This is a genomic window from Streptomyces scopuliridis (assembly GCF_042790125.1).
GTDB classification, from domain to species: domain Bacteria; phylum Actinomycetota; class Actinomycetes; order Streptomycetales; family Streptomycetaceae; genus Streptomyces; species Streptomyces scopuliridis_A.
On sequence record NZ_JBHTZS010000043.1, the window covers coordinates 1 to 55,389 of the forward strand.

Below are 55,389 nucleotides of genomic sequence, written 5' to 3' on the forward strand. Positions count from 1 at the left end.
TCGTCCTCGACCACGGCACGATCGTCGAATCCGGGACCCATCACGACCTGCTGTCACGCGCCGGCACCTACGCCCACCTGCACGACGCGCAGAACAGGCCAACCGCGCACCAGGCATGAGCATTCTGAGAAAGCCGTGTTCAGCGGCGGTGGTGGTCAGGAGGCGTTGTATGTGGTGGGCATAAAGAATATTGCTTAAATCCGTGAAACGGCCTTTGCGCTCAGATGGTGCAATGCACTCTGCCCCCGGTGGCGGCCCCCGGCTGTCGACCGGCTTCGAACGGGGGAGATCAGAGAGGAAAGGCATATGCGCGTACTCGTCGTCGAGGATGAGCCGCTGATGGGGCGGGCTCTGGTGGCGGGGCTGCGCCGCGAGGCGATGGCGGTGGATCTGGCGGCCGACGGCGAGCAGGCCCTGGAGAATCTGGCCTGCCATGACTACGACGTGCTGGTGCTGGACCGGGATCTGCCCGGGGTGGGCGGTGACGAGGTGTGCCGCCGGGTGGTGGCCGAGCACCGGTCGGTGCGTGTGCTGATGCTGACGGCGGCCTCGTCGCTGGACGACCGGGTGGGCGGGCTGCGGCTGGGCGCGGACGACTATCTGCCCAAACCGTTCGACTTCCCGGAGCTGGTGGCCCGGCTGCGGGCGCTTCAGCGCCGGGCGGGCACTCCGCCGCCGCCGGTCCTGGAGTACGCCGGTCTGCGGCTGGACCCCTTCCGCCGCGAGGCCTACCGGGACGGCCGGTATCTGCGCCTGACCCGCAAGGAGTTCGCCGTGCTCTATCTCCTGACGGCGGCCGAAGGCGGGGTCATCAGCGCGGAGACACTGCTGGAGAAGGCATGGGACGAACACGCGGACCCGTTCACCAACTCCGTACGCGTCACCGTCTCCACACTGCGCCGCAAGCTCGGTGAACCGGCCCTGCTGCACACCATGACCGGAGTCGGCTATCACCTGATACCAGCTCCGTGAGCACCGTCCGGGGCCGGCTCACCATCCGCGCCCGGCTGACCCTCACCTACGCGGGGCTGTTCGCGGTGGCCGGTGCGGCCCTGATCGGCCTGCTGTATCTGTTCATGAACTACGGGCCGACCTATGCCCCGGACCTTGTGAGGGTCCCCTTTCCGCCCAGTGCGAGTGCTGCTGAAGATACGAGTGCTGCTGAAGAGGCGGGCGCCGCACCCAGTGTTCCTACGGGTGCCAGTGACGAGGCGGGTGCTGTACCCAGTGCTCCTACGGGTGCCGGTCATGAGGCGGGCGTCGCGCCCAGCGAGGAGTCCAGGGGCGCGAGCACGCATGAGGGTGCTGAACCCGGTCAGGCTCCGCGTAACGGCACAGACGACGGCGCCGCACCCGACACGGGTTCGTCAGCCGCACCCGACACAGGTGCCTCAGAGGCCAGGCCGACCACGGGCGTGATCTCGTTCGAGGTCGCGTCCAAGGCGGACTTCCTCTACGCGCTGCTGATCTTCAGTGCGGTGGCGCTTCTGGTGTTGCTGGTGATCGCGGTGTTCGTGGGCTGGTTCGTGGCGGGCCGGATGCTGGCACCGCTCCAGCGGATCACCACGACCGCGCGGAGCATCGCCGGGTCCACTTTGCACGAACGCATCGCGCTGACCGGGCCCAAGGACGAGATCAGGGAGTTGGCCGACACCTTCGACGCGATGCTCCAGCGCCTGGACAAGGTGTTCCAGGCGCAGAGCCGGTTCGCGGCGAACGCGTCGCACGAGCTGCGGACCCCACTGGCCGGGATGCGGACCATCCTCCAGGTCGCGCTCGCCGCGCCCGAGGAGTACCGGCTGGAGGATCTGGGCCCCGACCTGCTCACCCTCAACCGGCGCTCCACCGAGATTACGGAAGCACTGCTGGTCCTGGCCCGCGCGGACCACGGTGCCATCGCGGAGGAAGTCGTCGAACTGGGCGCCCTGGCACGGGAGGTGTGTATCCAGGCCGCGCCGACGGCCGAAGCGGGGGTGGCGCTGACCGCATCGGTGGGCCGGGGCCGGGTCCTCGGCGACCGGGTGCTGCTGAGGCAACTGGTCACCAACCTCGTGGACAACGCGGTCCGCCACAACCACCCGGGCGGAACGGTGACGGTAGCGGTGGACGAGCGGCCCGGCGACGAGGTCCGGCTCGTGGTCCGTAACACCGGACGGAAGATGAACCGGACCGAGGCGGACCGCATCCTGGAACCGTTCCACCGCCTCGACACCCGCCAGACAAACCGTTCGGGACAGCCGACAGGGCACGGCCTCGGCCTCGCCATCGTGGAATCCATCGTCCGCGCCCACAACGGAACCCTCCACGCGGAACCACTTCAGGCCGGCGGTCTCGACATCACCGTCACCCTGCCCACCGCGACCTTTTGAAACCGCCGCGCGCATACGGCATGTGGAAAGCATAAAGAAATCAGCAGACAGTCGCTAAATGCCCTTCGTGGTGTGCTGGGCCCCGGTTCGCCGACCCGGCTTTCTTTCTCTTCCTGGGATGGCGGCTTCGTATCTGTTCTCCGTGCGCCTTTTCCGAGCCGCACCGTTTTCCGGAGGTTCTTTTATGCGTCCGTCCGTCCGTACTACCCGCCGTCGTCTGGCCACGAGCGCGATGGTGGTGCTTTTGGCCGTCGGGGCAGCGGCCTGTGGGGGGAATTCGGAGAAGCCGCCCGCCGCTTCGTCGCAAGGAGCCGATGAGACGGGCGGCGCCTCGACCGGCGGCGCTTCGGGAGGCGGCACGGGCGACGGCGGTGAGTCCGGTACGGGTACGGATTCCGGCGTCGAGTACGCGTCGTGCATGCGGGACAACGGTGTCCAGGTGAAGGACCCGAAGCCGGGTGAGCCGCCGCAGATTCCCGACGGTACCTCGAAGAGCGTCCTCGACAAGCTGGAGAAGGTATGCGGCAAGGCCCCCGGCGGTGGGACGGCGGGCGGCGACCCGCGGACGCAGGCCCTCCTCGACGACCCCGACTTCCAGGCGCTCCGTCTGAAGTACCTGTCGTGTATGCGTAAGAACGGTTACGTGCCACCCAAGCCGAACGCGGACGGCAGCGTGCGGCTCATGGAGAGCCCTGAGTACACGGCGGCGCAGAAGGCGTGTAAGCGCGAGCAGGATGCCCTCGACAAGATGGAAAAGGGCTTCATGTCGCAGGGCGGTGAGCGGTGAGGGAGGTTGCTGAGCCCGTAGGGCCCGGAGCCGAGCCCTACGAGGAGGCTGCCGGGTCCCACGGGGCGGAGGGACAGCCCTATGGGGAGGAGGCCGAGTCTGTCGGGGCCGGGGAGGGAAGGCGTCGGCGCGGGCGACGGCGCGGGCAGCGCTGGCTGTTCGTCGGCGCCGCCGTGGCGCTCGTGGGCGTGGCGGTCGGCGCGGGTCTGCTCTACACGCGGGCGAACACGCCGGAACCGTCGACCATGAGTGAGCCGTTGCCGCCCGCCACGGAGAAGGTCGTGCGAGGTGATCTGGCCTCGGAGGTGCGGTCCTTCGGCGTCCTGCAGTTCTCCGGCGACCGCCGGGTCAAGAATCAGATGCGGGGGATCTTCACCTGGCTGCCGTCGGCGAGCAGCATCGTCGAGCGTGGGGAGCGCCTGTACGCGGTCGATGACATGCCGGTGTTCCTGATGCGGGGTGAACTTCCCGCCTGGCGTGAGTTCAAGGCCGGTATGAAGGACGGCAGGGATGTGCGCATGCTGGAGGAGAATCTGGCGGAACTTGGTTATGTCGACTTCACCGTCGACGAGGAGTTCACGGAGAAGACCGAGGCCGCGGTGAAGCGCTGGCAGAAGAACAACGGCCTGCCGCAGAGCGGAAAGATCGAACTGGGCCGGGTGGTGTTCGCCCCCGACATCCTGCGGATCAAGAAGGCGTCGGTGCGCCCGGGTGACCCCGCGGAGGCCGGCGCCGAGGTACTCCAGGCCGGCGGTTCCCAGCAGCGGGTCACCACCGAGGTGCCGGAAGAGGCACAGGAACTCGTGGTCAAGGGCGCCAAGGTGGAGATCGAGTTGCCGGACGGCAAGCGGATACCCGGGACGGTCTCCTCCGTCGGGGCGCAGAAGCTGAACAAGGACAACAAGAAAGTCGTTCCCGTCAGCGTGAAGCTCAGCTCTCCCGGGGGAGTCAAGAACGTCCAGAGCGCGGACGTCATCGTGGTGCTGAGCCGGGTGGAGGCCGAGAACGTGTACTCGGTGCCGGTCACGGCACTCCTGCCGCTGGAGGGCGGCGGGTTCGGGGTGCAGATCGTGGAGGGCGGGAAAGTCCGCCGGGTGGAGGTGAAGACGGGTGCGTTCACCAATGGCCGTGTGGAGGTGAGCGGCCCGGGGATCTCCGAGGGCGCCCGGGTGGGGGTGCCGAAGCTGTGACCGTCGTCCTGCACGACACCGCTGTCCTGCCCGCCGTTTCCTCCGAGCCCGTGGTGCGGCTGACCGAGGTGGGCCGCTCGTACGGGAGCGACGAGCACCGGGTCCACGCCCTGCGCGAGGTCACGGCCTCGATCGATCCGGGGGAACTCGTCGCCGTCGTCGGGCCCTCCGGATCGGGCAAGTCGACCCTGCTCAATCTCGTCGGCACTCTGGACCGGCCCACCTCGGGGCAGGTCGTCATCGACGGGCACGATGTGGCCCGGCTCGACGACCGGGGCCTGTCGTCGCTGCGTGCCCATCGGATTGGTTTCGTCTTCCAGCACTTCCACCTCGCCGAGGGCACCCGCGCCGTCGACAATGTCGCCGACGGACTGCTGTACACGGGAATGCCCCGGCGTCGGCGCCGGGCACGCGCCGAGGCGGCGCTGCACCGGGTCGGGCTGGGCCACCGCCTGGACCACCGGCCGCACCAGCTGTCGGGCGGTGAGCGGCAGCGGGTCGCCATCGCCCGCGCGGTCGTGGGTGACCCGCCACTGCTGCTGGCCGACGAACCGACCGGCGCGCTGGACACCCGCTCCGGCGCCCTGGTGGTCGAGCTGCTGCGCGAGCTCCACACCTCGGGCACCACCGTCGTGATCATCACCCACGACACCGGGCTGGCCGAGAGCCTGCCGCGCCGGCTCCTCATGCGGGACGGACAACTCGTCGACGACATCCGCGAGACGCCGCCCGGCCCGCACCAGGACGGGGTGACGACATGAGCGGCCGTACGAACCTGGCGCCCTCACGCCTGCGCGGCGGCGATCTCTTCCGGCTCGGTGCCAACGGGCTCCGGACGCGTCCGCTGCGCGCGGTGCTCTCCGCCGCCGGCATCGCCATCGGGATCGCCGCGATGATCGCCGTCCTCGGGATCTCCACCTCCAGCCAGGCACACCTCGACGCCGAACTGGACAAGCTCGGCACCAACCTGCTGACCGTCGCCCCGGGCCAGGACCCCCTGACCGGCGAGCCCGTACCCCTTCCCGAGACCGCCGTGGACACGGTCGCCCGCGCCGACGGCGTCGACTCCGTCAGCTCGACCGGCGAGGTCAAGGACATCGGCGCCTACCGCAACGCGCGGGTGGATCCCGCCGAGACGAACGGGCTGACCGTCCTCGCCGCCGACGGGAACCTGGTGAAGACCCTGCGCGGCACCCTGGCCCGGGGCGGCTGGCTGGACCGGGCGCCCGACCGCTACCCCACGACCGTGCTCGGCCACCGGGCCGCCTACCGGCTCGGCGTGACCCACGCGGGCGAACAAGTGTGGATCGGTGACCGCTACTTCACCGTCCTCGGCGTCCTCGACCCGGTACCGCTCGCACCGGATCTGGACGCCGCCGTCCTGGTCAACAGTGCCGCGGCCGAGCGGTATCTCGGCTTCGACGGCCGCCCCACCATGGTGTACGAACGCTCTCCCGACCCCCTCGTCGAGAGCGTCCGCGGGCTGCTTCCCCGTGCCGTCAACCCCGAGAACCCCGAGAATGTCGCCGTCAGCCGTCCCTCGGACGCGCTGAAGGCGCGGCAGGCGGCCGAGGCGTCGTTCACCGGCCTGCTCGTCGGACTCGGCGGGGTGGCCCTGCTCGTCGGCGGCATCGGAGTGGCCAACACCATGGTCATCACCGTCATCGAACGACGCAGGGAGATCGGCCTCCGACGCGCCCTCGGCGCGGCCCGCCGGCACATCACCCGTCAGTTCCTGGTCGAGGCCCTGCTGCTGTCCACCCTGGGCGGCCTGGGCGGAGCGGCGCTCGGCGCGGCCGTCACCGCCGGATACGCGTTCAGCCAGGACTGGCCCACCGCGATCCCCCTCGTGGCACCCGTGGGCGGGGTCGCCTCCACGATGGTGATCGGCGCGATCGCCGGCCTCTACCCGGCGCTACGTGCCGCACGCACACCCCCGACCGTGGCACTGGCCGCGGCGTGACCTGCCGATCCGGCGCACCGGGATGCCGGCGGCTCATCAGGACCGAGGAGATAACAATGTGGTAACGCACAGGGTGTGGGTCCGCTAGGGTTCGTTGCGGGAAACGCCGTCCGTCGCCCTGCCTTCCGTCGCGCGCTCCATGACCTGACTCGCCCCAGCGTCAGCTCATGCGCCGGCCCAATCGGTGACATGGGTGTCGCTCTGTCTCCTGTGAAAGCGGGAAACCATGGTGAACAATCCCCCCACTCCCGAGTACGAGAGCTCCCTCGTGAGCACCACGCGCGGGGAGAACCGACCCCGGGCGGCGGACGCGGAGAAGGGCTGGTACGTCGACGACCGCTGTCTGAACTGCAACATCGCCCGTCAACTCGCCCCCGGCATGATCGGCTACAAGGAGGGCGGCGAGTACGGCGGTCTGTCGACCGTCATCCGCCAGCCGGAGACCGAGGCCGACGTCGAGAAGCTCTACCTGGCCGCGCACGCCTGCCCCACCCGGTCCGTGCACCCGCCGGCCGACGACCTCGGCGCGGACTCGGACCCGTACCCGAAGGCGCTGGACGAGGACGGGACCGTCCTCCTGTGCGGGCATGCCTCGGCGCGGACCTATGGCGCCACCTCGTACCTTCTGCGCCGCCCCGACGGCACCGCGATGATGATCGACACCCCCCGCTGGGGGCCCGCGCTCGCCCGCCGTTACGAGGGGCGGGCCGGGAAGATCACCGACGTACTGATCACCCACCTCGACCACGTCGCGCACGCCCGCACATACGCCGACGCCTTCAAGGCCCGGCTGTGGATCCACGAGGGGGACCTGCACTCCCTCCCCGACGCCGACCACGTCATCCGCGGCACGAACCCGGTGGAGATCGGACCGGGCGTCATCGCCCACCCCTTCCCCGGGCATACCAAGGGCACCACACTGTTCATCGCGGACGAGAAGTTCTGCTTCTCCGGCGACGCGTTCTTCTGGTCGAACTCCCAGCAGACCCTGGAAGTCGCCCACAGCGTCGTCTACGACTCGATCAGGACGCTCGCGGAGTCGGTGGCCCGCGGGGCCGAGGAACTGACCTTCGAGTGGGTGCTGCCGGGCCACGGCGATCTGCGTCACCTCCCCGCCGATGAGATGAGACAGCGGATGCGGGGGCTCGCGCGCCGGAGCGCGACGTATCCCGCGGAGGAGATCGACTACGGCGCGGTCCGCTACTGACGGACCGTACGGACCGAACGGACCGGCCGGGCCCTGGTCCGACCGCACCCACCGGCGGCCGGACCGGGCGCGGGGCCGATCGGTCAGCGGCCGCGTGCCTGGTGTCTGCGTACGGCCACGATCAGGCCCACGCCCGCGACGATCGCGACGACGCCGATCAGACCGGTGGCCGAGGCGTTGCTTCCCGTTGTGGCCAGGGACGGCGTGCCGGAGGCCTCGCTGCGGACGGCGTCGAGGATGAGGCTGGTGACGGTCCCGGGGTGGGAGATCATCGCGACGTGCGAGGAGTTCACCTCGATGGTGTGGGAGCCCGACCGCTTGGCCTCGAAGCGCTCCAGATCCGGGGCTATCGCCCGGTCCTTGGTGGCCACCAGGAACCAGGACGGGATGCTCTTCCAGGCGGCGGCGCGGGCCTTCTCGGTGAAGGCCGAGGCGCTGATCGGGCGCTGGGTGGCGGACATCTGGGCGGCGGTGGAGGCCGCGAGGTCCGCCGCGAAGACCTGGTGGAACTTGTCGGGCTTGATGTACAGATCGGTGCCCGTGGTGCCGTCGCCGTTCTGGAACGGCACCTGTCTGAGCGCCGGACTGAGCCGGCTGCCGGGGAACTTCGTGCTCAGCGCCCCGAGCGTCTCCCCCTTGTCGGGCATGAACGCCGAGATGTAAACGAGCGCCTTGACGTTGCGGTTGCCCGCCGCGGCCTCGCTGATCACCGCGCCGCCGTAGGAGTGCCCGGCCAGGACGATCGGCCCCTTGACGCTCTTGAGGACGCTGGCGATGTAGGCGGAGTCACTGGCCAGCCCGCGCAGCGGGTTCGCCGGGGCTATGACGGGATAGCCGTCGCGCTGAAGCCGTTCCACCACGCCGTCCCACCCGGAGGCGTCGGCGAACGCGCCGTGCACCAGGACCACGGTCGGCTTGGCTGTGCCGCCGCCCGCTCGGGAGGAAGCGCCCTCGGCTATGGCGGGGGCGGGCGCTGCGAGCGCCGCCACTGAGCACACGGAGGCGAGGGCGACGACGGGCCGCGAGCGTATGAGCTCCCGGGGCGGACGCAGCGTCATGGCGTTCTCTCTTTCTCTTCTGCCGAGCGGTGGTTCGGGAATCAGCCTTTCCGGTTTGCGCCGATACGGCGCGCCCTGAGCGGCAGGCGGGTGACGCCGCGAGGCCGAGCGGCCGGTGAGCCGAGCCCGGCGGCGATCTCTCCGAGTGGCGGTCCGGCGGAAGTCGTGCCTCGGTCGGCGAAGAGAGGCGGGCGGGGGCGCCGGAGAGGCGCTGGAGGGGCGCTGACGTGCGCTCGTACGCGCCGGGAGGCGACGGGGAAGCGCTGCTTCAGGTACGGCTTCTGGCGCGCTGAGGCCGCGAATTCGCGGGGCCGGTTGGACCGTACGAGTGGTGTTCATCCGAAGAACTGCCGGACGGCGGCGTAGCTCCGTGGATTCTCAAGATGCGTCCACATCATGAGGAAGGTATGTAAACCGCTCAACCCGAAAGCGAGGGGTCATGGCCGCCTTCAAGGTCAAGAAACTGTGGACTGTCTTCATCACCGCGTTCTTCGCGGTGCTCGCCTCCCTGGGGCTGACCGCCCCGGCCGCCGCCGCCGGCAACGCCGTGCAGCAGCCGGCCGAGCAGCCCGCGCCGGCACCCGCCGCCGCGCACCACGACACCGAGGCCACTCCGGCCAGAGCGGCCGTACCCAGGTCGCTGCCACGCGGCAGGTCGCTGCCGCCCACGATCAAGCAGCGTATCCACGCCGAGGCGCACGGCTCGTCACCGTCGGTCCGTCATCTGCCGGCGGACGTCCCGAGCGAGACCGATCCCCGCGCGGCGCGGGTGAGCGCGTACGCCGCCGACGCGGCGCTCGTCGCGGCATGAGGCGCCGGGAACCCCGCGGTCTCCCGGCGCCCCTCACCTCCGGTGCGCCCGTCGCCGAACCCGGTACGCCGGTGGCGCGACGAGGACGACGTGGCCAGCAACTACGTGGCCAGCAACTACGTGGCCAGCAAGTACGCGGACAGCAAGAACGCGAACAGCAGAAGCGCAGACGCCACGTGTGCAGCCGGCGAGCGCGCAGGCACGTCGGACACCACGGACCGCATGGACCACAGGCGCGGCGAGTGCCACGCCCGGTCTGTGATCCCCGTGGTCTGTGTGATCAGGGACGGTCGTCCCGGTCGTTCTCCGACGCGTCCGCCTGCTTCGCCTGGACCTCCGGATCCAGTGGATCGACCACATGGCTGCCGTCCACGGACGTCAGCGGACCACGCTCCGAGACCTCGGTAGCGGCCGGCGGCTCCACGAGCCAGTCCGGGTTCGCCTGCTTGTCCCACCACTTCCAGGCGGCGAAAACCCCGCCGGCCAGCACGCCGAGGACCGCCAGGCCCTTGGCCACCCGGCCGGCCCTGGCCCGCCGCTCATGCTTTCTCACCAGCTTCTGGATCTCCTTCGCCGTGACCTGTCCGCGCAGAGCGGCCAGGGCCGCCGCGGAACGTGCCGCGGCCTGTTCGACCACCGGCTGTGCGGTGGCCACCGCCTGATTCACTCGCGGCACCGTGTAATCCGCCGTCTGACGGGCGGCCTGACGAGTACGCACCACGGCGCGGTGCGCGGCTTCATCGACCTTTGGGGGTACCCGGGGCGCCACATGGGCGCCGTACTGAACACGAGCCTGCTGAGCGGCCTTCGATACTGTCGGGGCGAGCCGTACACGCGCCTCGCGGGCGTAGAGCGCGGCCTGTGCCTTGGCCAGAGCGGCCTGTTCCTTGGCCGTACCGGCGTAAGGGGCCACCACTACCGCGGCGTGCTGCACGCTCTCCTTCGCCGAACCGGTAGCGGCGCGCACGCTGTCCATGCGGGTCACAGGATCATCCTCCTCGGTGGCGTTCCGTATTTCGCCTATCCACCCTTTTCGAGATCATGCCTGTCGGGCTCGGTCTCGGCATGTGTTGCGGGCATCCGGGTCATGAAAGGCGACGTGGGTGATGCCCGGACATCGCGGTCCTCCGCGAACGTTCCGTACGTACCCGTGTCCGTACGTACCCATGGGCGACGATGCCGCCCCTCTCTCCAGCATGCGCGGGTTCCGGCGTGACCACACCGCCGCCCGCGCCTTCCGCTGCCCCCCGGCATGTCTCCTTGCGTCCCCCTGCCGTCTTCCGCCGCCTTCCGTGCGAGGATCGTGAGAGTCAGAGAAGACTTACGGAAGGCAGATCGTGGCCGAGCAGCTTTACGCCACCCTGAAGACCAACCACGGCGACATCGAGGTCCGGCTCCTGCCGAACCACGCGCCGAAGACGGTCAAGAACTTTGTCGAGCTCGCGCAGGGCGAGCGGGAGTGGGTCCACCCGGAGACCGGCCAGAAGACCACGGACAAGCTGTACGACGGCACCGTCTTCCACCGTGTGATCAGCGGCTTCATGATCCAGGGCGGGGACCCGCTGGGCAACGGCACCGGTGGCCCCGGCTACAAGTTCGAGGACGAGTTCCACCCGGACCTCGGCTTCGACAGGCCGTACCTGCTGGCGATGGCGAACGCGGGCCCGGGGACCAACGGCTCGCAGTTCTTCATCACCCTGGCGCCCACCACCTGGCTGAACCGGAAGCACACCATCTTCGGCGAGGTCACCAACGAGGCCGGCAAGAAGGTCGTGGACGCCATCGGCGGCACCCAGACCAACCCGCGCACCGACCGCCCGCTGAAGGAGGTCGTGATCGAGTCGGTCGTCATCGAGACGCGCTGACCGCTCACGACCGTACGGTTCCCCGGTTCGGGGAACCATCCCGCCCTGCCCGTCCGTAGTGGTTACATACCGGACGGGCGGGGCGGTGCGCTGTGCCGTGCCGGGCACCGTCCGCCGTCACGAGGACCGAGGGGACCGATGGACCACCCGCCAGGCGGCCACGGAGGCCAGGACCAGCCTGCCGTCACCGAAGGCCTGCCCAGCTGTTACCGGCATCCGGGCCGGGAGACGGGCATACGCTGCACGCGCTGCGAGCGCCCCATCTGCCCCGAGTGCATGATCAGTGCCTCCGTCGGCTTCCAGTGCCCGGAATGCGTCCGGCAGGGCTCGGGTACGGGGCACGGAGCGTCCGCCAACCGACCGCGCACCCTCGCGGGCGGCACGGTCGCGGCCGATCCCCGGCTGCTCACCAAGATCCTGCTGGGCATCAATGTCGCGGTGTTCGTCGCCGTCCTGGCGGTGGACGACCGGTATCGCCTCGTCCAGGACCTCGACCTGATCGGCTACGCCTACAGCCCCGGGTTCGGCCATATCGTCGGCGTCGCGGACGGCGAGTGGTACCGGCTGATCACCGCCACGTTCCTGCACCAGGAGATCTGGCACATCGCCTTCAACATGCTCGGGCTGTGGTGGCTCGGCGGGCCGCTGGAGGCGGCGCTCGGCCGCGTCCGCTTTCTCGCGCTCTATCTGCTCTCCGGGCTGGCCGGCAGCGCGCTCACGTATCTCCTGGCCGCGCCGAACCAGCCCTCGCTGGGCGCTTCCGGTGCGATCTTCGGGCTCCTCGGCGCGACCGTCGTCCTGATGCGGCGGCTCAACTACGACATGCGGCCGGTCCTCGTCCTGCTGGCGCTGAATCTGCTCTTCACCTTCACCTGGTCCAACATCGCCTGGCAGGCACATGTCGGCGGGCTGGTGGCGGGCGTGGTGATCGCCATAGGGATGGTGCACGCGCCGCGCGAGCGGCGGGCTCTCGTGCAGTACGGAACGTGCGCGCTGGTGCTGGCGGCGACGATCGTGATCGTCGTGGCCAGAACGGCTTCACTCACCTGAGCGTGACCCCGTGAGGACGGCCCGTACTCCACAGTTGTCCACAGTGTGTGGCGGATCTTGTGCATCCTGTGGGGAACGTGCGTGCCCCTTGTCGCCGATGTGGGTTTGACCAGCGGCGACAAGGGGCGAGCGCGTCATCAGAATGGCGGACGCAGTCACACCGGCGTCAACGTCCCGTGGAGTTATCCACAGATCGTCTGACCTTTTCCCCTGCTGTGGACAACGCTGTGGATAAGTCGGGGCAGAGCTTGACGGCGGAGCGGTGGACCCGCTACTTCCACTGAGTCGAGACACCGAAGCCGGCGGCGATGAAGCCGAACCCGACCACGATGTTCCAGTTCCCGAAGCTCTGCAGCGGAAGATCGCCCTCGGTCACATAGAACACGACGATCCAGGCCAGCCCGATCAGGAACAGGGCAAGCATGACCGGGGCCACCCAGCTCCGGTTGGTCAGCTTGAGGTTGACCGTCTGCTTCGCGGCCGGAGGCGGCGTGAACTCGGCCTTCTTGCGGATACGTGACTTCGGCACGAGGGACTCTCCTGTCGATGCGCTGCGTGACCGCGCAGGGGGACTGAAACGGTGTGCCGGGGCGGGGAGCAGGGGGAACACCGCCGCCCCCGGGCGTCCGTTAGCGTAGTGCTTCCGCGGCGCCTAAGGAGATAAGGGTACGTTGAGCAATTCCGCCGACTCTCCCCCAGGGCCGGTCCGCCGACCGAACAGGCGGCCCGTCCGGCTGCTCACGGCTGCCGTCTTCGCCCTCGCCGGGCTGATCTTCGTGACCAGCTTCAACACGGCCAAGGGCACCAACATCCGCACCGACACCTCGCTGCTCAAGCTCTCCGATCTGATCCACGAGCGCGACCGCAAGAACGCCGAACTGGGCGATGCCAACGCGGCGGTACGGCACGACATCGACACCCTGGTCAGCCGCGACCACGGCACCACCGACGCCGAGGACGCCAGGCTGGACGCCCTGGAGAAGGGCGCGGGCACCAAGAAGGTCACCGGCCAGGCGCTCACCGTCACGCTCGACGACGCCCCGCCGGACGCCACGGCCAACCCCGGCTATCCCGAGCCCCAGCCCAATGACCTCGTCATCCACCAGCAGGATCTCCAGGCCGTCGTCAACGCCCTGTGGAAGGGCGGCGCGGAGGGCATCCGCGTCATGGACCAGCGGCTGATCTCCACCAGCGCCGTGCGGTGCGTGGGGAACACGCTGATCCTCCAGGGCCGCGTCTACTCGCCGCCCTACAAGATCACCGCTGTTGGTGACCAGGGAAAGCTCCGCAAGGCGCTCGCCGACTCCCCGGCGGTCCAGAACTACCAGCTCTACGTCAAGGCGTACGGCCTCGGCTGGAAGGTCGACGAGCACGGCAAGGAGACGCTGCCGGGCTACACGGGCACGGTGGATCTCCACTACGCGAAGCCGGTCGGCTGACGCCGGAATCGCTGACCGTGGGGCCCTGTGACGAAGAGCAACCCCCGAACCTCTGTGCAGCTGACCGATGAACCGCCCATGTGTCGGTGGAGCCCTTTAGTCTGGTGCCGTACCGCCTGGCGCGGTACCGGACGGAAGGGACAGCATGTACGGCTGGATCTGGCGGCATCTGCCGGGCAACGTGTGGCTGCGGGCGGCGATCTCGCTCCTGTTGGCGCTCGCTGTCGTCTATGTGCTGTTCCAGTACGTCTTCCCGTGGGCGGAGCCGCTGCTGCCGTTCAACGATGTGACCGTCGACGGAGCGGGGGCGGCCGGATGAGCGCGCGCGTTCTCGTCGTCGACAACTACGACAGCTTCGTCTTCAACCTCGTCCAGTACCTCTACCAGCTCGGCGCCGAGTGCGAGGTGCTGCGCAACGACGAGGTGACGACCGCTCACGCCCAGGACGGCTTCGACGGCGTGCTGCTCTCTCCCGGGCCCGGTACGCCCGAACAGGCCGGTGTCTGCGTCGAGATGGTGCGTCACTGCGCCGGGACCGGCGTGCCCGTCTTCGGGGTCTGCCTCGGGATGCAGTCGATGGCGGTGGCGTACGGCGGTGTCGTCGGGCGCGCCCCCGAGCTGCTGCACGGCAAGACGTCGCTCGTCACGCACGAGGGCAAGGGCGTCTTCGCGGGGCTGCCTTCGCCGTTCACCGCGACCCGGTACCACTCGCTGGCGGCGGAGCCCGCCACGCTGCCGGCCGAGCTGGAGGTCACGGCGCGTACCGCGGACGGCATCATCATGGGCGTACGCCACCGTGAACTGGCCGTCGAGGGCGTGCAGTTCCACCCGGAGTCGGTCCTCACCGAGCACGGGCATCTGATGCTGGCCAACTGGCTGGCGCAGTGCGGCGATCCGGGTGCCGTGGGCCGGTCGACGGGGCTGGCGCCGGTGGTGGGCAAGGCACTCGCGTGACGGCACTCCGCCCCGAACACGACGCGGGTTACGGAGCCTCGTACGAGCAGGGAGCGTACGAGGACTCCGGAGCGTTCGAGGCGGCGGTGGACGGGCTGGCGGACCCGCTGAACGATCCGCTCCCGGGACAACAGGCGCACGGGCAGGGCCAGGAGCGGGGACCGCGGCCGGCCCGGAAGCAGGGGCGCCACCGCGGCCCCTGGCAGCCGGAGCCCGTACCGGAAGCCACGGCCCCGGGTCCGGAGTGGTCCGGCGACTACTACCGCCAGTACGCGGCGGAAGCCCCCCGGGGGCCGGAGTCCGGCACGCCCTCGTACTACGCGGACGGTACGACGCCGGCGGCCGACCCGGCCCTGATACCCGCACCCGGGCCGGATCCCGCGCCCTCCCCTCAACACGCGCCCTCCCCTCAACAACACGCGCCCTCCGCTCAACACGCCCCCGGGCCCGCACAGGTACCCGCGCCCGCGCCTCCTGCTCCCGAGCCCCGGCTGGATGACCGGACGGTGGGACTCCGGACCGCGGACACGCGCCGGGCGGCCGAGCCGGAGCCCGTGACCGGGGGCCGGGCCGAGCGGCGCAGGGCCGCCAAGGGCGGTGGCCGGGGCCGTAGACGGGCCGAGCCCGCCGGGGCCGACGCCGGGCACGGCTCCGAGGAACAGGCGCCCGCCAGGCCGCTCTCCCGGGTCGAGGCGCGGCGCGCGGCGCGGGCCAGCAAGGAGAGCCCCGCCGTCATCGCCAGCCGGGTGGTCGGCGAGCTGTTCATCACCTTCGGCGTGCTGATGCTGCTGTTCGTCACGTACCAGCTCTGGTGGACGAACATCCGCGCCGACCAGTACGCCGGCAACGAGACGGACAAGATCCAGGACAGCTGGACCAAGGACCGTCAGCCGGGCGTCTTCGAGCCGGGGCAGGGCTTCGCCATCATGCACATCCCGAAGCTGGATGTCGTCGTGCCGATCGCCGAGGGGATCAGCAAGTCGAAGGTCCTCGACCACGGCATGGTCGGCCATTACGCGGAGGGCCGTCTCAAGACGGCGATGCCCGCCGACAAGCAGGGCAACTTCGCGGTCGCCGGCCACCGCAACACCCATGGCGAACCCTTCCGCTACATCAACCAGTTGAAGCCAGACGACGAGATCATCGTCGAGACGAGGGACGCGTACTACACGTACGACATGACCCGGCTGCTCCCGCAGACGTCGCCGTCGAACGTGAGCGTGATCAGTCCGGTACCGCCGGGTTCGGGGTTCACGAAGCCAGGTCGCTACATCACGCTGACGACGTGTACCCCGGAGTTCACCAGTACCTATCGGATGATCGTGTGGGGCAAGATGGTGGACGAACGGCCGCGCAGCAAGGGCAAGCCCGACGCTCTCGTCGGCTGACGCCGCTCGGAGCGCGGACACACTTCGGGACTTTGGGGACGGGTGCGGTGGCAGCGAGTACCGAGCACGACGAACAGGCCGACGCACCGCCGCCGTCGGCCGCGGCCGACGACCCGGCTCCCGTACGGGCCCGCCGCCCGAGGGGCCCGCTCGCGGCGGCCGTCAGCGTCTTCGGCGAACTGCTCATCACCGCGGGCGTGGTGCTCGGTCTCTTCGTCGTCTACTCGCTGTGGTGGACGAACGTGCTGGCCGACCGCGAGGCCGCGAAGCAGGGCGACGACGTACGCCACGGCTGGGCGCAGGAGAAGAAGCCGGGCGCCGCTCCCCGGACCTACGACTCCGAGGACGGCATCGGCTTCCTGCACGTCCCCGCGATGGACACGGGCGAGGTGCTGGTCAAGAAGGGCACCTCGACCTCGTCGCTGAACGACGGGGTCGCCGGCTACTACACCGAGCCCGTCAAGTCGGCCCTTCCCTGGGACGAGAAGGGCAACTTCACGCTGGCCGCGCACCGGGACGGCCACGGGGCGAGGTTCCACAACATCCACAAGCTCAAGACCGGCGATCCCGTCGTCTTCGAGACCCGCGACACCTGGTACATCTACAAGGTCTTCAAGGAGCTTCCGAAGACCTCGAAGTACAACGTGGACGTACTCCAGCCGGTCCCCAAGGAGTCGGGGAAGAAGAAGGCCGGCCGCTATCTCACGCTGACGACCTGCACGCCGATCTACACCTCGGACTACCGCTACATCGTCTGGGCCGAGCTGGAGCGTACGGAAAAGGTCGACAAGAACCGCACGCCCCCGCCCGAGCTGCGCTAGGGCCTAGTCGCCTGAGCCCTACCCGGCGACGGCACGGAACAGCCCCGGCACCCTTTCGCGAGGGTGCCGGGGCTGTTCGCGTACCGCCTGTCCTGCTTGTCAGTCCTTGTTACGGGCGTTGACGCCGGAGGGGCCGCCGAAGAAGCCGCCTCCGTTGTTGTTATTGCCCCCGCCGCCATCAGCCGTGGTGACGTTGATGACCGTGTTCGCGGGTACCTGCTGTCCCGCCGGCTGCTCCTGGTTGATGATCCGGGCCTTGTTGTCGTTCGGCCCCTGGACGTTGCCGAGCTGCAGACCGGACTGCTGAAGCATCTGCCTGGCCTCGTCCAGCGTCTTGAACCGCAGATCCGGTACCTGTGTCATCTGCTGCTGCGGGCCCTTGGAGACGTCCAGAGTGACCTGGGTGCCCTTGGCGGCCTTCGCGTTGGCGTCCGGGTTCTGCTTGGTGACGACGCCTGCGGGCTGTTCCGAGTCAACCGGGTTGCGTACGACCTGGAAGCCGAGGATCTTGAGCTGGGCTTCCGCATCGTCGGCCGTGCTGCCGACCAGCGGAGGAACGGTGATCTGGCTCTGAGTGGCGATCGTCAGCGTGATCTTGGACGCCTTCTCGACCATGGAGCCGCCCTCCGGGTCCTGTGCGAGCACTGTCCCGGGGTCCTCCTCCGACTCCTCCGTCTTGTAGTCGACCTGGAAGTTCTCGTCCTCCAGTATTCCGGTCGCCTTGTCCTTCTGCTTGTCCGTGACGTCCGGGACCTTGACCTGCGGAGCGCCCTCCGAGACGACGACCTGGATGGTCTCGCCCTGGCTCATCTTGCCGCTGGCCGGGACCTGGCTGCAGATGGAGCCCTTGGGCACGTCGCAGCGTTCCGAGCCGGACTCCGCGACCTTCACGCTCGCGTTCTCGGCGAGCCCCTGGGCCTCGGCGAGCGTCTTGCCGACGAGCTGGGGGACATCCAGCCGGCTGGCGCCGCCGCCGTTGTCGCCGAAGACCGACTTGCCGATCAGGATGGCGCCTACGAGCACCAGGACGCCCGCGACCGCCAGCAGGATCGTCGAGGTGTTGGACTTCTTCTGCCGGCGCCGGGCCGGGCGGTCGTCGTAGCCGCCGTAGCCGTCGTCCGGCCCGACGGGCGGGAGCATGGAGGTCTGGCCGCCCGGGTCGCCCTGGCGCATCGCCGTCGTCGGCTGGTCCGGGGGACCGCCGTATCCGCCGGCGCCGTATCCGACCGCGCCCATGGCCGCCGTGGCGGCGACGGGCTGGCCGTCGAGGCACGCCTCGATGTCGGCGCGCATCTCGTCGGCCGACTGGTAGCGGTAGTCGGGGTCCTTGACGAGGGCCTTCAGCACGATCGCGTCCATCTCGGGCGTGATCTCCGGGTCGAAGACGCTGGGCGTCTGCGGCTCTTCCCGTACGTGCTGATAGGCGACGGCCACCGGGGAGTCCCCGATGAACGGGGGCCGGACCGTCAGCAGTTCGTAGAGCAGACAGCCGGTGGAGTAGAGGTCCGAGCGCGCGTCGACCTGCTCGCCCTTGGCCTGCTCGGGGGAGAGGTACTGCGCGGTGCCGATGACGGCGGAGGTCTGCGTCATCGTCATCCCGGAGTCGCCCATGGCGCGGGCGATGCCGAAGTCCATGACCTTGACCTGGCCGGTGCGCGTCAGCATGACGTTGGCCGGTTTGATGTCCCGGTGGACGATGCCGTTGCGGTGGGAGTACTCCAGCGCCTGGAGGATCCCGACCGTCATCTCCAGCGTGCGCTCGGGCAGCAGTCTGCGCCCGGAGTGCAGCAGCTCTCTCAGGGTCGATCCGTCGACGTGCTCCATCACGATGTACGGGAGGGACACCCCGTCGACGTAGTCCTCGCCGGTGTCGTAGACCGCGACGATCGCCGGGTGGTTGAGCGAGGCGGCCGACTGGGCCTCTCGGCGGAACCGGGCCTGGAAGGACGGATCGCGGGCGAGGTCCGCCCGGAGCGTCTTCACGGCGACGGTGCGGCCGAGCCGGGTGTCATGCGCGAGGTAGACCTCCGCCATGCCACCACGGCCGAGCACCGAGCCCAGCTCGTACCGGCCGCCGAGGCGACGCGGCTCTTCCATAACGTTCCAGCCCTCTCCGTCAGTCCCGACCGCACCGGTGTGTGGTCCGGCGGTGTGCTGTTCGCGCCTACGCTACCGGGCACGCCGCATGCGGTTGGCCCGTAACGGTCACCTGATATACGACCGGTATCGCAATGTGCAGGAATGGACGTGAGCCGTGACCGGCGTCACTTCTTGCTGTCGAGAACCGCCTTCATCACGCTCTTCGCGATCGGGGCCGCGAGGCCGCCGCCGGAGATGTCGTCACGGCTGGCGTTGCTGTCCTCGACGACGACCGCGACGGCGACCGGGGAGCCGTTGTCCGCCTTGGCGTACGAGATGAACCAGGCGTACGGGTTCTTGCTGTTGTTCTCGCCGTGCTGGGCGGTACCGGTCTTGCCGCCGACGGTCACGCCCGGAATGCGCGCGTTGTGGCCGGTGCCCTCGTTGACGACCGTCTCCATCATGCTCTGGAGCTTCTGCGCGTTCTCCTGGCTGAGGGGGCGGCTCAGCTCCTCGGGCTCGTTCTTGTCGAGCACGTCCAGGTTCGGCGCCTCAAGCCGGTCGATCATGTAGGGCTTCATCAGCTTGCCGTCGTTGGCGATCGCGGCGGTGACCATGGCCATCTGGAGCGGGGTGGTACGGGTGTCGAACTGGCCGATCGAGGAGAGCGCGGTCTGCGAGGCGTTCAGCTCCTCGGGGAAGACCGACGCGTCGGCGCGGACCGGGATGAACTGCTCCTGGTTGAAGCCGAACTTCTTCGCGGTCTCCAGCATCTTGTCCTTGCCGAGGTCCGCGCCGAGCTTGCCGAAGACGGTGTTGCAGGAGACGCGCAGCGCGGTGCGGAGCGTGGCGTTCTTGCAGGGGATGTTGCCCTCGTTCTTCAACGGGGTGGTGGTCCCGGGCATGATCCACGGCAGCGGGGTGTCGGTGGCCGCGTCGGTGTCGGTGACCTGGCCGTGCTCCAGGGCGGCGGCCGCGGTGACCACCTTGAAGGTGGAGCCGGGCGGGTAGGTCTGGCGCAGCGCCCGGTTGAGCATCGGGTCGTCGGGGTTGTTCTTCTTGTCCAGGCCGACCCAGGCCTTGGTGTCCTTGCTGCTGTTGCCGGCGAACGTGGCGGGGTCGTAGCTGGGGGTGGAGGCCAGCGCGAGGATCTTGCCCGTCTGCGGGTCGATCGCGGCGACGGCGCCCTTCTTGTCGCCCAGCCCCTCGAAGGCGGCCTTCTGGGCGGCGCCGCTGAGGGTGGTGACGACGTTGCCGCCCTTCTTCTCCTTGCCGGTGAACATGCCCATGGTGCGGTCGAAGAAGAGCCGGTCGTCGTTGCCGGTGAGGATGCCGTCTTCCAGCTTCTCGATCTGGTTGGCGTCGAACGCCTGCGAGGCGTAGCCGGTGACGGGCGCCCACATGGGCCCGTTGGTGTACGTGCGCTTGTAGACGAAGTCGGTGTCGTCCGTCTTGACGGAGCCGGTGATGGGCTTGCCGTCCACGATGATGTTGCCGCGCTCGGCGCTGTACCGCTCGATCAGGACGCGGCGGTTGTTCTTGTGCGTGTTCAGCTCGTCGGCGCGGACGTACTGGAGCCAGTTGTCCCGGATCAGCAGCGCGAGGACGAGCAGCCCGCAGAAGATCGCGATGCGGCGCAGGGGCTTGTTCACGGTCGGACCACCTGGGTCATCTCGGCGTCGGGTGAGGGAGCCGGGGCCGGTGCGGGCCGGCGCGCGGTGTCGCTGATGCGGATCAGGATGCCGATCAGGGCCCAGTTGGCGAGTACGGAGGAGCCGCCGGCCGCGACGAACGGCATGGTCATACCGGTCAGCGGGATGAGCCCCATGACGCCGCCCGCGACCACGAAGACCTGGATGGCGAAGGCGCTGGAGAGGCCGATGGCGAGGAGCTTGCCGAAGGGGTCGCGGGCGGCGAGGGCGGTACGTACGCCGCGCTCCACGATCAGCCCGTACAACAGCAGGAACGCCATCGTGCCGGCGAGGCCGAGCTCCTCGCCGACGGTGGTGAGGATGAAGTCGGCGTTGGCGGCGAAGCCGATGAGGTCGGAGTTGCCCTGGCCGAGCCCCGTGCCGAGCGTGCCGCCGGAGCCGAAGGACAGCAGGGCGTCGCCGATCTGCTGGCAGGCGCCGTCGGTCGCGTAACAGGAGAACGGGTCCTGCCAGGCGTTGACGCGGGCCTGGACGTGCGGTTCGAAGGTGGCGACGCCGACGGCTCCGCCGACCGACATCAGCAGGCCGAAGACGATCCAGCTGGTCCGCTCGGTGGCGACGTAGAGCATGACCACGAAGAGGCCGAAGAAGAGCAGGGAGGTACCGAGGTCGGTCTCGAACACCAGGATGAGGATCGAGAGGGCCCAGATGCCGAGGATCGGTCCGAGGTCGCGTCCGCGGGGCAGGTAGAGCCCCATGAAGCGGCGGCTGGCGAGGGCCAGGGCGTCGCGCTTGACCATCAGGTAGCCGGAGAAGAAGACCGCGATGATGATCTTCGCGAACTCACCGGGCTGGACATTGAAGCCGGCGATGCTGACCCAGATCTTCGCGCCGTTCCTGGCGGGGAAGAACATGGGCAGGATCAGCAGGAACAGCGCGACGGCCATCGAGATGTACGTGTAGCGCTGGAGGATGCGGTGGTCCTTGAGCAGCATCAGGACGGCCGCGAAGAGCGCGATGCCCAGCGCCGAGTACATCAGCTGCTTCGTCGCGGACGGGCTGAAGACGCCGAAGCTGAGCTCGGCGAGCCGGATGAGCCGGGGTGACTGGTCCAGACGCCAGATCAGCACCAGCCCGAGGCCGTTGAGCAGCGTCGCCAGCGGCAGCAGCAGCGGGTCGGCGTAGCGGGCGAATTTGCGCACCACGAGATGGGCGACGCCGGCGAGCAGGCCGAGGCCGAGGCCGTAACCGAGCATGCCCGTGGGCACCTTGCCGTCGAGCGCGAGCCCGACGTTCAGGTACGCGAACACCGGGATGGCGACGGCGAAGGCGAGCAGGGCAAGCTCGGTGTTGCGACGGCTCGGTGCTTCGATGGCGCCGATGGTGGTCGTGTTGGTGACTACGCTCATGGTGGTGAAGGGCCCCCTACGGCCGGCTCCTACTGCTTACCGCAGTTGGAGGCCACTTTCTGCTCCTCTTCCGAGAGGCTGGGGCCCGGACTCGGAGCTGCTTTCGGCTTGGTGTCGGTGCTCACATTGGCCTCGCGGTCGGCCTGGCGGCGCTGTTCGTCCTTCTTGCAGGCGGATGCCTGGACGGCGAGCTCGTCGATCTTGTCGCGTCCCCCGGCGAGGCTGCCCTCGGCGATGGTGGCCTCGACCTGCTTGCGCTGGTAGTCCGGAAGGTACTTGAGTTCGATGTCGGTTTCCTTCTCGATCTTCGAGAGGGAGACCCAGCCGAGATCCTGGCTGATACCCCGGTAGAGCGCGACGTTCTCCTTGTTGGCGCCGACGTAGTACTGCGTCTGCGTCCAGTAGTAGCCGCCGTACAGGCCCCCGCCGACGACGGCGAGCGCGAGGACGGTGTAGAAGGACGTCTTGAGCCATCGGCGGCGCGGGCGGGGCTTGACGAACTCCTCGTCGTCGTAGGCCCCGAAGCTTCCTCCGGGCGGCATTCCGTCGTAGCCGGCGCTGTCGCCGCTGCCGGGCGGGCCGAAGCCGCCTCCGCCGGGCTGCGGCGGTACGCCGCGGCCGAGGCCGGCGGCGCGGCCCGCGGGGGTCTGCATCGCGGCGGCGTTCTCGGCGGAGCTGAGCGGGAGCTGGTTCTCGGCGACCGCCCCGACCACGACCGGGGTGTCGCTGAGCTGCCCGGCCAGGGTGTCGTTGGACTCGACGTCCAGGACGTCGGCCACGATGCAGGTGATGTTGTCGGGGCCGCCGCCGCGCAGCGCGAGCTGGATGAGCGCCTGGATGGTCTCCTGCGGGCCCTGGTAGCTGGCGAGCGTCTCCTCCATCGTCTGGTGGGAGACGACGCCGGAGAGGCCGTCGGAGCAGATCAGATAGCGGTCGCCGGCCCGGACCTCACGGATGGAGAGATCGGGCTCGACATGGTCGCCGCTGCCCAGCGCGCGCATCAGCAGGGAGCGCTGCGGGTGGGTGGTGGCCTCTTCCTCGGTGATCCGGCCCTCGTCGACCAGCCGCTGCACCCAGGTGTGGTCCTGGGTGATCTGGGTCAGTACGCCGTCGCGCAGGAGATAGGCGCGGGAGTCGCCGACATGGACGAGGCCGAGGCGCTGGCCGGTCCAGAGCAGGGCGGTGAGCGTGGTGCCCATGCCCTCCAGCTGGGGGTCCTCCTCGACCATCACGCGCAGCTGGTCGTTGGCTCGCTGCACCGCCGTACCGAGCGAGGTGAGGATGTCCGAGCCCGGCACATCGTCGTCGAGCTGTACGAGGGTGGAGATCACCTCGGAGGAGGCGACCTCGCCCGCCGCCTGGCCGCCCATGCCGTCGGCGATGGCCAGCAGCCGGGGACCGGCGTAGCCGGAGTCCTCGTTTCCCTCCCGGATCATGCCTTTGTGCGATCCGGCGGCGAAGCGCAGAGACAGACTCATGCGCACCTCGCCCGTCGGCTCGCCAGTCGACTGTCGCGCCAGCCGGTCTCGAGCCACACTGCCCACCCTCCGGTCGGGAGCCGGCCGCGGTCCGCCGTGGGTACCGCCGCGGCTCGCTCGCTCCGCTCGCTCATTGTCGTACTACTTCCGCAGCTCGATGACGGTCTTGCCGATGCGGATCGGAGCGCCAAGCGCGATCGGTGTCGGGGTCGTGAGCCGGGTCCGGTCGAGATACGTGCCATTGGTGGAGCCGAGGTCCTCGACGATCCACTGGCCGTCACGGTCCGGGTAGATCCTGGCATGCCTGCTGGACGCGTAGTCGTCGTCCAGCACGATCGTCGAGTCGTGCGCGCGGCCCAGCGTGATGGTCTGCCCCTGGAGCGCCACCGTGGTGCCGGTGAGGCTGCCCTCGGACACGACGAGCTTGGTGGGGGCTCCTCGGCGCTGCCGGCCCCCCTGCTGCTGCTGGCGCTGCTGGGGCGGCGCCGGTGTCTGGCGTGCCTGCTGCGGTCGGGCGTCGGCGTTGCGGCGTGAGCCGCGCTGCGTGACGCGTGTTCCGAACAGGTCGCTGCGGATGACCTGTACGGCCACGATCACGAACAGCCACAGAACGGCCAGAAAACCTAGCCGCATGACCGTCAGGGTCAGCTCTGACATTGCCCCCGCTTCACCCTTCGGCTTGCCTGTAAACGATGGTGGTGTTGCCCACGACGATCCGCGAGCCGTCGCGGAGCGTAGCGCGGGTGGTGTGCTGTCCGTCTACCACGATGCCGTTGGTCGACCCGAGATCCTGGATGGTCGAGGGTGTTCCTGTCCGGATCTCGCAGTGCCTGCGCGATACACCGGGGTCGTCGATCCGTACGTCCGCGTCGGTGCTGCGGCCCAGGACGAGCGTCGCACGGGAGATCTGGTGGCGGGTGCCGTTGATCTCGATCCAGCGGCGCGCCTGGCCGTGCGGCGGCGCGCCGGGGCCAGGGGCCGGGGGGCGGTTCGCCGCGGGCGCGTGGCCGCCGCCGGGAGGCGGGGCGGCCGGCATGGGAGGAACCGCGGCGGGCGGGTACCCGTAACCGCCGGGTGCACCGCCCCGCGGGGATACGGGCGCCGGAGGGCCCGCGGGAGCGCGCTCGGGCGCCTGGGAAGTGCTCGACGCCAGTGTGCGGCTGCGGACGCGGTACAGGCCGGTGTCGAGATCCTCGGCCTTCTCCAGATGGACCTTGATCGGGCCCATGAAGGTGTAGCGCTGCTGCTTCGCGTAATCGCGGACGAGTCCGGACAGTTCGTCGCCGAGCTGGCCGGAGTACGGGCTGAGACGCTCGTAGTCGGGCGTGCTCAGCTCCACGATGAAGTCGTTGGGTACGACGGTCCGCTCGCGGTTCCAGATCGTTGCGTTGTTGTCGCATTCGCGCTGGAGGGCACCCGCGATCTCGACGGGCTGGACCTCGGACTTGAACACCTTCGCGAAGGTGCCATTGACCAAACCTTCGAGACGCTGTTCGAAACGCTTCATGACTCCCATGGGGCACCTCCTCCGTAGTGGCCGTCCTGGTACTGCTTACTGATCGTATCCACGCGTCGGGAAATCGGCTGGTTCCCCTTGTCTGCCCCGTCGATGAGTGTCACCTCTCACACGGATCGTAGAGGCGGCCTGACGCCAGTGTCCCGCACCCGGGGTGCACTCAGGAGGAGTGGGGGGCGGCCGCTGTCCGTTCCCTGTTCCGCGGCCGGGTCCCCGAAACAAACGGATGTGAACCCACCCTCCGCACCGTGCTAATCTTCTCGATGTCGCCAGGAGCACACACCAGCAGGTGAGGCACCGAACGACACACCCAATGCGCGGGTGGCGGAATAGGCAGACGCGCTGGATTCAGGTTCCAGTGCCCGAAAGGGCGTGGGGGTTCAACTCCCCCCTCGCGCACAGATGGAAGCCCCGTAGGTCATCGACCTACGGGGCTTCTTCGTCGTGTCTGTCGTCGTGTCCGGGTGTGAGACATGCCTCCCCGCGGGCGGGGTGCCGGGGGAGGCATGGCTGTGTGAACGCTGTGCGCGTGGGCGCGTCGCGCGCTCTGGGGCCGTGAGCCGGAGAGCTGGGTGCCGGAGGGCCGCGTCCCGGAGGGCTGCGTGCCGGAGCGCTGGGTGCCGGAGGGCCGTGCGCCGGAGGGCTCTGTGCTCAGGCGGCGAGGCGGGTGGCGAGGGCCTTGGCCTTCTGGGTGGCCTCTTCTTCCGCCTTGGCGCGGGACGCCTCGGCGAGCGGGATCAGATCGGCCATGCCCGGGTTCGTGTGGGCCAGGGTGAGCTCGGGGACGATGAAGTCGATCTGGGTGGTGCCGAACATGTTGGACAGCACCTTCTCCAGATAGTTCTGGACGAACTCGCAGTCCTCGCGCGGGGTGCCGGCGGCGTACGAACCGCCGCGGCTGGCGACGATCGTGAACGGGGTGGCGGCCAGCGGGGCGTCGGGGATGCCCGCGTTGTGGCCGACGATGATCACCTGGTCGAGCCATGCCTTCAGGGTGGACGGGATCGTGAAGTTGTACATCGGCGCGCCGATCAGCACGGCGTCCGCCTCGGCCAGTTCGGCGGCCAGTTCCGCGCGCAGCGCGTCGTCCGCGCCCGCTGCGGCGGCCGCGACGTTCAGGTGGGGCAGCGGGGTGGCGGCGAGGTCGCGGTAGACGACCTTGCCCTCGGGGTGCTGCTCCCGCCAGGACTGGACGAAGGAGGCGGTGATGTCGCGCGAGGCGGAGCCTTCGGGGAAGACGGCGGAGTCGAGGTGCAGAAGCGTGGCCATTGGGGGTCTCCATGAGGGGTGGCGTATGACGGCGAACGGACAGAACTTCCGTTCGCTCCTATGAATAACATAGTCGCTTACTTTTTTTCACCTCACCTCGGGAAACCAGTACTCTATGCGTATGGCGGACCACACTGAGGACGCGTGCAAGAAGGTCGACGTGGGCATCACGCGCGTCTTCGAGCTGCTCGGCAAGCGGTGGACCGGGCTGATCATCTCCGTACTGATGGAACGGGCGGTCTACTTCGCGGAGCTGCGCCGTGCGATCCCGGGCATCAGCGAGCGCATGCTCTCGGACAGGCTCACGGAGCTGGGGGCGGCGGGGCTGGTGGTGCGTGAGGTCGATGAGGGGCCGCCGCTGCGGGTCTCGTACCGGCTGACAAAGGCGGGCGCCGCGATGGAACCCGCGCTGAAGGAGCTGTCGCTGTGGGCCGAATCCCATCTGGGAGGGGTCTCGGAGGGCGGCTGTTAGGCCCCCTGTCCACAGGGCCGGCGGGTGAGCGGTCCGGCGTTATCCACAGGGGGAGACGGCGGTTGGGCCCGGCGGTAACGTCGTGTGCGGTTGATCTCGCACGAGTACGGGGGAGGCGGCACGCCATGGGCGATGTCGGGTCGGCGGAGGGCAAGCCGCGCACGGTTCCGGGGGGCTCTGGGGTTTCTGGGTTCTCTGAGGATTCGGGGAGCGAGCGCATTCCGGTGGTGCCGGGTTTCGCGCCGCGTACGGCCGTGGGCGGGGCGGAGACGCCCAAGGGCCGGGGGAAGGCGCTGCGGCGACGGGTGCCGAGGTCCGCGCACGACTCGGTGGTGTTCACGGCGGGGCGGCCCGACGCGGTGCGTACCGTCGAGGAGTCGAGCCGGGGCAGGGTGCCCGAGCTGGCGCCACTGCGGGTGGGGCGGATGGCCGCGACGCCGTTCGCCTTTCTGCGGGGCTCCGCAGGGCTGATGGCCCACGATCTGACGGGCACCCCCGTCACCGGCGTCGGCGCGCAGATCTGCGGTGACGCGCACGCGGCGAACTTCGGTCTGTACGGCGACGCGCGCGGCCGGCTCGTCATCGATCTCAATGACTTCGACGAGACCGTGGTCGGCCCCTGGGAGTGGGACGTCAAGCGGCTCGCGACCTCACTGGTGCTGGCCGGCCGCGAGGCGGGCGCGGACGAGGACACCTGCCGGCAGGGGGCGCACGACGCGGTGGGCGCCTACCGGCGCACGATGCGGCTGCTGGCGAAGCTCCCCGCGCTCGACGCGTGGAACGCCATCGCGGACGAGGAGCTGGTCTCGCACGCCGACGCCCGCGATCTGGCCGGCACGCTGGAGCGGGTCTCGGAGAAGGCGCGCAACAACACGAGCGCGCGGTTCGCCGCCAGGTCCACCGAGACCGTGCCCGACGGGGGCGGGGACGGCGGCAGGGCCGCGCCGCGGCGGTTCGTGGACGCGCCGCCCGTCCTGCGGCGGGTGCCCGACGAGGAGGCCGCGGCGGTCGCCGCCTCGCTGGGGGAGTATCTGGGCACTCTCTCGGAGGACCGGCTGCCGCTGCTCGCGCGGTACGCGATCCACGATGTGGCGTTCCGGGTGGTCGGCACCGGCAGTGTCGGGACGCGGTCGTATGTGGTGCTGCTCCTCGACCACCGGGGCGAGCCGCTGGTGCTCCAGGTCAAGGAGGCGCGGGCCTCCGCCCTGCTGCCCCATCTAGCGGCCGTCGGATTCGAGCCGCCCGAGGTGGTCCACGAGGGGCGCCGCGTGGTGCTCGGGCAGAAGCGGATGCAGGTGGTCAGCGACAACCTGCTGGGGTGGACGACGGTCCTGGGCAGGCCCTGTCAGGTACGGCAGTTCAGGAACCGCAAGGGGAGCGTGGACCCGGCGGCGCTCCCGGCCGACCAGATAGACGACTACGCACGGATGACCGGCGCGCTGCTGGCCAGGGCCCATGCGCACAGCGTGGACCCGCGGCTGATCGCCGGGTACTGCGGCAAGAGCGAGGAGCTGGACGGGGCCGTGGCGGCGTTCGCCATGGCGTACGCGGACCGTACGGAGGAGGACCACGCCGAGCTGCTCGCGGCCGTCAGGAGCGGGCGGATCGCGGCCGAGCTGGGGGTGTGACGGGCCGGGACGGGGCGGGGGCCACCGCGTTCGCCCTTACGCTGGACGGGTGATGCACGACGCCCCTGGGGAGCCGACGATCCGAAACGACGACGAGCAGGACGTACGAGACGCGCCGGACGCGGGGGCGGCGGCGCGTCCGGAGGCCCGGCTGGAGACGGCCGTGCGCGCCGCCGAGCAGGCGCTGATCGAGTTCGAGATCGCGCTGGAGACCTTCCGGATCGAGGTGGAGAACTTCTCCCGCCTGCACCACCAGCGGCTCGGTCCGATGTACGCCCGGCTCGATGAGCTGGACGCGCTGATCGCCGAGGCGCGTGCGGCACGCACCGGCGACCCCGAGGATCTGCGCAAGGCGCGCGAGGCCCGTGCGCTGGTGCAGCCGATGCCGGGTGTGGAGGAGCTGTTCCACGACTGGCTCGACTCCGACGGTCTGTCGCCGGAGGCCGCGGCGATGCTGACGGATCAGCCGGTGCGGCCGCCCAAGCGGGTCAGGCCGAGCGACGAGGCCCGCAAGCTCTACCGCGATCTGGTGCGGAAGGCGCATCCGGATCTGGCGCAGGACGAGAAGGAGCGGGCACGGCGTGAGGAGTTCCTCACACGCGTCAACGCCGCCTATGCGCGTGGGGACGAGCCGCTGCTCCAGGAACTCGTCGCGGAGTGGGCGGCGGGGCCGGCGCCGGAGGCTCCCCGGCTGAGCGAGAGCGAGGAGCTCTACGCCCGGCTGGAGTGGCTGGCGCAGCGCAAGGAGATGCTGACGGTGGTCGCCAAGGAGCTGGAGGAGAGCGCGATCGGCGCGATGCTCAGGATGGCCCCGGACGACCCGGACCGGCTGCTGGAGGAGATCGCCGAGCAGCTGCTCGCGGAGGTCTCCGAGCGTGAGACGGAACTGGCCAGGCTGGTGCAGTAGGTTTTTCGGAGCCCCCGGCCGGGAGTCCGCTGATCCGGTCGGGAGCCCCTGGGACCGGTCGGGAGTCCTTCCGGGCCGGTCAGAGGCCCCCGTTCCGGGCGAGGGCCGCGAGGCCGGTCCTGGTCCCGGTCCGGACTCCGCCCGCCCCGGTCACACCCGGTCACGCCCGGTCACGTACGAGAGAGAAGGCACAGCCCATGAACTTCGCCCCGCTGCCCTCGGTCGATGCCGCGGCGGTCCCTGCCGACGGCCTGGTGCTGGATGTCCGGGAGAACGACGAGTGGACGGCCGGCCATGTCGAGGGTGCGCTGCATGTCCCGATGAGCGACTTCGTGGCCCGCTTCGGAGAGGTGACCGAGGCGGTGGCCGAGGGGCGCAGGGCCTATGTCATGTGCCGGGTCGGCGGCAGGTCCGCTCAGGTCACCCAGTATCTGGTCCAGCAGGGCGTCGACGCGGTGAACGTGGACGGCGGGATGCTCGCCTGGGACGGCGCCGGGCGTCCGATGGTCACCGACAACGGCAGCCCGGCGTTCGTCCTCTGAGACGCGCCTGGGACCCGCCTGAGACCCGCCCCAGGGCGCTTCCAGGGCGGGGAGTGAGTCTCAGCGGTCGAAGTCCAACTCCACTTCGGCGGTGGCCGGATGGGACTGGCAGGCCAGCACATAGCCCGCTTCCGTCTCTTCCGGTTCGAGCGCGAAGTTGCGGTCCATCCTGACCTCGCCCGAGACCAGGAACGCGCGGCAGGTCCCGCAGACCCCGCCCTTGCACGCGTACGGCGCGTCCGCGCGGCTGCGCAGGACGGTCTCCAGCAGGGAATCCCCGTCCCTGACCGGCCAGTTGCCCGAGCGGCCATGGAGGGTCGCGGTGAGCGTGCTGTGCGCGGGGGCCGGCGCGGCGGCCGGGCCCGGCGCCGCCGTGGTCATGGCGACCGTGTCGTCGACATGGAAGATCTCCTGGTGGATACGGTCGCGGGTCACTCCGAGACCGCGCAGCGCCCGTTCGGCGCCGGCCACCAGCCCCAGCGGGCCGCAGAGGAACCACCCGTCGACGTCGGCCACCGGCAGCAGCGCCGGCAGCAGTCCGGTCAGCCGCTCGCGGTCCAGCCGGCCGGACGGCAGCCCCGCCTGCTGCTCCTCCCGGGAGACCACGCTGACCAGCTGGAACCGGTCCGGATAGCGGTCCTTGAGGTCGGCGACCTCCTCCAGGAACATCGTGGACGCGACGGTCCGGTCACTGCGGACCAGACAGAACCGGGCTCCGGGCTCCCGCGCGAGCAGGGTGGCCGCGATGGACAGCACCGGCGTGATGCCGCTGCCGCCGACGACCGCCGCGAAGTGCCCGGCACGCGGCTCCAGCGTGAAGCGGCCTGTCGGCTCCATGACGTCGACCATGTCGCCCACGGCGAGTTCCTTGAGGGCGTACGTCGAGAACTCGCCGCCCTCGATCAGCCGGATCCCCACCCGCAGCACGGGATCGGCTCCCGCGGGCGCGCAGATCGAGTACGTACGCCTGATCTCCTCGCCCTGCGCGCCGGTACGGCGCAGAGCGATGTGCTGGCCGGGGGTGTGCCGGAAGGACGCGCGCAGCTCGGGCGGGACGGCGAAGGTGACGGCCACCGCGTCGTCCGTGAGCGGCTCGACCTCGCTGACGCGGAGCGGATGGAACATCTACAACTCCTTGAAGTGGTCGAACGGTTCACGGCAGGCCGCGCAGCGGCGCAGCGCCTTGCACGCGGTGGAGGAGAACCTGCTCAGCAGCTCGGTGTCGGTCGAGCCGCAGTGCGGGCAGCGGATCGAGAGCGAGAGCGGTACGGGCCCGTCCGCGGTGCCCGGGCGGGGCGGCGCTATGCCGAACTCCGCGAGCTTGCGCCGGCCCTCGGCGCTGATGTCATCCGTCGACCAGGCCGGGGAGAGGACCGTGACGACCGAGACGTCCGGTATTCCGCGTTCGCGCAGCACGCGCTCGATGTCCTCGGACATCGTCTCGATCGCCGGGCAGCCCGTATACGTGGGGGTCAGCTCGACCCGGACCGTTCCGGGGCCCGACATCACGACCGTACGCAGCACGCCCAGCTCTTCCAGCGTCAGCACCGGCAGCTCGGGGTCGGGCACCGCGCCGGCGAGCGCGCGCAGCTCGGCCTCCAGCGCGGTCGGGTGCGTATCGCCGGAAGCGCCCGAAGTGGCCGGGGCGGCGGGAGCGGGCCGGGAGCCCGTGCCGGTCACCATGACGCCCCCGGGTGGCTGCGGTGCAGATGCTGCATCTCGGCGAGCATCGGCCCGAACGGCTCCGTGTGCAGCCCCTGCCGGCCCGCGCCCGCCCGCCAGGCGCCGGTGCGGGGCCCGTCCGGCAGCGTCAGCGTCGCCCGCTCCAGCACATCGGCGACGGATGCGCGCCAACTGTCCTCCAGGGCTTGCCAGTCGACCGCCAGCCCCTCCACCGGCTCGAACATCTCGCCGGTGTACCGCCACAGCGCCCCGCAGGCCCGCGCCATGCGCTCATGGCTCTCGGCCGTGCCGTCGCCGAGCCGCAGCGTCCAGTGCGCGGCGTGGTCCTGGTGGTACGCGACTTCCTTGACGGCCTTGGCCGCGAGAGCGGTGAACGCGCTGTCCCCGGCGGCCAGCTGCCGGTACAGGAAGAGCTGGTAGGTGGAGAAGTAGAGCTGGCGGGCGATCGTCTGCGCGAAGTCGCCATTGGGCTGTTCGACCAGCTGGAGATTGCGGAAGGCCCGCTCCTCGCGCAGATAGGCCAGCTCGTCCTCGTCCCCGACGAGGGAGAGCAGGATGCGTGCCTGTCCGAGCAGGTCCAGCGCGATATTGGCGAGCGCGACCTCCTCCTCCAGCACGGGCGCGTGTCCCGCCCACTCCCCCAGCCGGTGCGAGAGCACCAGCGCGTCATCGCCGAGCGCGAGGGCCGCTGCCCGGGGCGGGGCCGTCACCGGAGCGTCGTTCACAGGTGCTTCACCCCTTCCGGGATCTCGTAGAAGGTCGGGTGCCGGTACGGCTTGTCGGCGGCCGACGCGAAGAACGGGTCCTTCTCGTCGGGGGAGGAGGCGGTGATGGCCGAGGACGGGACGACCCAGATCGACACGCCTTCGTTGCGCCGGGTGTAGAGATCGCGGGCGTTGCGCAGAGCCATCTCCGCGTCCGGCGCGTGCAGGCTTCCCGCGTGGGTGTGGGACAGCCCGCGGCGGGAGCGTACGAACACCTCCCACAGCGGCCAGTCGGTCGAGCTGCTCATGCCGTCGCCTCCATCATCCGGACCCCGTCTTCCGCGTCTTCCGCCGGCACGCCGCCGGCGTCACGCTTCGTCGCGTACGCCGCCGCCGCGTCCCGTACCCAGGCACCCTCTTCGTGCGCCCGGCGGCGCTGGGTGATGCGCTGTTCGTTGCAAGGGCCGTTCCCCTTCAGGACCTCGCGGAACTCGGACCAGTCGATGGCGCCGAAGTCATGCCGGCCCCGCTCCTCGTTCCAGCGGAGATCGGGGTCGGGGAGGGCCAGCCCGAGGGCCTCGGCCTGCGGGACACAGATGTCCACGAAGCGCTGGCGCAGCTCGTCGTTGGAATGCCGCTTGATCTTCCAGGCCATGGACTGCGCGGAGTGCGCCGACTCGTCGTCCGGCGGGCCGAACATCATCAGCGACGGCCACCACCAGCGGTTCACCGCGTCCTGCGCCATCTCGTGCTGCGCCGGGGTCCCGTTGCTGAGCGCGAGCAGCAGCTCGTACCCCTGCCGCTGGTGGAAGGACTCCTCCTTGCAGATCCGGACCATCGCGCGGGCGTACGGACCGTACGAGCAGCGGCACAGCGGCACCTGGTTGGTGATCGCCGCGCCGTCCACGAGCCAGCCGATCGCGCCGACATCGGCCCAGGTCAGCGTCGGATAGTTAAAGATCGACGAGTACTTCTGGCGGCCGGCGTGAAGCTTGTCGAGCAGCTCCTCGCGGCCGGTGCCCAGCGTCTCGGCCGCGCTGTACAGATACAGGCCGTGTCCCGCCTCGTCCTGCACCTTGGCCATCAGGATCGCCTTGCGGCGCAGTGACGGCGCGCGCGAGATCCAGTTCGCTTCCGGCTGCATGCCGATGATCTCGGAGTGGGCATGCTGCGCGATCTGGCGGACCAGAGTGGCGCGGTACGCCTCGGGCATCCAGTCGCGCGGCTCGATGCGCTCATCGGCGGCCACCGCGGCGTCGAACGCCGCCTCGAACCCCTCCGCCGTCGTCTCCATCGTCGCCTCCGCAGCTGTCCCCGCGGTCACTGCCGTCATCCGAGCCCCCTACCGACCGATCGTTCGGTTCATGGACTTCAATGGTGGGTCGGCGGCCCGTAGGGTGTCAACCGCTGTGGATAACTGACTGTGGCACCAACGGGGATCGGGGCGGGATGGATTCGTACGACGACGAGGGTGTGCCGGCCGGGCCACCGCCGGGCGCGGGGATAGCCGGCCTCTCCCTGCGCTACCAGGTGGCGGCCGCCGTGGCCCTCGCTGTCATAGGGGTGCTGGCCTGCACCCATGTGGCCATGGTGTTCCTGCATGTCGCCCCGTCGAACACGCTCACCAAGCAGCACGGCGAGACCGTCGACGGCTGGGTCTACCCCGAGTTCGAACAGAACTGGAAGCTCTTCGCGCCCAACCCGCTCCAGCAGAACGTCGCCGTCCAGGCGCGCGCCGAGGTCGAGGCCCCGGACGGCACGCGCAGGACCACCGGCTGGATCGATCTCTCCGCCGAGGACGGCGCCGCCATCCGCGGCAATTTCCTGCCCAGCCATGTCGACCAGAACGAGCTGCGCCGGGGCTGGGACTTCTTCGTCGGAGCCCGCGACGACAAGAACCGTCCCAACGGTCTGCGCGGGCAGCTCTCCGAGAGCTATATCCGCCGCATAGTGATGCTGCGCCTGGAGGACCACAATCTGGGCGGTTCCGTGGAACGCCTCCAGCTCAGGTCCGCCACGACCTCCATCGCGGCCCCTTCCTGGAGCAAGGAGAAGGTGAATACGCGCCCGTTCTACCGGGTCTTTCCCTGGTGGACGGTGAACGCGTCCGATCTTCCCGGGGGCGTACGGAACGGCCGTACGGAGGCGGGCGAATGAGCGAGCGGGTGGAGCATCAGCGGACTGGCCGGCCGGGCGGGGTGCCGGAGGGGCCGGGTGGCCGGAGCGCTAAGCGGGTCACCTTCGACCGCTGGGTGGCCCGCGGTATCCAGCGCGTCACCGCCGGCCCTCTCGGCCGGTACCAGAGCGCCGTCGTCCGGATCGGGTTCGCCGGCACCTGGCTGCTCTTCCTGCTGCGCGAGCTGCCCCAGCGCCATGAGCTGTACGGCCCCGACTCCCCGTGGGGCTGGGAGCTGGCCCGGCAGCTGATCGCCAAGAACGGTGCCTTCACCGGGCTGATGTGGTCGGACAGCACGGTGTGGTTCGAGATCGTGTACGCCGTCGCCGTGCTGTCCAGCGCGCTGCTGATGGTCGGCTGGCGCACCCGCACGATGTCCGTGGTCTTCATGTTCGGCGTGCTGTCGTTGCAGAACCGCTCCATCTTCATGGGCGACGGCGGCGACAACATCATCCATCTGATCGCGATCTATCTGGTCCTGACGCGGTGCGGTCAGGTCTGGTCGCTGGACGCCAGGCGGGCGGCGCGCGCCGCCAGCAGGGAAGCCGATGCCGTACCCGAGGGCGGCGCACCGGAGCGCGCCGTACCGGACCGTGTCGGACCGGTCCTGTGGGTCGTTCTCGGAGGGTTCCTCCTCGTCGGCACATGGCTGGACCAGGTCCATGTCGAGCTGTGGATGCTGATCCTGTTCTGGGGACTCTGGGTCGCGCAGGGCCTGTGGTGGACGGCGAACCGGTACGCGCCCCACGGCGAGCCCCGCGCCCTGCTCGACATCCTCGCCAACCTTGTCCACAATGCCGGACTCGCCGTGATCATGGCGGAGGTCTGTCTCGTCTACGCCACCGCCGGCTGGTACAAGATCCAGGGCTCGCGCTGGCAGGACGGCACCGCGCTGTACTACCCGCTCAAGCTGGACTACTTCTCGCCCTGGCCGGATCTCTCCGGGCTGCTGGCCTCCAGCGGCGTCATGGTGATGCTGCTCAGCTACGGCACGGTCATGGTGCAGGTCGCCTTCCCGTTCACGCTCTTCAACCGCCGCGTCAAGAACGTGCTGCTGGTCGCGATGATGCTGGAGCACGCGGGCATCGCCGTACTGCTCGGGCTGCCGTTCTTCTCGCTCGCCATGATCGCCGCCGACGCGGTGTTCCTGCCGACGAACTTCCTGCGCTGGCTCGGCGGCCGGGTCGCGGGCCTGCGGGACCGGCTCTTCCGCCAGCGGGGCAAACCGCTGCCGGAGCAGCGGAGCGAGAGTCCTGACCAGCCCCGGACTCTCGTCGGCTGAACTGCCTGGTCACCGAGGGCACGCCGTACTCTGAGGCGATGAACGACGCTGATGCCGCCCTCGCCGTACGGCAATGGCGCGAGGCCGGCCCCGACCTGGTGGTGCTCGACGGCTTCCACGCGCTGAAACACGCCCTCCGGTTCGGGGCGGACGTACGGTCGGCCGTCACGAGCGACAAGGACTCCGCCCTGGCCCTGGCGGCGGAACTGGCCGGTGATCTGACCGACGTGTTCAAGGAGTCCGTCGTACAGATACCGGCCCCTGTCCTGCGGGAACTGGTGCCGCGGGTCCACGCCACGCAGATCGCCGCGCTGGCGGTCAGACGCGGTCGCCGGACCAACCTGGACGCGCTGTCGGCGCTGCCCCGTCCGTCTCCCGTCGTCGTCCTGGACAACCCGCGCAATCTGGGGAACGTCGGGGCCGTCGTGCGGCTCGCCGCCGGGTTCGGGGCGACCGGGGTGATCACGACCGGCGATCTGGACCCCTGGCACGCGAACGCCGTACGCGCCGGCGCCGGGCTCCACTTCGCCACCGCCGTCGAGCGGCTCGCTCCCGCCGACTTCCCTCCGGGACCGCTGTACGCACTCGACCCGGAGGGCGACGACATCCGGTCCGTGACCATCCCCGATGGCGCGCTGCTCGCCTTCGGCTCCGAGCGGCACGGGCTCTCGGCGGACGTCCGGAGCCGGGCCACCCGGCTGCTGTCGCTCCCGATGCGACCGCAGGTGTCCAGCTACAACCTCGCCACCAGCGTGGCCATGACGCTGTTCCACTGGGGCGGGCCTGCCGCGGGCACGGAAGGGCAGTCGGCGCCGCCCGCCCCCTGACCGGCGGGCGGCGCCCAGGCCCCAGGCCCCGGGCCGGACCTCGCGAGACCGGGGCCTCACGAGACCGGGGCCTCACGAGACCGGGCCTCACGCCTGGCGGCGTACCTCCACCATCCGGAAGCGGTTCGCCACGAACGCCGCGTCACAGAGGGCCGCGTTCGCCGCCGGGTTGCCTCCGGAGCCGTGGAAGTCCGAGAAGGCCGCCGTCTGGTTCACATACACCCCTCCCGTGAGGTTCAGCGAGAGCTGCGCGGACTCCTCCAGACAGACGTCCTCGATCGCGCGCTCCGTCTCGCGCGACGTCGTGTACGCGCCGACCGTCATCGCGCCCTTGTCGCGTACCGTGCGCCGCAGCAGCTCCAGCGCGTCCTCCGTCGAGTCCACGGCGACCGCGAAGGACACCGGGCCGAAGCACTCCGCGAGATACGGCAGCTCCGCGTCGGCGGCGCCCCCGGCCGCGCCTTCCCATGCCTTCTCCCAGGCCTTGCGGGCGCCGTCGGCCTTCACGATCGCGGGCGTACGGACCACCGCGTCCGGGAAGTCCGGGTTGGTGATCTCCCGCGAGGCGAGCGCGACGTCCCCGAGCCCGCCCGCCGCGTCGAGACGGGCCTTCACCTCGGGGTTGACCAGCGCGCCCAGGAGCGCGTTGGCGCGGGCGTCGTCGCCCAGCAGCCCGCTCACCGAGGCCGCGAGATCGGCCACCACCTCGTCGTACGACTTCTCGCCCGCGTCCGTCGCGATGCCGTCCCGGGGGATCAGCAGATTCTGCGGGGTGGTGCACATCTGGCCGCTGTACAGCGAGAGCGAGAACGCGAGATTGGAGAGCATCCCCTTGTAGTCGTCGGTGGAGTCGATCACGACGGTGTTGACGCCGGCCTTCTCCGTGTACACCTGCGCCTGGCGGGCGTGGGTCTCCAGCCAGTCGCCGAAGGCGGTGGAGCCGGTGTAGTCGATGATCCGGACCTCGGGGCGCACGGCCAGCGTCTTGGCGATGCCCTCGCCGGGCCGCTCCACGGCCAGGGCGACCAGATTCGGGTCGAAGCCGGCTTCGGCGAGCACCTCGCGGGCCACCCGGACCGTCAGCGCCAGCGGCAGGACCGCCCGCGGGTGCGGCTTGACCAGCACCGGATTGCCGGTGGCCAGGGAGGCGAACAGGCCCGGGTAGCCGTTCCACGTCGGGAAGGTGTTGCAGCCGACCAGCAGCGAGATCCCGCGCGCCGCCGCCGTGAAGGTCTTCCGCAGCTCAAGAGGGTCCCGCTTGCCCTGCGGCTTGGACCAGTCGGCCTCGGCCGGCGTACGGACCTGCTCCTGATACGCGTACGCCACGGCCTCCAGGCCGCGGTCCTGGGCATGCGGCCCGCCCGCCTGGAACGCCATCATGAACGCCTGCCCGCTGGTGTGCATCACCGCGTGCGCGAACTCGTGCGTACGGGCGCTGATCCGGGCCAGGATCTCCAGACAGACCAGCGCCCGCGTCTCGGGCCCGGCCTCGCGCCACGTGCCCATCCCCGCGCGCATGGCGGGCAGCAGGACCTCCACGTCCGCGTGCGGATACTCGACCTCCAGCGCCGGGCCGTAGGGCGAGACCTCGCCAGCCGTCCAGCCGTCCGTCCCGGGCTGGCCCAGCTCGAAGCGGGTCCCGCGCAGCGCCTGGAAGGCGGCGAGCCCGTCCGCCGGGGCGGTCTCCCCGTACCCCTTGGGGTGCTCGGGATGCGGGGACCAGTAGGCGCGGGTGCGGATCGCGTCGAGAGCCCGGTCGAGCGTGGGCCGGTGCTTGTCGGAGAGCTGCTGGGGACTGAGCTGGGCGGCGGCCATGACGGACCCACTCCTCGGTCGGGCTGAGCATCAGAGACACGGACAGGGACATGAACTGGCGGACAGAGTTAGAGTAACCGAACGATCGGTCGGGACAAGGGTGCCCGGCGAACCTGTGCATAACTCGTCCGTACTCGTCCAAGACTCGTCCGTGGACCACCCGTCTGTGGACAACCGGTTCACTCAGTGGCTCACTCATACGGGAGGATTGCGTCCATGACAGCAATCGAGCCCGGCCGCGTCGTCGCGGTCGTCGGCACCGGCACGATGGGGCAGGGCATAGCCCAGGTGGCGCTGGTCGCGGGCCATCCCGTACGGCTCTACGACGCCGTGCCCGGCCGTGCGGAGCAGGCCGCCACCGCCCTCGCCGGGCGCCTCGACCGGCTGGTCGAGAAGGGCCGGCTCGACGCCGTGGCCTGCGACGCCGCGCGCGCCCGGCTGCATCCGGCCCGGGACCTCGCCGAGCTGGCGGACGCCGCGCTCGTGGTCGAAGCCGTCCTGGAGGAACTTTCCGTCAAGCGGGAGCTGTTCGCGGCGCTGGAGGACATCGTCGCCGACGACTGTCTGCTCGCCACCAACACCTCCTCCCTCTCCGTCACGGCCGTCGCGGGCGCGCTGCGCCACCCCGGCCGGTTCGTGGGACTGCACTTCTTCAACCCCGCCCCGCTGCTGCCGCTCGTGGAGGTCGTCAGCGGCTTCGCGACCGACGAGACGGCCGCGGCGCGCGCCCACGCGACGGCGCTGGCCTGGGGAAAGACCCCGGTGCGCTGCGCCGACACCCCCGGCTTCATCGTCAACCGCATCGCCCGCCCCTTCTACGCGGAGGCGCTGCGCGTCTACGAGGAGCGCGCCGCCGGCCCCGCGACCATCGACGCCGTCCTCCGGGAGTGCGGCGGCTTCCGGATGGGCCCCTTCGAGCTGACCGATCTGATCGGCCAGGACGTCAACGAGGCCGTCACCCGGTCGGTCTGGGAGTCCTTCTTCCAGGACCCGAAGTTCACGCCGTCGCTCGCGCAGCGCCGGCTGGTGGAGTCGGGGCGGCTCGGGCGCAAGTCGGGCCGGGGGTGGTACGCGTACGGCGAGGACGCGCCCCAGGCGGCCGCGCACACGGCGGGGCCCGAGAAGGCGCCCGCGTCCGTCACCGTGCGGCGCGAGCTGTTCGCGGCGGACGCGCTGCCGGGCCTGATCGAGGCAGCGGGGATCGGCGTCACCCGTAAGGACGACGCGGTTCCCGGCTACCCCGGCTGGATCGAACTGTCCGACGGCACGCGTCTCTTCCTGGCGGACGGCTCGGCCGCCGACGACGCGGGGATGCCCGTCATCCACTTCGATCTGGCGCTGGACTACCGGGAGGCGACGCGGATCGCCCTCGCGCCCGCCGCCCGGGTGGCGGAGACGGCCCTGAAGGAGGCCATCGGCCTCTTCCAGGCGCTGGGCAAGGACGTCAGCGTGATCGGCGACCTCCCGGGCCTGATCGTGGCCCGTACGGTCGCGATGCTCGTGGACTTCGCGCTCGACGCGGCGGCGCGCCAGGTGGCGTCCCCCGAGGACATCGACCTCGCGATGCGGCTCGGTGTCAACTACCCGCGCGGACCCCTCGACTGGGGCGACCGGCTCGGCGCGCGGTGGGTGCTCGACATGCTGGAGGCGCTGCACGAGGAGTACCCCACGGGCCGCTACGCCCCCTCCCAGGCACTGCGCCGCCTGGCCGCCGCGCAGGAGGACGACGCGTCATGACCACCGCGAAGCGCGACACCTATACGCCGGAGACCCTGCTGACCGTCGCCGTCCGTGTCTTCAACGAGCGCGGGTACGACGGCACCTCCATGGAGCATCTCTCCAAGGCGGCCGGGATCTCCAAGTCCTCGATATACCACCACGTCGTGGGCAAGGAGGAGCTGCTGCGCCGTGCGGTCAGCCGCGCCCTGGACGGCCTCTTCGGGATCCTCGAAGAGGAAGGGGCCACGCGCGGACGGGCCATCGGGCGGGTGGAGTACGTGACCCGCCGTACGGTCGAGGTGCTGATCGCGGAGCTGCCGTATGTGACGCTGCTGCTGCGGGTCAGGGGCAATACCCAGACCGAGCGCTGGGCGATGGAGCGGCGGCGCGAGTTCGACCAGCGGGTCGCCGATCTGCTGAAGGCCGCCGCGGCGGACGGCGATCTGCGCGCCGACATGGACATCAGACTGGCGACCCGGCTGCTCTTCGGCATGGTCAACTCGCTGGTCGAGTGGTACCGGCCGCACGCGCCGGGCGGCTATGACCGCGACCAGGTGGCGGAGGCGGTCGTACGGCTGGCCTTCGACGGGCTGCGGACCGACGCCCAGCAGGGCCTGTAGCGGCGGCCTCCTTCTGGAGCTTCAGAGCTCTTGAAGCTCTTGAAGCTCTTGAAAAGGGGGCCGTCTACGACGGAGGGGGCCCGTTCAGGTCCGTCTCCTCGAAGACCAGCAGCGTGCGGGTGGAGAGCACCTCGGGGATGGACTGGAGCCTGGTCAGGACCAGCTCCCGCAGGGAGCGGTTGTCCGGGGCGTGCACCAGCAGGAGTACGTCGAAGTCGCCGCTGACCAGCGCGATATGGGTGGCCCCGGGCAGCTCCTGGAGCTGTTCGCGCACGGTGCGCCAGGAGTTCTGGACGATCTTCAGGGTGATGTACGCGGACGCGCCCTGGCCGGCGCGTTCATGGTTGACCCGCGCGCTGAAACCGCGGATCACGCCGTCGTCGATCAGCCGGTTGATCCGGGCGTACGCGTTGGCGCGCGAGACATGGACGCGCTCGGCCACCGACCGTATCGAGGCGCGGCCGTCCGCCCGCAGGATGCGCAGGATGTCCTGGTCGATGGCGTCCAGGGGGCGCGCCGGAAGCATGGCTTCCGTACCGCCGCCGCCTCTCTCGGCGCCGGGTCTGACCCCCACCCCGTCGATCTCCCGGTCCGTGCCGTCGGCCATTTGTTCAGCTCCCCTGTCTTCTCGGCTCCGCGCCATGGACGGCCTGCGTCCATCCCAGGCTGTGGAGAACCGTTTGTCCACAGGCTGGAGCCGCGTGTAGCCAAAATGCCCTCACGACCGAACAATCGGTAGGTGAGGCGTGCCACATCTTGGCACCCGTTCACCCGCTCCCACGAGGAGGTGCACGCGTGAAGGAAAGCAGTACGTCGGTCCAGGAACCGCCCGGTGCCGCGGGCCATCTGCCGCACCCGCCGCCGGCCTGGCGGCCGCGTACCGACCCCGCACCGCTGCTGCCCGACCCCGAGCCGTACCGCGTGCTGGGTACGGATGCCGCGGCCGGGGCCGACCCCGCCCTGTCGCTGCGGCTCTACGCCGAGCTGGTCCGCGGGCGCAGGTACAACACGCAGGCCACGGCGCTGACCAAGCAGGGCAGGCTCGCCGTCTACCCGTCGAGCACGGGCCAGGAGGCCTGTCAGGTCGCCGCCGCGCTGGTCCTGCGGGAGCAGGACTGGCTCTTCCCCAGCTACCGCGACACCCTCGCGGCCGTGGCGCGCGGGCTGGACCCCGTACAGGCGCTGACGCTGCTGCGCGGCGACTGGCACACCGGCTACGACCCGCACGAGCACCGGATCGCGCCGCTGTCGACACCGCTGGCCACCCAGCTGCCGCACGCCGTCGGCCTGGCGCACGCGGCCCGGCTCAAGGGGGACGATGTGGTCGCGCTCGCCCTCGTGGGCGACGGCGGCACCAGCGAGGGCGACTTCCACGAGGCGCTGAACTTCGCCGCCGTATGGCGGGCCCCGGTCGTCTTCCTCGTCCAGAACAACGGCTTCGCCATCTCCGTGCCCCTCGCCAAGCAGACCGCGGCGCCCTCCCTGGCCCACAAGGCCGTCGGGTACGGCATGCCGGGCCGGCTGGTCGACGGCAACGACGTGCTCGCGGTGCACACGGTCCTCGGCGAGGCCCTGGCGCGGGCCGGGCGCGGCGAGGGACCGACACTGGTCGAGGCCGTGACCTACCGCATCGAAGCGCATACGAACGCCGACGACGCCACGCGTTACCGGGCGGGCGACGAGGTCGAGATCTGGCGCGCGCACGACCCGGTCCGGCTGCTCGAACACGAGCTGACCGCGCGCGGGGTGCTCGACGAGGACGGCATCAGGAAGGCCGCCGAGGCCGCCGAGACGATGGCCGCGCGGCTGCGCGACCGGATGAACGCCGAGCCGGTGCTCGACCCCATGGCCCTCTTCGCGCACGTCTACGCGGATCAGACCACGCAGCTGCGTGAGCAGGCGGCCCAGCTCCGGGCCGAGCTGGAGGCCTCGGCCGAGGAAGGCTCCGGAGAAGGACCAGGAGAAGGACCGGGGGAACACTCCGGGAAGGGACACGCGGAAGGATCCGGTGAGGTGCGATGACCACCGTCGCGGTGAAGCCCGCCACCATGGCGCAGGCCCTGCGGCGCGCGCTGCGCGACGCGATGGCCGAGGACCCCTCCGTCCATGTCCTCGGTGAGGACGTCGGCACGCTCGGCGGGGTCTTCCGGATCACCGACGGGCTCGCGGCCGAGTTCGGCGACGACCGCTGTACGGACACCCCGCTCGCCGAGGCCGGCATCCTGGGGGCGGCCGTCGGGATGGCGATGTACGGGCTGCGGCCCGTCGTGGAGATGCAGTTCGACGCCTTCGCCTATCCGTCGTTCGAGCAGCTGATCAGTCATGTGGCGAAGATGCGGAACCGCACGCGGGGCGCGATGCCGCTGCCGATCACCGTGCGGGTGCCGTACGGCGGCGGGATCGGCGGGGTCGAGCACCACAGCGACTCCTCGGAGGCGTACTACATGGCGACCCCCGGCCTCCATGTCGTCACGCCCGCGACGGTCGACGACGCGTACGGGCTGCTGAGGGCCGCGATCGCCTCCGACGATCCGGTGATCTTCCTGGAGCCGAAGCGGCTCTACTGGTCGAAGGCCACGTGGTCGCCGGATGATCCGGCCGAGGTCGCTCCGGTCGGACGGGCCGTCGTGCGGCGCCGGGGGAGCAGCGCCACGCTGATCACCTACGGTCCTTCCGTGCCGGTCTGTCTGGAGGCGGCTGAGGCGGCCCGCGCCGAGGGCTGGGACCTGGAGGTCGTCGATCTGCGCTCACTGGTGCCGTTCGACGACGAGACGGTCGCGGCGTCCGTACGGCGCACGGGGCGGGCGGTCGTCGTCCACGAGTCCACCGGCTTCGGCGGACCCGGCGGGGAGATCGCCGCCCGCGTCACCGAACGCTGCTTCCACCACCTGGAGGCGCCGGTGCTGCGCGTGGCCGGATTCGACATTCCCTATCCGCCGCCCATGCTGGAGAGGCACCATCTTCCGGGAGTGGACCGGGTGCTGGACGCGGTCGCGCGACTCCAGTGGGAGACGGAGAGCTGATGGCCCAGGTGCTGGAATTCAAACTGCCGGACCTCGGGGAAGGGCTGACCGAGGCGGAGATCGTCCGCTGGCTGGTGTCGGTGGGGGATGTCGTCGCCGTCGATCAGCCGGTCGTCGAGGTCGAGACGGCCAAGGCGATGGTGGAGGTGCCCTGCCCCTACGGGGGCGTGGTGACCGCCCGCTACGGCGAAGAGGGCACGGAGCTGCCTGTCGGGGCGCCGCTGCTGACGGTGGCGGTGGGGGCGTCGGCACCGGCCGACGCGCCGACGGCGGCCCACCCGGCCCCCGAGCCGGCCGCTTCCCCGGCCCCCGCGCCCTCCCCCGCATCGGCTCCGGCCTCCGACGAGACATCGGGCAATGTGCTGGTCGGGTACGGCACGGGCGCTCCGGCGGCGCGCAGGCGCCGGGTCCGACGGGCGCCGATGAGCGGGTCCGCCGCTGCCCCCGCGCCCGCTCGTGAACCGCTGAACGGCGCGGCCGGGGCGGTCGCGGTCGTCTCCCCGCTGGTACGCAGGCTGGCCCGCGAGCACGGCGTCGATCTGCGCGAGCTGGCGGGCTCGGGGCGGGACGGGCTGATCCTGCGGTGCGATGTCGAGCAGGCGATCAGCCAGGGCGCCACACAGGCAGCACCCGCCGCCCCTGCCCCCGCCGCGGCCTCTGCCCCCGCCCCCGCCACGATCCGGACCCCGTCCCCGGCTCCTGCTCCGGTGCGGGCCACCCCGTCCGCGCGGCCCGGCGTCACCAGGGTGCCTCTGCGGGGCGTACGTGGCGCGGTCGCGGACAAGCTCTCCCGCAGCCGTCGTGAGATCCCGGACGCGACCTGCTGGGTCGACGCGGACGCCACGGAACTCATGGCCGCGCGCACCGCGATGAACGCGGCCGGAGGGGCCAAGATCTCGCTGCTCGCGCTGTTCGCCCGGATCTGCACGGCGGCCCTCGCCCGCCACCCCGAGCTGAACTCCACCGTGGACCTGGCGGCCCGGGAGATCGTGCGCCTGCCCGAGGTGCATCTCGGCTTCGCCGCGCAGACCGACCGCGGCCTGGTCGTCCCTGTCGTACGGGACGCGCACGCACGCTCCGCGGAGTCGCTGAGCGCCGAGTTCGCGCGGCTGACGGAGGCCGGCAGGGCGGGCACGCTCACGCCGGGCGAGCTGACCGGCGGGACGTTCACCCTCAACAACTACGGGGTGTTCGGGGTCGACGGCTCGACGCCGATCATCAACCATCCCGAGGCGGCGATGCTCGGGATCGGCAGGATCGTGCCCAAGCCATGGGTGTACGAGGGTGAGCTGGCCGTGCGTCAGGTCGTCCAGCTGTCGCTCACCTTCGACCACCGCGTCTGCGACGGCGGTACGGCGGGCGGCTTCCTGCGCTATGTGGCGGACTGCGTCGAACAGCCGGCGGTGCTGCTGCGCACGCTGTAGGCCGGGGCGAGCCCCCCAGGCCTGGGCATGAGTGAGGTGGTCGCTCGAAAACAGGCCACCTCGGGTGCTTCGGGCGTGCGGTCGCGGCCCATACTTCAGCCATGACCGCGTATGACGCCATCGTGCTCGCCGGAGGTGCCGCCAAGAGGCTCGGCGGCGCCGACAAGCCAGGGGTACGTGTCGGGGGCCGGTCGCTGCTCGACCGGGTGCTGGCGGCCTGCGAAGGGGCCGCCCGCACCGTGGTCGTGGGCGGCAGGCGGCCCACGGCGCGGCCGGTGCGCTGGGCGCGCGAGGATCCGCCCGGCGGCGGGCCGGTCGCCGCGCTCGACGCGGGGGTGCGGTGCGCCGAGGCGGACACCGTGCTCGTGCTCTCCGCGGATCTGCCGTTCCTGGGGGAGCCGACGGTGCGCCGCCTGATCGAGACGCTGGACAGAACCGGCCGGGAGGGGGCGCTGCTCACCGACGCCGAAGGCCGTGACCAGCCGCTGGTCGCCGCCTACCGTGCCGAGCCGCTCCGTCGTGAACTGGCCCTTCTGGCCACTGAGTACGGCAGTCTGCCCGGCCTGCCGCTCCGGTTGCTGGTGGAAGAACTCGACCTCGCCCGGGTCGACGCCGATCCGCTCGCCTCCTTCGACTGCGACACCTGGGAAGACATCTCCACAGCGCGGGCCAGGATCAGAGAGCATGGGACCGTGCTGGACGAATGGATCACCGCAGTCAAGGACGAACTCGGCATCGAGCTTGATGTCGACACCCATGTACTCCTCGATCTCGCCCGCGATGCCGCGCACGGCGTCGCCAGACCCGCCGCACCGCTGACGACCTTCCTGGTCGGTTACGCGGCGGCCAAGGCCGGCGGGGACGGTCCCGAAGCGGTCGCCGAAGCCGCCCGCAAGGCCGCGGCGCTCGCCGTGCGCTGGGCGGACGAGACGGAGGGCACCGACGGACCGGGCGCCAAGGGGGCCGACGCCGGATGACGGCCCAGGACCGCGAGGTCGACGGGTTCGACGACGCCCTGGCTCTGGTCGGCAGAGAGCCGGGCGCGAGGGGGGCGCCGGGACCGGCCATCGGCCCGGCCCGCGACCCGCAACACAGCCAGAGCCTGGGCGAGGGCCAGGAACGGGACCGTACCCGCGGCGCCGCACCCGGCCACGGCGCCGGCTTGCCTCCGGCCGCTCGGCACAGCGCCGAGCCGTGGGAGGCCGCCCGCGCCCTCGCGGCCCGCTCCGCGCAGTCGGTTCCGGCCGCCCGCGCCACCTCCGTACCTCTCGACCGGGCCGTGGGCCGGGCACTCGCCGAGCCACTGACCGCCCTCACCGACCTGCCGTCGTTCGACACCTCCGCCATGGACGGCTGGGCGGTCTCGGGGCCGGGCCCCTGGTCCGTGCGGCCCGTCAAAGGCTCGTCACGAGAACCCGTCAAAGGCTCTCCACGCACAGGGGCGACGGCCGACGCCCCCGGCGGCGAGGCCGCCGGCACCCCTGACCGCCGGGGCGCCGACGACCTCGGCATCCTGGCCGGCCATGGGGCGGTGGCGCCGCTCCCGGACGGCACGGCCGTACGCATCGCCACCGGCGCGCGGATCCCGGCCGACACGACTGCGGTGGTCCGCAGCGAGCATGCCCATACGGACAGCCGCGGCCGTCTCCACGCCGACCGCGAGGTGATCCCCGGGCAGGACATCAGGCCGCGCGGCCAGGAGTGCCGGACCGGCGACCGGCTGCTGCCCGCCGGCTCCCTGGTGACCCCGGCCGTCCTGGGGCTCGCGGCGGCGGCCGGCTATGACGAGCTGCTGACCGTCCCGCGCCCGCGCGTGGAGGTGCTGATCCTCGGCGACGAGCTGCTCACCGAAGGGCTGCCCCATGACGGGCTGATCCGCGACGCGCTGGGGCCGATGCTCGCGCCCTGGCTCCGTACGCTCGGCGCCGATGTCATCGCCACCCGCCGGATCCGCGACGAGGCCGAGGCGCTGTGCCGAGCGGTCACCGGATCCGAGGCGGATCTCGTCCTCACCACGGGCGGCACGGCCGCCGGCCCGGTCGACCATGTCCACCCGGTGCTCCACAAGACGGGCGCCGAGCTGCTGGTCGACGGGGTCGCCGTACGCCCCGGGCACCCCATGCTGCTGGCCCGGCTGGCCTCGGGGCGGCATCTGGTCGGGCTGCCCGGCAACCCGCTCGCCGCGGTCTCCGGACTGCTGACGCTCGCCGAGCCCCTGCTGCGTGCGCTGGCCGGCCGGGCTCCCCGGCCCCCGTACCGCGCACCGCTGCGGGACGCGGTGCATGGCCACCCGTACGACACCCGGCTGGTGCCGTTCGTGCACCATGACGAGGGCCTCGTACCGCTGCACTTCAACGGTCCCGCCATGCTGCGCGGCATCGCCGCCGCCGATGGACTCGCGGTCGTGCCGCCGGGCGGCGCGCGGTCCGGAGACGAACTGGAAGTTCTCGACCTGCCGTGGGCGGCAGCGGTCGATGGAGGGTGTTTCACGTGAAACTTCCGGGCCATGATGCGATGGCCAGGCACGCCGACGAACATCTCGTCTCGGCGCGGGTCAAGCTTCCGCGCCGTACGGCCGTACAGCCCCTGCGTCAGGTCACCAGACGGCTGTTGATGGCGCTGTTCGTCCTCGCCCTGACGGTCTTCATCGTCTATATCGACAGAACGGGTTATCACGACAACTCGGATAAGTCGGTCGATTTCCTTGACTCTGTCTACTACGCGACCGTCACGCTCTCGACGACGGGCTACGGCGACATCGTCCCGTACAGCGACGGCGCGCGGCTGGCCAATGTGCTGCTGGTGACCCCGCTGCGGGTGCTTTTCCTGATCATCCTGGTCGGTACGACTCTCGAAGTGCTCACGGAGCGCACCCGGGAGGAGTGGCGGCTGAACCGCTGGAGGTCCAACTTGCGCGACCACACCATCATCGTCGGCTTCGGCACCAAGGGGCGCTCGGCGATGCAGACCCTCTGTGCCACGGGTCTGAAGAAGGAACAGATCGTTATCGTCGACCCGTCCAGCAAGGTCATCGACGCGGCGAACGCGGAAGGGTTCGTGGGCGTGATCGGCGACGCGACCCGCAGCGATGTGCTGCTCCGCGCCGAGTTGCAGCGGGCGCGTCAGATAGTCATCGCCACCCAGCGCGACGATACGGCCGTGCTGGTGGCGCTGACCGCACGTCAGCTCAACCGTGCCGCGAAGATCGTCGCCGCCGTGCGCGAGGAGGAGAACGCACCGCTCCTGCGCCAGTCCGGGGCCGACGCGGTCATCACCAGCGCCAGCGCGGCCGGCCGGCTGCTGGGACTGTCCGTGCTCAGCCCGAGCGCGGGCACGGTGATGGAGGATCTGATCCAGCAGGGCAGCGGCCTCGACATCATCGAACGCCCCGTCATAAAGGCCGAGGTGGGCCGGAACGTACGGGAGACGGACGACCTCGTGGTGAGCGTGCTGCGCGGCCACCGGCTGATGGGGTACGACGACCCCGCCGCCAGCCCGCTCCAGCTGACCGACCGTCTGATCACCATCGTCCGGGCGCAGAGCCCCTCGGCGCCGGACAACTCGAACTGACCGTGCCCAGGGGCCGCTTCGCACCCCGCCGGAGTAGCCTCGCGGCCATGCATGCGATCACGATTCCGGAACCCGGTGGCCACGAGGCGCTTGTATGGGCCGAGGTGCCCGATCCCGTACCCGGCGAGGGCGAGGTGCTCGTCGAGGTGGCGGCGAGCGCCGTCAACCGCGCGGACCTGCTGCAACGGCAGGGCTTCTACGATCCCCCGCCCGGCTCCTCCCCCTACCCCGGCCTGGAGTGCGCGGGCACGATCGCCGCGCTCGGCCCGGGGGTCGCGGGCTGGGCCGTCGGCGACGAGGTGTGCGCGCTGCTGGCCGGCGGGGGGTACGCCGAGAAGGTCGCCGTCCCGGTCGGGCAGCTGCTTCCCGTGCCGAGCGGCCTGGACCTGGCCTCGGCCGCGGCGCTCCCCGAGGTCACCTGCACGGTCTGGTCGAACGTCTTCATGGTGTCGCATCTGCGGCCGGGCGAGACGGTGCTCCTGCACGGCGGGGCGAGCGGGATCGGCACGATGGCGATCCAGCTGGCCAAGGCGGTGGGCGCGCGGGTCGCGGTCACGGCGGGCGGTCCCGAGAAGCTGGCGCGCTGCGCCGAGCTGGGCGCGGACATCCTGATCGACTACCGCGAGCAGGACTTCGTGGAGGAGATCCGCAAGGCCACGGACGGCGCCGGTGCGGATGTCATTCTCGATATCGTCGGCGCGAAGTATCTGGAACGGAATGTGCGGGCCCTGGCCGTGAACGGCCGGCTGGCGGTGATCGGTCTCCAGGGCGGAACGAAGGCCGAGCTCAATCTGGGCGCCCTGCTGGGCAAGCGCGGTGCCATCACGGCGACCTCGCTGCGCGCCCGGCCGCTGGCCGAGAAGGCGGCGATCGTCGCGGCCGTACGCGAGCATGTCTGGCCGCTGATCGCCGACGGCCAGGTCCGTCCGATCGTGGACCGGACGCTGCCCATGGCGGAGGCGGCCGAGGCGCACCGGGCCCTGGAGGCGAGCACGCACGTCGGCAAGATCCTGCTGCTCACGTCGGCGAGCGCCTGAACCACGTTCACCGGCTGATCGCGCCCGCGAGCGCCTGATACGGGCCGCGGCCCGGCACACCGCACGGTGTGCCGGGCCGCGCCGGACAGAGTGATCGAGAGCGATCCGGGGATCAAAAGATCCGGGGATTACAGGTACGGGCCCGAGCGGATCGCGCCGTGCCCCTGCTCTCCGTCGTCCTCCTGGACCGAGCCCGGCGGCAGCGCGCGGCGCATCTGCTCCAGCTGGGCCCTGGCCGCCATCTGCTGGGCGAACAGCGCCGTCTGGATCCCGTGGAAGAGGCCCTCCAGCCATCCCACCAACTGAGCCTGCGCGATACGCAGTTCCGCCTCGGAGGGAATGGCCTCGTCCGTGAAGGGGAGCGAGAGCCGCTCCAGCTCCTCGACCAGTTCGGGGGCGAGCCCGTCCTCCAGCTCCTTCACCGAGCCGGCGTGGATCTCCTTGAGCCGTACCCGGCTCGCCTCGTCCAGGGGAGCCGCCCGCACCTCCTCCAGAAGCTGTTTGATCATGCTGCCGATGCGCATGACCTTCGCGGGCTGCTCGACCATCTCCGTCACCGGAACCTCACGCGCGCCGTCGTCGGTTCCACCGCCGCCGAGCGCCATCCCGTCCTGTCCCACCACGAGGACGTGGGGGCTCTCCTGCGACCGTTCGTTCCTCGGCATCTCCATGCGGCCCATTGTCTCGCACATGTGCGTCACCACACGGTGTGCCCCCGTACGAAGGCGGATGACCTCGTACGGGGGCACGGATACACGGGGATCGGACGGCCTGTGGGGCGGGCCCGTGAGGTTACGTCGCCGCCCGGCGGCCGAGCACCCGGTGCGAGCGGGTGACCAGGGCCGCCAGGATCGCGGCGCCCAGCGGGACGACGACCAGCAGCGCGGCCAGCGTCCCCCAGGGGATCACGATCGGTACGTGCGGCATGTCGACGGCGCCCAGGCCCTCGTCGAGCGCCTTGCGGTACCAGTCCTCCTCGCCGCGTCGCTGGGTCAGCCGCAGCCCGATCGCCGGGAGCACCCCGGCCGCCGAGCCGAGCAGCACACCCATCACGGCCACCACCCCGCACTGGAAGCCGCTGAGCGTCCTGCGGACCCGTGCCGGGGCTCCGACCGCGGCGAGCGTCTTGAGGTCGGCCTCGGCGTCGGCCTGGGCGAGACCGGTGGCGATACCGGCGGCGCCGATGGTGACCAGCCCCGCGAAGACGGTCAGTGCCAGCAGCACGATGCTGTTCTCGCTGACGTAGCCGCCCTCGATGCGGAGGCTGACATCGCTGCCGGTCTTGTCGAGCTCGCCGTCCAGCTTCTGCTTCTGGGCGCTGCTCGGCATCGCGCCGGTCGAGTAGTACGCGCCGAGCGGGACGGTGCTGAGGCCCGCGGCCTCGGCCGTGGCCGGGGTCAGGATCATCGCGATCCCGTAGGCGTTGGGCGACCCCGCGACCTGGTGTGTCAGGACCGACTTGACGTCGCCCGGCGGGTCCTCGCCCTTCTGGTAGGCCGCGTCCGCCGCGTCCATGTCGGTGATCAGCCGGATGCCGATCTTGCCGTTCGCGTCGATGTTCCGCTTGTCGAAGGAGACGATCCTTCCGTCCGCCAGCGCCTTTTCGGCGTCGGCGTCCTTGATCCCGAGGACCGCGAGCAGCTTGGCGTCACCGATCAGCACACCACCGTCGACGTTGCTGTAGACGTCGCCCTCCTTGCAGCGCCAGTCCTTGATGAGCTTGCGCCGCTCGGCCTTGCTGAACTTCTCCGAGGGGTCCTCGTCCCCGTGGTTCATCCACAGCGGGCACTGGTTGGCCTTGGGTACGACCACCTCGTACCGCCCGCAGCCGTCCTCGCCGCCGTACATCGAGCAGCCGGGCTTCCCGACGGAGATCCGGTCCACATCGGCGCGAATCTCGGTGGGCAGATTCTTCTGGACGGCCGTGCGCACGGCCGGGACATCCCGGCCGCCGCCCTCGTCGAGCATGACCGAGACCGCGCCGTGGGGCAGCTGCGGCGTGTACGTGGCGCGGCTCTGGGCGTCGCTGCTCGCGGCATACGTCGAGACCGCGACCGTGCCCGCGACCGCGGCGAGCACCGCGGCCACGGCGGGGGCCGTGCGCCCCCGGTTGCGTACGGCGTCGCGCAGTGCCAGCCGCGGTGAGAGCGGCATCCAGCGGCCGATCCGGCCGAAGAGACCCACCAGGGCCGGCGTCAGCGCGACCACACCCAGCTCGGCGAGTGCGCTGCCGCCCGCGACGACCGCGAACTGGTCGGTCATCGTCGAGCCGTACAGCGCGATCGCGGCACCGAGCACGAACGCGATCAGCCCGAGGACCGGCAGCACCCTGCTGCTCCTGCGCACCCCGCGGCGGCCGGTGAGCGAGGCCAGGACGGTCTGGCGGGAGGCGGTGACGGCCGGGACGATCGCGGCCAGCAGACCGGTGAGCACGGCCAGCGCCGCGATGCCGATCAGTTCCAGCGGCCGGATCTCGAAGCCGCCGAAGCGCTGGCCGAGGTAGTCCTCCAGCAGGGGGCGCAGGGCGATGGTGAGGGCGATACCGAGGACCGTACCGACGACGGCCGAGGCGACACCGATCACCAGACCGCCGGCGAGCACGATGGCCCGGATATGGCGCCGGTCGCCGCCGTTGGCCCCGACGAGGCCGAGCTGACGGCGTGAGCGCCGGGCCCCGACCGCGAAGGCGGGCCCTGCCAGCAGACAGATCTCCAGCATGGCGAGACCGACGATGGTGCCGATCGCGGCCATCTCGGCGGTCTTGGCCGCCGTGCTCTGCTCGTACTTGCCCCAGCCGTCCTGCCGGTAGAGCGGGACGTCCGAGTCGGCGGGCGGGTTCAGCTGTACGGCGCGTGAAGTGACCGTGACGCCCTTGCGGTTGACCTCCTGCACCATGTTCCACGTGAAACCACCCGGGATGGCCACCAGCCGTGTGGTGGTCGGGGACGTGCCGGGCAGATCGTCGGCCTTCAGCGCCTTGTCCAGCGGGGCCAGGAACGCGCCGGGAAGCGCGTTGACCTGGTCGACGCCGAGGTCGCTGGGGAGTTCGTACTCGCCGACGATCCGGTAGTCGGCGTCGAGCCCCCGGGCGGTGAGCTTCGAGCCCACGCGCAGACCGCTGCTCTCCAGGAAGTGCGAGGTCGCGGCGACCTCGCCGCCCTTCTCCGGGAAGCGGCCGTCGAGGAGTCGCATGATGCCCCGGGCCATCGGGTCCGATGCCTTGAGCTCACGGATCTCGGTGTGCAGCAGCCCGTGCGTGGTACGGAGCTTTCCGGATCCGAGCGTGTCCTTCAGGACCGTGGCGCCCGCCGGGATGGTCTTCTCGACGTCCGCGGGACCGTCGGGCCACGGCTTGTTATCGAAGTTGCCCACCGGGGAGTACTGGTCGCCCGACGGATTCTGCTGGAGAGGCAGGCCCTCGAGGCCGGGGTCGGAGAAGCGCGCGTCGGCGCGGCCGAGGTCGCGGCTCAGGCTCTCCGCGGTGGAGAGTTCAGCGCTGCGCAGGGTGAGATCCGCGGCGCTCACCCCGAGGATGGGCAGCGCGATCATGGCGAGGACGAGGAAGCTGCGTCCCTTGAAGCGCCAGGCGTCGCGGCGGGCTATGCGTACCGCGGCGCGCCAGGAGTGGAACCAGTTCTTCACAGCTCGGCCGCCTGGCCCGTGAGCAGCGAGTCCGCCTGGCTGCGCAGCGTCTGGTCGACGACCGCGCCGTCCCGCAGGAAGATCACACGGTCCGCCCAGGCCGCGAAGCGCGGCTCGTGGGTGACGAGGATGCCGGCCGCGCCCGCGTCACAGCGGGTGCGCAGCAGCGCGAGCACGGATTCGCCGGTCTCGGAGTCCAGGGCGCCGGTCGGCTCGTCCGCGAGGACCAGACGCCGGTCGCCGACGAGGGCGCGGGCGATCGCCACGCGCTGCTGCTGGCCGCCGGACATCTCGTCGGGGAACCGGTCGGCGAGCTCCTCCAGACCCATCTCCCGCAGTGCGGCCAGGGCTTCGACACGGCCCTTGCGCGCGGAGACGCCGTCGAGTTCGCGGGGCAGCGCGATGTTCTCGGCGGCGGTGAGCGCGGGGATCAGGTTGTAGTCCTGGAAGACATAGCCGATGCTGCGGCGGCGCAGGGCCGCGAGCTTCTTGCGGTCGGCGGTGGTGATGTCGGTGTCCTCGACGATCACACGGCCCGAGCTGGGGCTGTCGAGGCCGCCCGCGATGGTGAGCAGCGTGGACTTGCCGGAGCCCGACGGGCCCATGACGGCGACGAGTTCGCCGGGGAACACATCGAGATTGATACCGCGCAGCGCGTGCACCTCGGTGGCGCCGCTGCCGTGGACGCGGGTCAGCTCCTGGAGCTGGAGCACGGGCCGCTGCGGCGAGTGCGGCTGCGGCGAGTGCGGATGTGCTTTCTGCTGCGGCGACTGAGGCTGCTCCGACGCCGGATGTGACGGCTGTGACTGGTGTGGCTGATGTGATTTGCGAGCCATGAGGGTCCCCCCTTTGGGCGTACGCGTACGTACGAGCGGTTCGGTGTGACGAGTGAGCCGGGGCGCGCGGTGATGCGGTCGCCCCCAGGGGGCCCCGCGGGCCCCGGCCGGACGGGTCGGGTGGGTCGGGTGGCGTCGGCGCCGTGGTCAGTCGGCCGCCGAGCCGGCGGAGGGCGCGGAGGCCGGTGCCGAGGCGCGCGCGGGGGTGGCGGTGGACGCGGGGGTCGTGGCGGGCGCGGGCGCGGACCCGGCGGCCGGATTCGCCGGATTCCCCGAGGGCGTCTCCGGCTGCGTGCCGCCTCGTCCCGGCACCATCGAGAGCCGGATCAGCCGGACTTCGCAGTGGTCGAGCCAGCGGGCCTCGGCCTCGGTCTGGAAGATGAGCTGCTCCAGGACGAGGAGCCAGGCCACCTCGTCCCGGTCGGCCGGGACGGCTTCCAGGGCCTGTGCCTTCAGCCGCGTGTAGTCCTGCATCGCCTGGATGGTGTGGTGCCGCTGCGACTGGATGACCTCCCGGATGTCGACCCCCGGGGCCCCCACCGCCATGGCGAGCTTGATCGCCAGTTCGTCGCGGGGCGGGCTGGCGCGGTCGACGGGCGTACGGAACCAGGACCGCAGCTCCGCGCGGCCGGTTTCCGTGATCACGTAGAGCGCGTGACCGGCCTCGTCCTCGCCGTCCTGCGTGACCATGCCGTCGCGCTCCAGCCGGCTCAGGGTCGTATAGACCTGGCCGACGTTGAGCGGCCAGGTGGAGCCGGTGCGCGACTCGAACTCCGTACGGAGCTGAGAGCCGTAACGCGGACCGCGTTCGAGGAGGGCGAGAAGCCCGTGGCGAATGGACATACTCAGTATGTATACCGAGTAAGTCATAGCCTGCAAGCGACCGGAGACGGACCTCATAAGTACGCCATAAGGAGGACCACCGGGAGGCCCCAGGGGGGACGAGGGGTGGTTCAGCGGCGTCGGAGCCGCAGCCCGAGAAAGCCGAGCCCCAGGCCGAGCAGCGTGATTCCGGCGCCCAGGGTCAGTACGGGAACCGGCCGTGTGCCCGATCGGCCGAAGGCCCTCGCGTCCGGCCTGCGGGCGGCGTCGGGGGGTGCGGAGTCGGCTGCCGTCGGCTCGCCCGTACCCGGCTGCTCCTCAGGCGGTTTCCGGGCCTCTCCCGGCTCGTCGGCCG

Annotated in this window: 53 protein-coding genes and 1 tRNA gene (1 of these 54 only partly in view); 32 read left to right on the plus strand and 22 right to left on the minus strand. The window is 70.7% G+C overall.

Translation table 11 applies throughout. The features are described 5' to 3' along the window. Positions 1-306 precede the first annotated feature (306 nt). The 7 genes from ACFRKB_RS35920 (at position 307) to ACFRKB_RS35950 (ending at position 7,516) form a co-directional block, all read left to right on the plus strand. Positions 307-972 (plus strand): response regulator transcription factor, encoded by a 666-nt coding sequence (locus tag ACFRKB_RS35920; RefSeq protein WP_383110812.1) that lies wholly within the window; start codon positions 307-309, stop codon positions 970-972. After that, positions 969-2,369: an ATP-binding protein gene (locus ACFRKB_RS35925; protein WP_383110813.1), complete on the plus strand. Its 1,401-nt coding sequence runs from the start codon at positions 969-971 to the stop codon at positions 2,367-2,369. The genes ACFRKB_RS35920 and ACFRKB_RS35925 overlap by 4 nt, the downstream gene beginning before the upstream one ends. Before the next feature lie 58 nt (positions 2,370-2,427). After that, positions 2,428-3,156 (plus strand): hypothetical protein, encoded by a 729-nt coding sequence (locus tag ACFRKB_RS35930; RefSeq protein ID WP_383110814.1) that lies wholly within the window; start codon positions 2,428-2,430, stop codon positions 3,154-3,156. Positions 3,157-3,401: 245 nt separating this feature from the next. Next, complete coding sequence (locus tag ACFRKB_RS35935) at positions 3,402-4,346, plus strand: peptidoglycan-binding protein (protein ID WP_383110815.1); 945 nt, start codon at positions 3,402-3,404, stop codon at positions 4,344-4,346. Then, a complete protein-coding gene (locus ACFRKB_RS35940; RefSeq protein ID WP_383110816.1) occupies positions 4,343-5,107 on the plus strand; it encodes an ABC transporter ATP-binding protein in 765 nt (254 codons plus the stop codon). The genes ACFRKB_RS35935 and ACFRKB_RS35940 overlap by 4 nt, the downstream gene beginning before the upstream one ends. Further along, a complete protein-coding gene (locus ACFRKB_RS35945) occupies positions 5,104-6,309 on the plus strand; it encodes an ABC transporter permease (protein ID WP_383110817.1) in 1,206 nt (401 codons plus the stop codon). The genes ACFRKB_RS35940 and ACFRKB_RS35945 overlap by 4 nt, the downstream gene beginning before the upstream one ends. Positions 6,310-6,577: 268 nt before the next feature. Then, positions 6,578-7,516 (plus strand): MBL fold metallo-hydrolase, encoded by a 939-nt coding sequence (locus ACFRKB_RS35950; RefSeq protein ID WP_383110818.1) that lies wholly within the window; start codon positions 6,578-6,580, stop codon positions 7,514-7,516. A gap of 83 nt (positions 7,517-7,599) precedes the next feature. Here the strand turns inward: ACFRKB_RS35950 and ACFRKB_RS35955 are convergent, their stop codons facing one another. Next, a complete protein-coding gene (locus tag ACFRKB_RS35955) occupies positions 7,600-8,574 on the minus strand; it encodes an alpha/beta fold hydrolase (protein ID WP_383110819.1) in 975 nt (324 codons plus the stop codon). A gap of 439 nt (positions 8,575-9,013) precedes the next feature. Here ACFRKB_RS35955 and ACFRKB_RS35960 point away from each other — a divergent pair, with 439 nt between their 5' ends. Continuing rightward, the gene (locus ACFRKB_RS35960; RefSeq protein WP_383110820.1) at positions 9,014-9,385 is read left to right on the plus strand and encodes a DUF6344 domain-containing protein; all 372 of its coding nucleotides are present in this window, start codon (positions 9,014-9,016) and stop codon (positions 9,383-9,385) included. A 280-nt stretch (positions 9,386-9,665) separates the two neighbouring features. Here ACFRKB_RS35960 and ACFRKB_RS35965 read toward each other — a convergent pair whose 3' ends face one another. After that, positions 9,666-10,370 carry a DUF5324 family protein gene (locus tag ACFRKB_RS35965; RefSeq protein ID WP_383110821.1) on the minus strand — a complete coding sequence of 235 codons (705 nt, stop codon included), beginning with the start codon at positions 10,368-10,370 and terminating at the stop codon, positions 9,666-9,668. Between the two features lie 352 nt (positions 10,371-10,722). Here ACFRKB_RS35965 and ACFRKB_RS35970 point away from each other — a divergent pair, with 352 nt between their 5' ends. After that, positions 10,723-11,250 (plus strand): peptidylprolyl isomerase, encoded by a 528-nt coding sequence (locus ACFRKB_RS35970; protein WP_383110822.1) that lies wholly within the window; start codon positions 10,723-10,725, stop codon positions 11,248-11,250. Positions 11,251-11,388: 138 nt separating this feature from the next. Then, positions 11,389-12,300 carry a rhomboid family intramembrane serine protease gene (locus ACFRKB_RS35975; protein WP_383110823.1) on the plus strand — a complete coding sequence of 304 codons (912 nt, stop codon included), beginning with the start codon at positions 11,389-11,391 and terminating at the stop codon, positions 12,298-12,300. Between the two features lie 271 nt (positions 12,301-12,571). Here the strand turns inward: ACFRKB_RS35975 and crgA are convergent, their stop codons facing one another. Then, entirely contained in the window at positions 12,572-12,829 is a 258-nt protein-coding gene (crgA, locus tag ACFRKB_RS35980) for a cell division protein CrgA (protein ID WP_030350948.1), read from the minus strand. A 142-nt stretch (positions 12,830-12,971) separates the two neighbouring features. On the opposite strand from crgA, the gene ACFRKB_RS35985 reads away from it, so the two are divergent. From ACFRKB_RS35985 to ACFRKB_RS36005, 5 genes are all read left to right on the plus strand, one after another. After that, on the plus strand, positions 12,972-13,739 hold the full coding sequence (locus ACFRKB_RS35985; RefSeq protein WP_383110824.1) for a DUF881 domain-containing protein: 768 nt from the start codon (positions 12,972-12,974) through the stop codon (positions 13,737-13,739). Between the two features lie 145 nt (positions 13,740-13,884). After that, positions 13,885-14,058, plus strand: a complete 174-nt coding sequence (locus ACFRKB_RS35990; protein ID WP_129772952.1) for a hypothetical protein — start codon at positions 13,885-13,887, stop codon at positions 14,056-14,058. Continuing rightward, the gene (locus ACFRKB_RS35995; protein WP_365976361.1) at positions 14,055-14,693 is read left to right on the plus strand and encodes an aminodeoxychorismate/anthranilate synthase component II; all 639 of its coding nucleotides are present in this window, start codon (positions 14,055-14,057) and stop codon (positions 14,691-14,693) included. Before ACFRKB_RS35990 ends, ACFRKB_RS35995 begins: the two co-directional genes overlap by 4 nt. Then, a complete protein-coding gene (locus ACFRKB_RS36000) occupies positions 14,690-16,081 on the plus strand; it encodes a class E sortase (protein ID WP_383110825.1) in 1,392 nt (463 codons plus the stop codon). Before ACFRKB_RS35995 ends, ACFRKB_RS36000 begins: the two co-directional genes overlap by 4 nt. Before the next feature lie 47 nt (positions 16,082-16,128). Then, positions 16,129-16,902, plus strand: a complete 774-nt coding sequence (locus ACFRKB_RS36005; RefSeq protein WP_383110826.1) for a class E sortase — start codon at positions 16,129-16,131, stop codon at positions 16,900-16,902. A gap of 99 nt (positions 16,903-17,001) precedes the next feature. Here ACFRKB_RS36005 and pknB read toward each other — a convergent pair whose 3' ends face one another. The 6 genes from pknB to ACFRKB_RS36035 all read right to left on the minus strand — a co-directional run bounded on the left by pknB (position 17,002) and on the right by ACFRKB_RS36035 (position 25,036). Continuing rightward, positions 17,002-18,999 carry a Stk1 family PASTA domain-containing Ser/Thr kinase gene (gene pknB, locus ACFRKB_RS36010; RefSeq protein WP_383110827.1) on the minus strand — a complete coding sequence of 666 codons (1,998 nt, stop codon included), beginning with the start codon at positions 18,997-18,999 and terminating at the stop codon, positions 17,002-17,004. Positions 19,000-19,166: 167 nt separating this feature from the next. Next, positions 19,167-20,633 carry a peptidoglycan D,D-transpeptidase FtsI family protein gene (locus ACFRKB_RS36015; protein ID WP_383110828.1) on the minus strand — a complete coding sequence of 489 codons (1,467 nt, stop codon included), beginning with the start codon at positions 20,631-20,633 and terminating at the stop codon, positions 19,167-19,169. Continuing rightward, positions 20,630-22,042, minus strand: coding sequence for an FtsW/RodA/SpoVE family cell cycle protein (locus tag ACFRKB_RS36020; protein WP_365976366.1), 1,413 nt, complete (start codon positions 22,040-22,042; stop codon positions 20,630-20,632). Before ACFRKB_RS36020 ends, ACFRKB_RS36015 begins: the two co-directional genes overlap by 4 nt. A 29-nt stretch (positions 22,043-22,071) precedes the next feature. After that, positions 22,072-23,577, minus strand: coding sequence for a Stp1/IreP family PP2C-type Ser/Thr phosphatase (locus ACFRKB_RS36025; protein ID WP_383110829.1), 1,506 nt, complete (start codon positions 23,575-23,577; stop codon positions 22,072-22,074). A gap of 84 nt (positions 23,578-23,661) precedes the next feature. Next, positions 23,662-24,177: an FHA domain-containing protein FhaB/FipA gene (locus ACFRKB_RS36030; RefSeq protein ID WP_326611371.1), complete on the minus strand. Its 516-nt coding sequence runs from the start codon at positions 24,175-24,177 to the stop codon at positions 23,662-23,664. Positions 24,178-24,187: 10 nt separating this feature from the next. Further along, on the minus strand, positions 24,188-25,036 hold the full coding sequence (locus ACFRKB_RS36035; RefSeq protein ID WP_383110830.1) for an FhaA domain-containing protein: 849 nt from the start codon (positions 25,034-25,036) through the stop codon (positions 24,188-24,190). Positions 25,037-25,351: 315 nt separating this feature from the next. Here ACFRKB_RS36035 and ACFRKB_RS36040 point away from each other — a divergent pair. Continuing rightward, positions 25,352-25,435 (plus strand) — tRNA-Leu (locus ACFRKB_RS36040). 252 nt (positions 25,436-25,687) lie between these two features. Here the strand turns inward: ACFRKB_RS36040 and ACFRKB_RS36045 are convergent. Continuing rightward, positions 25,688-26,305 (minus strand): FMN-dependent NADH-azoreductase, encoded by a 618-nt coding sequence (locus ACFRKB_RS36045; RefSeq protein ID WP_383110831.1) that lies wholly within the window; start codon positions 26,303-26,305, stop codon positions 25,688-25,690. 121 nt (positions 26,306-26,426) lie between these two features. On the opposite strand from ACFRKB_RS36045, the gene ACFRKB_RS36050 reads away from it, so the two are divergent. The 4 genes from ACFRKB_RS36050 to ACFRKB_RS36065 all read left to right on the plus strand — a co-directional run bounded on the left by ACFRKB_RS36050 (position 26,427) and on the right by ACFRKB_RS36065 (position 29,854). After that, positions 26,427-26,777, plus strand: a complete 351-nt coding sequence (locus ACFRKB_RS36050) for a winged helix-turn-helix transcriptional regulator (protein ID WP_383110832.1) — start codon at positions 26,427-26,429, stop codon at positions 26,775-26,777. A gap of 125 nt (positions 26,778-26,902) precedes the next feature. Further along, positions 26,903-28,405: a DUF2252 domain-containing protein gene (locus ACFRKB_RS36055; RefSeq protein WP_383110833.1), complete on the plus strand. Its 1,503-nt coding sequence runs from the start codon at positions 26,903-26,905 to the stop codon at positions 28,403-28,405. A gap of 49 nt (positions 28,406-28,454) precedes the next feature. Further along, positions 28,455-29,312, plus strand: a complete 858-nt coding sequence (locus tag ACFRKB_RS36060; RefSeq protein WP_383110834.1) for a J domain-containing protein — start codon at positions 28,455-28,457, stop codon at positions 29,310-29,312. Between the two features lie 197 nt (positions 29,313-29,509). Further along, positions 29,510-29,854, plus strand: coding sequence for a rhodanese-like domain-containing protein (locus ACFRKB_RS36065; protein ID WP_383110835.1), 345 nt, complete (start codon positions 29,510-29,512; stop codon positions 29,852-29,854). A 60-nt stretch (positions 29,855-29,914) separates the two neighbouring features. Here ACFRKB_RS36065 and ACFRKB_RS36070 read toward each other — a convergent pair whose 3' ends face one another. The 5 genes from ACFRKB_RS36070 to paaA are packed head-to-tail and all read right to left on the minus strand — an operon-like array spanning position 29,915 to position 33,574. Further along, on the minus strand, positions 29,915-30,979 hold the full coding sequence (locus ACFRKB_RS36070; RefSeq protein WP_383110836.1) for a 2Fe-2S iron-sulfur cluster-binding protein: 1,065 nt from the start codon (positions 30,977-30,979) through the stop codon (positions 29,915-29,917). After that, positions 30,980-31,537 (minus strand): 1,2-phenylacetyl-CoA epoxidase subunit PaaD, encoded by a 558-nt coding sequence (gene paaD / locus ACFRKB_RS36075; RefSeq protein ID WP_383110837.1) that lies wholly within the window; start codon positions 31,535-31,537, stop codon positions 30,980-30,982. It abuts the gene before it with no gap. Beyond that, positions 31,531-32,262 carry a 1,2-phenylacetyl-CoA epoxidase subunit PaaC gene (gene paaC, locus ACFRKB_RS36080; protein ID WP_383110838.1) on the minus strand — a complete coding sequence of 244 codons (732 nt, stop codon included), beginning with the start codon at positions 32,260-32,262 and terminating at the stop codon, positions 31,531-31,533. Before paaC ends, paaD begins: the two co-directional genes overlap by 7 nt. Further along, complete coding sequence (gene paaB / locus ACFRKB_RS36085; protein ID WP_030350928.1) at positions 32,259-32,549, minus strand: 1,2-phenylacetyl-CoA epoxidase subunit PaaB; 291 nt, start codon at positions 32,547-32,549, stop codon at positions 32,259-32,261. Before paaB ends, paaC begins: the two co-directional genes overlap by 4 nt. After that, the gene (gene paaA, locus ACFRKB_RS36090) at positions 32,546-33,574 is read right to left on the minus strand and encodes a 1,2-phenylacetyl-CoA epoxidase subunit PaaA (protein ID WP_383110839.1); all 1,029 of its coding nucleotides are present in this window, start codon (positions 33,572-33,574) and stop codon (positions 32,546-32,548) included. Before paaA ends, paaB begins: the two co-directional genes overlap by 4 nt. A 41-nt stretch (positions 33,575-33,615) precedes the next feature. On the opposite strand from paaA, the gene ACFRKB_RS36095 reads away from it, so the two are divergent. From ACFRKB_RS36095 to ACFRKB_RS36105, 3 genes are read left to right on the plus strand one after another with little or no spacing between them, the layout of a single operon-like run. Then, on the plus strand, positions 33,616-34,398 hold the full coding sequence (locus ACFRKB_RS36095) for a DUF5819 family protein (RefSeq protein ID WP_383110840.1): 783 nt from the start codon (positions 33,616-33,618) through the stop codon (positions 34,396-34,398). Then, on the plus strand, positions 34,395-35,699 hold the full coding sequence (locus ACFRKB_RS36100) for an HTTM domain-containing protein (RefSeq protein WP_383110841.1): 1,305 nt from the start codon (positions 34,395-34,397) through the stop codon (positions 35,697-35,699). Before ACFRKB_RS36095 ends, ACFRKB_RS36100 begins: the two co-directional genes overlap by 4 nt. Before the next feature lie 38 nt (positions 35,700-35,737). Continuing rightward, the gene (locus tag ACFRKB_RS36105; protein WP_383110842.1) at positions 35,738-36,526 is read left to right on the plus strand and encodes a TrmH family RNA methyltransferase; all 789 of its coding nucleotides are present in this window, start codon (positions 35,738-35,740) and stop codon (positions 36,524-36,526) included. An 87-nt stretch (positions 36,527-36,613) separates the two neighbouring features. On the opposite strand, the gene paaN is transcribed toward ACFRKB_RS36105, so the two are convergent. Beyond that, entirely contained in the window at positions 36,614-38,341 is a 1,728-nt protein-coding gene (paaN, locus tag ACFRKB_RS36110; RefSeq protein WP_383110843.1) for a phenylacetic acid degradation protein PaaN, read from the minus strand. A 216-nt stretch (positions 38,342-38,557) separates the two neighbouring features. Between paaN and ACFRKB_RS36115 the strand changes: the two genes are divergently transcribed. Together ACFRKB_RS36115 and ACFRKB_RS36120 are read left to right on the plus strand one after the other, a co-directional pair. Then, a complete protein-coding gene (locus tag ACFRKB_RS36115; RefSeq protein ID WP_383110844.1) occupies positions 38,558-40,078 on the plus strand; it encodes a 3-hydroxyacyl-CoA dehydrogenase in 1,521 nt (506 codons plus the stop codon). After that, positions 40,075-40,680, plus strand: a complete 606-nt coding sequence (locus ACFRKB_RS36120) for a TetR/AcrR family transcriptional regulator (RefSeq protein ID WP_383110845.1) — start codon at positions 40,075-40,077, stop codon at positions 40,678-40,680. The genes ACFRKB_RS36115 and ACFRKB_RS36120 overlap by 4 nt, the downstream gene beginning before the upstream one ends. 64 nt (positions 40,681-40,744) lie before the next feature. Here ACFRKB_RS36120 and ACFRKB_RS36125 read toward each other — a convergent pair whose 3' ends face one another. Continuing rightward, positions 40,745-41,287, minus strand: a complete 543-nt coding sequence (locus ACFRKB_RS36125; protein ID WP_383110846.1) for an Lrp/AsnC family transcriptional regulator — start codon at positions 41,285-41,287, stop codon at positions 40,745-40,747. A 188-nt stretch (positions 41,288-41,475) separates the two neighbouring features. On the opposite strand from ACFRKB_RS36125, the gene pdhA reads away from it, so the two are divergent. The 7 genes from pdhA to ACFRKB_RS36160 all read left to right on the plus strand — a co-directional run bounded on the left by pdhA (position 41,476) and on the right by ACFRKB_RS36160 (position 49,734). Then, a complete protein-coding gene (gene pdhA, locus ACFRKB_RS36130; protein WP_383110847.1) occupies positions 41,476-42,702 on the plus strand; it encodes a pyruvate dehydrogenase (acetyl-transferring) E1 component subunit alpha in 1,227 nt (408 codons plus the stop codon). Then, positions 42,699-43,703, plus strand: a complete 1,005-nt coding sequence (locus tag ACFRKB_RS36135; RefSeq protein WP_383110848.1) for an alpha-ketoacid dehydrogenase subunit beta — start codon at positions 42,699-42,701, stop codon at positions 43,701-43,703. The genes pdhA and ACFRKB_RS36135 overlap by 4 nt, the downstream gene beginning before the upstream one ends. After that, the gene (locus ACFRKB_RS36140) at positions 43,703-45,127 is read left to right on the plus strand and encodes a dihydrolipoamide acetyltransferase family protein (RefSeq protein WP_383110849.1); all 1,425 of its coding nucleotides are present in this window, start codon (positions 43,703-43,705) and stop codon (positions 45,125-45,127) included. Before ACFRKB_RS36135 ends, ACFRKB_RS36140 begins: the two co-directional genes overlap by 1 nt. A 101-nt stretch (positions 45,128-45,228) precedes the next feature. Continuing rightward, complete coding sequence (locus ACFRKB_RS36145) at positions 45,229-46,104, plus strand: NTP transferase domain-containing protein (RefSeq protein WP_365976386.1); 876 nt, start codon at positions 45,229-45,231, stop codon at positions 46,102-46,104. Further along, entirely contained in the window at positions 46,101-47,621 is a 1,521-nt protein-coding gene (locus ACFRKB_RS36150) for a molybdopterin molybdotransferase MoeA (RefSeq protein ID WP_383110850.1), read from the plus strand. Before ACFRKB_RS36145 ends, ACFRKB_RS36150 begins: the two co-directional genes overlap by 4 nt. 20 nt (positions 47,622-47,641) lie before the next feature. Continuing rightward, on the plus strand, positions 47,642-48,697 hold the full coding sequence (locus ACFRKB_RS36155) for a potassium channel family protein (RefSeq protein WP_383110851.1): 1,056 nt from the start codon (positions 47,642-47,644) through the stop codon (positions 48,695-48,697). 47 nt (positions 48,698-48,744) lie between these two features. Continuing rightward, positions 48,745-49,734 carry an NAD(P)H-quinone oxidoreductase gene (locus tag ACFRKB_RS36160; protein ID WP_383110852.1) on the plus strand — a complete coding sequence of 330 codons (990 nt, stop codon included), beginning with the start codon at positions 48,745-48,747 and terminating at the stop codon, positions 49,732-49,734. Between the two features lie 128 nt (positions 49,735-49,862). On the opposite strand, the gene ACFRKB_RS36165 is transcribed toward ACFRKB_RS36160, so the two are convergent. From ACFRKB_RS36165 to ACFRKB_RS36185, 5 genes are all read right to left on the minus strand, one after another. Continuing rightward, complete coding sequence (locus ACFRKB_RS36165; RefSeq protein ID WP_365976389.1) at positions 49,863-50,405, minus strand: bacterial proteasome activator family protein; 543 nt, start codon at positions 50,403-50,405, stop codon at positions 49,863-49,865. A gap of 121 nt (positions 50,406-50,526) precedes the next feature. After that, positions 50,527-53,376 carry an FtsX-like permease family protein gene (locus tag ACFRKB_RS36170; protein WP_383110853.1) on the minus strand — a complete coding sequence of 950 codons (2,850 nt, stop codon included), beginning with the start codon at positions 53,374-53,376 and terminating at the stop codon, positions 50,527-50,529. After that, a complete protein-coding gene (locus ACFRKB_RS36175) occupies positions 53,373-54,089 on the minus strand; it encodes an ABC transporter ATP-binding protein (RefSeq protein ID WP_383110854.1) in 717 nt (238 codons plus the stop codon). Before ACFRKB_RS36175 ends, ACFRKB_RS36170 begins: the two co-directional genes overlap by 4 nt. Before the next feature lie 270 nt (positions 54,090-54,359). Continuing rightward, complete coding sequence (locus ACFRKB_RS36180; RefSeq protein ID WP_383110855.1) at positions 54,360-55,055, minus strand: PadR family transcriptional regulator; 696 nt, start codon at positions 55,053-55,055, stop codon at positions 54,360-54,362. Positions 55,056-55,165: 110 nt separating this feature from the next. After that, a protein-coding gene (locus tag ACFRKB_RS36185; protein WP_383110856.1) for a hypothetical protein crosses the window boundary here: on the minus strand, positions 55,166-55,389 show its 3' portion. The gene runs 412 nt beyond the window's last position; 224 of the gene's 636 nt are visible here — the last part of the coding sequence; its start codon lies off the right edge, out of view; the stop codon is at positions 55,166-55,168.

What these genes read in the sequence shown, in the direction of transcription:
- ACFRKB_RS35920 (WP_383110812.1), top strand. Translation starts at nt 307, where the DNA reads ATGCGCGTACTCGTCGTCGAGGATGAGCCGCTGATGGGGCGGGCTCTG.
- ACFRKB_RS35930 (WP_383110814.1), top strand. Translation starts at nt 2,428, where the DNA reads ATGCCCTTCGTGGTGTGCTGGGCCCCGGTTCGCCGACCCGGCTTTCTT.
- ACFRKB_RS35935 (WP_383110815.1), top strand. Translation starts at nt 3,402, where the DNA reads ATGAGTGAGCCGTTGCCGCCCGCCACGGAGAAGGTCGTGCGAGGTGAT.
- ACFRKB_RS35945 (WP_383110817.1), top strand. Translation starts at nt 5,104, where the DNA reads ATGAGCGGCCGTACGAACCTGGCGCCCTCACGCCTGCGCGGCGGCGAT.
- ACFRKB_RS35955 (WP_383110819.1), bottom strand. Translation starts at nt 8,574, where the DNA reads ATGACGCTGCGTCCGCCCCGGGAGCTCATACGCTCGCGGCCCGTCGTC.
- ACFRKB_RS35960 (WP_383110820.1), top strand. Translation starts at nt 9,014, where the DNA reads ATGGCCGCCTTCAAGGTCAAGAAACTGTGGACTGTCTTCATCACCGCG.
- ACFRKB_RS35975 (WP_383110823.1), top strand. Translation starts at nt 11,389, where the DNA reads ATGGACCACCCGCCAGGCGGCCACGGAGGCCAGGACCAGCCTGCCGTC.
- ACFRKB_RS35990 (WP_129772952.1), top strand. Translation starts at nt 13,885, where the DNA reads ATGTACGGCTGGATCTGGCGGCATCTGCCGGGCAACGTGTGGCTGCGG.
- ACFRKB_RS35995 (WP_365976361.1), top strand. Translation starts at nt 14,055, where the DNA reads ATGAGCGCGCGCGTTCTCGTCGTCGACAACTACGACAGCTTCGTCTTC.
- pknB (WP_383110827.1), bottom strand. Translation starts at nt 18,999, where the DNA reads ATGGAAGAGCCGCGTCGCCTCGGCGGCCGGTACGAGCTGGGCTCGGTG.
- ACFRKB_RS36020 (WP_365976366.1), bottom strand. Translation starts at nt 22,042, where the DNA reads ATGAGCGTAGTCACCAACACGACCACCATCGGCGCCATCGAAGCACCG.
- ACFRKB_RS36030 (WP_326611371.1), bottom strand. Translation starts at nt 24,177, where the DNA reads ATGTCAGAGCTGACCCTGACGGTCATGCGGCTAGGTTTTCTGGCCGTT.
- ACFRKB_RS36035 (WP_383110830.1), bottom strand. Translation starts at nt 25,036, where the DNA reads ATGGGAGTCATGAAGCGTTTCGAACAGCGTCTCGAAGGTTTGGTCAAT.
- ACFRKB_RS36045 (WP_383110831.1), bottom strand. Translation starts at nt 26,305, where the DNA reads ATGGCCACGCTTCTGCACCTCGACTCCGCCGTCTTCCCCGAAGGCTCC.
- ACFRKB_RS36050 (WP_383110832.1), top strand. Translation starts at nt 26,427, where the DNA reads ATGGCGGACCACACTGAGGACGCGTGCAAGAAGGTCGACGTGGGCATC.
- ACFRKB_RS36055 (WP_383110833.1), top strand. Translation starts at nt 26,903, where the DNA reads ATGGGCGATGTCGGGTCGGCGGAGGGCAAGCCGCGCACGGTTCCGGGG.
- ACFRKB_RS36065 (WP_383110835.1), top strand. Translation starts at nt 29,510, where the DNA reads ATGAACTTCGCCCCGCTGCCCTCGGTCGATGCCGCGGCGGTCCCTGCC.
- ACFRKB_RS36070 (WP_383110836.1), bottom strand. Translation starts at nt 30,979, where the DNA reads ATGTTCCATCCGCTCCGCGTCAGCGAGGTCGAGCCGCTCACGGACGAC.
- paaD (WP_383110837.1), bottom strand. Translation starts at nt 31,537, where the DNA reads ATGGTGACCGGCACGGGCTCCCGGCCCGCTCCCGCCGCCCCGGCCACT.
- paaB (WP_030350928.1), bottom strand. Translation starts at nt 32,549, where the DNA reads ATGAGCAGCTCGACCGACTGGCCGCTGTGGGAGGTGTTCGTACGCTCC.
- paaA (WP_383110839.1), bottom strand. Translation starts at nt 33,574, where the DNA reads ATGACGGCAGTGACCGCGGGGACAGCTGCGGAGGCGACGATGGAGACG.
- ACFRKB_RS36095 (WP_383110840.1), top strand. Translation starts at nt 33,616, where the DNA reads ATGGTGGGTCGGCGGCCCGTAGGGTGTCAACCGCTGTGGATAACTGAC.
- ACFRKB_RS36100 (WP_383110841.1), top strand. Translation starts at nt 34,395, where the DNA reads ATGAGCGAGCGGGTGGAGCATCAGCGGACTGGCCGGCCGGGCGGGGTG.
- ACFRKB_RS36105 (WP_383110842.1), top strand. Translation starts at nt 35,738, where the DNA reads ATGAACGACGCTGATGCCGCCCTCGCCGTACGGCAATGGCGCGAGGCC.
- paaN (WP_383110843.1), bottom strand. Translation starts at nt 38,341, where the DNA reads ATGGCCGCCGCCCAGCTCAGTCCCCAGCAGCTCTCCGACAAGCACCGG.
- ACFRKB_RS36115 (WP_383110844.1), top strand. Translation starts at nt 38,558, where the DNA reads ATGACAGCAATCGAGCCCGGCCGCGTCGTCGCGGTCGTCGGCACCGGC.
- ACFRKB_RS36120 (WP_383110845.1), top strand. Translation starts at nt 40,075, where the DNA reads ATGACCACCGCGAAGCGCGACACCTATACGCCGGAGACCCTGCTGACC.
- ACFRKB_RS36125 (WP_383110846.1), bottom strand. Translation starts at nt 41,287, where the DNA reads ATGGCCGACGGCACGGACCGGGAGATCGACGGGGTGGGGGTCAGACCC.
- ACFRKB_RS36135 (WP_383110848.1), top strand. Translation starts at nt 42,699, where the DNA reads ATGACCACCGTCGCGGTGAAGCCCGCCACCATGGCGCAGGCCCTGCGG.
- ACFRKB_RS36140 (WP_383110849.1), top strand. Translation starts at nt 43,703, where the DNA reads ATGGCCCAGGTGCTGGAATTCAAACTGCCGGACCTCGGGGAAGGGCTG.
- ACFRKB_RS36145 (WP_365976386.1), top strand. Translation starts at nt 45,229, where the DNA reads ATGACCGCGTATGACGCCATCGTGCTCGCCGGAGGTGCCGCCAAGAGG.
- ACFRKB_RS36150 (WP_383110850.1), top strand. Translation starts at nt 46,101, where the DNA reads ATGACGGCCCAGGACCGCGAGGTCGACGGGTTCGACGACGCCCTGGCT.
- ACFRKB_RS36155 (WP_383110851.1), top strand. Translation starts at nt 47,642, where the DNA reads ATGGCCAGGCACGCCGACGAACATCTCGTCTCGGCGCGGGTCAAGCTT.
- ACFRKB_RS36160 (WP_383110852.1), top strand. Translation starts at nt 48,745, where the DNA reads ATGCATGCGATCACGATTCCGGAACCCGGTGGCCACGAGGCGCTTGTA.
- ACFRKB_RS36165 (WP_365976389.1), bottom strand. Translation starts at nt 50,405, where the DNA reads ATGGAGATGCCGAGGAACGAACGGTCGCAGGAGAGCCCCCACGTCCTC.
- ACFRKB_RS36180 (WP_383110855.1), bottom strand. Translation starts at nt 55,055, where the DNA reads ATGTCCATTCGCCACGGGCTTCTCGCCCTCCTCGAACGCGGTCCGCGT.